Below are 57,671 nucleotides of genomic sequence, written 5' to 3'. Positions count from 1 at the left end.
GTTTCAGGCGTTCGGGAAACTGGATAGACCAGCGAAGCACCTGCATGCCACCGAGAGAGCCGCCGACAACGGCAGCCCAGACATCAATACCAAGAACATCGGCAAGGCGAGCCTGGCTGTTAACCCAGTCACGGACCGCCATGATAGGGAAGTCGGGCCCGTACGCTTTGCCGGTTTCTGGGTTGATACTGACCGGGCCAGTGGAGCCAGAGCAACCACCGAGGTTGTTCAGCGAAACGACAAAGAATTTATTCGTATCAATAGGCTTACCGGGGCCGATGCAGGTATCCCACCAGCCGGGCTTTTTGTCGTCCATGCTGTGATAGCCTGCGGCGTGATGATCGCCGCTCAGAGCATGGCAGATCAGGACAGCATTGGAGCGGTCGGCGTTGAGTTCGCCATAAGTCTCGTAGATCAGGTCATATTGTTCTAACACTCGTCCGCTGCGTAATGTCAGGGGCGTGTCGAAGTGCTGAACCTTGGGTGTGACCAGTCCGACCGAGTTTTCTGGAATAACGTCCGGCATCGGAGTCAGGTATCCATTTGCAAGCTAGTAATACAGCAAGTTTATCAGGCTTAGAGCTGGCTTGGCACTGGCTGTGCCTGTCGGGAAAGGTAATGGTGCGTTGGCGGGGGAGGGCCATTCGCACTGAGGTTCACGGTTGGTTATTTATACATCAGTTACGCGACAACAGAAGGCCTGTTGCCGCGTAGAAAATCTTAGCTTACAGACCCATGATCAAGCCCGAAGGCACCTGCAGAACCTGTTTCAGTGGATACAGAATCAGGATCTCAGCGAGCTGAATGCCAAGGATGACTACCAGTGGTGACAGATCAAGGCCACCCATGTCCGGCATGATCTTGCGTACTGGCCGGATGACCGGTTCAAGCAATTGGTTGATCAGGATCAGCGCCGGATTATACGACCCCGGAGCAACCCAGGAGGCGATCACCATAATCAGCATGCCCCAGAAATAGATACTGATCAGCAGCTTGATAATACCGACAGCGGCCCAGCCGATCATGGCGACAAAGGGCATGCCTGTTCCGTAACCCGCGAGCATCAGAATCAACGCCATGATGACGTACTGGATGGCCAGCGCGAGTACCAGTGACGCCATATCGAGTCCGCCGAAGCCGGGAATCACTCTGCGCAGTGGAATAAGCAGTGGATTGGTGAACTTCACAATCATCTGTGACAGGGGGTTATAGAAATCAGCGCGGACAAGTTGAAGCAGGAAGCGCAGCATAACGATCAGCAAGACAAGGCTTCCGATGGCGTTGACGAGCAGCAGACCCGCCTGTGTGAGTGGTGAACCCATGAATACTCCAGTTAAAATTGAGCGGCCTTTGGGCCGCACGGTACGATCTTGTTAACCCACTTGTTATCTCAAGTGCTTATATTCTCAAATACTTATTACCTCAGATGGGGACGCCTGAGAAAATTTCACCCCCTGCTGAGTCAGGATTCAGCCATTGCCCAGTTCGTCGCTGAGCTCAGCGGCTCTTCTTGCGGCGGCGTCCATGGCGGCTTTAACGATATCGCGCAGGTGCGCGCCTTCGAACGTCGCGATTGCCTGTTCAGTGGTACCGCCCGGAGACGTTACCCGGCGACGTAATTCATCCGGGGCAACATCCGAACTGCTCGCCATTTTTCCTGCGCCCAGCGCCGTCTGTAAGGTCAGACGACGTGCGGTTTCTTCGCTCAGCCCGAGTTTGATACCGGCATCGATCATGGATTCCATCAGCAGGAAGTAGTAAGCCGGGCCACTGCCAGACAACGCCGTGACCGCGTCAATTTCAGCTTCGGTCTGTACCCACATAGCCAGGCCTGTGGCGCCGAGCAAGGTATCCGTCAGATTACGCTGGTCCAGCGACACTTCTTCACTGGCAAACAACCCGGTAGCGCCGAAACCTGTCAGCGCAGGCGTGTTCGGCATTGCGCGTACGACGGCTGTACATCCACTCCATTCTTTAAGCGTTGGCAGACTGATACCCGCTGCAACAGAAATAAGTAGCGGCTGGCGGGTGTTCAGCGTGGCCTGCAGCGGTTCCAGTACGGCTTTCATCATCTGTGGCTTTACTGCAAGGATAACCACGGTCGCGCTGCTGATAGCGTCGAGATTGGACTCATGGGTCACAATGCCAAAATCGCGGGTGAGGCGTTCCCGTTGCTCTGCGCCTGGGTCACTGACGTGAATCAGATCCGGGCTGACTGCACCCTCTCTGATCAGGCCGCCGATGATGCTGGTGGCCATATTGCCACCGCCGATGAATGCTATCTGTGTCATTGTTGGTTCCTGCTTCTGAATACCTTCACTGAGCGCCCGGGATGTCCCGCGCTCCGAATATGTCTGTGCCGATACGAACTTCCGTTGATCCACATGCAATCGCGAGTTCAAGATCGGACGACATGCCCATCGACAGCGTGTCTGCGTCCGGGCATAGTTCCTTTAATTCCTGCCACAGCCTATGCATTTTGAGGAACTGATCTCGCAGTCGCTCCTCATCGCTGGTTGCTTCCGGGATACACATCAATCCCCGAACTTTCAGTCTAGGCAAGGATAGGAGATTCTGCGCAAAACTCGCGACGCTGTCTGTCGCGATGCCACTCTTCTGCTCTTCGTTACTGATGTTGACCTGGATAAGTACGTTCAGCGGCGGCAGATCGTCAGGGCGCTGTTCATTCAGGCGGCGGGCGATCTTTTCACGATCCAGCGTTTCCAGCCAATGAAAGTACTCGGCGACCGGGCGTGTTTTGTTTGATTGCAGCGGGCCGATAAAATGCCACTCGATGTCGGTCAGCTCCGACAAGGCTTCAATCTTGTCGAGCCCATCCTGCAGGTAATTCTCACCGAAGGCTCGCTGACCCAGTTCATAACAGGTGCGCACCATGCTCGCGGGTTTAGTTTTACTCACCGCCAGCAGGCGAATGCTTTCAGGCTCGCGTGAAGCGTTTGCACAGGCCGCGTTAAGACGCTCACGGACCCGTTGATAGTTCTGTTCGACAGTAGACATTACGCTTGCTTGGTTTAGGATTAACTTGATTGTTGCTGTAGTGACGCTGTTCATAGAAATTTGTTCAACAGCGATTACATTACATCATACACCAGTCGAGGGATTGACCGCTTCATCCGACTGGTCGCATCACTAATATATTGGCATTTATAGGGCTGTCTGGCTGAGCTGGCGCATCTGGCCCGAGATCATAGAGAGGATCACATGGATATTACCGAGTTATTGGCCTTTAGCGCGAAGCAGGGGGCCTCTGACCTCCACCTGTCGGCAGATATGCCTCCTATGATCCGTGTCGATGGTGATGTCCGCCGTATTAATTTACCAGCGCTGAGTCACAAAGAAGTGCACGCCCTTGTGTACGACATTATGAACGACAAGCAGCGAAAAGATTTCGAAGAATTTCTGGAAACTGACTTCTCGTTCGAAGTGCCTGGCGTTGCCCGTTTCCGTGTGAATGCCTTTAACCACAACCGCGGTGCGGGCGCCGTGTTCCGTACCATTCCGTCAAAAGTTGTGACTATGGATCAGCTGGGCATGGGGCAGGTGTTTAAAGATCTCGCCATGATCAGCCGTGGCATTGTACTTGTGACTGGCCCAACCGGTTCAGGTAAATCAACCACGCTGGCGGCTATGGTCGATTACATTAATGAGACCAAGTTCGACCATATCCTCACAGTTGAAGACCCGATCGAATTTGTTCACGAATCGAAGAAGAGTCTGATTAACCAGCGTGAAGTGCATCGCGATACGCTGGGCTTTAATGAAGCGCTACGCTCAGCGCTGCGTGAAGACCCTGACGTGATTCTCGTGGGCGAGCTGCGTGACCTTGAAACCATTCGTCTGGCGTTGACCGCCGCAGAAACAGGCCACGTTGTGTTTGGTACTCTGCACACCAGCTCCGCGGCGAAAACCATTGACCGTATTGTCGATGTATTCCCGGCGGAAGAAAAATCCATGGTGCGTTCGATGTTATCTGAGTCGCTGCAAGGCGTTGTGTCTCAGGCGCTGCTGAAAAAGAACGGTGGCGGCCGGATTGCAGCCCATGAGATTATGGTTGGTACGGCGGCGATTCGTAACCTGATTCGTGAAGACAAGGTTGCGCAGATGTACTCTGCCATTCAGACTGGGGCTGCGCATGGGATGCAGACCATGGATCAATGTCTGCAAAGCCTGGTCAGCAAAGGCCTGATCAGTCGTGAAATCGCCCGTGAAAAGGCAAAAATGCCAGAAAACTTCTGAGGTAACTGATTGTGTCAATGGATAAGTTTCTGCGGTTAATGGTTGAAAAGACCGCGTCAGATCTCTTCATTACGGCCGGTGTTCCGCCGTCCATGAAGGTCCATGGCAAGCTGGTTCCTCTCAACAAAACTGTTCTCAGTGCTGAGCAGGCGAAAGAAATCGTCTACGGGCTCATGAATGACAGACAGCAGGCTGAGTTTGAAGAACGGAAAGAACTGAACTTCGCGATCAATGCGACGGGGATTGGTCGTTTCCGTGCCAGTGCCTTCTTCCAGCGCAATGTCGCTGGGATGGTGCTGCGACGGATTGAAACCCGGATTCCGAACATTGATCAGCTCGGCTTACCTGAAGTTATTAAAGAGTTATCGCTCGCTAAACGTGGCCTGGTTCTGTTTGTAGGTGCAACGGGGGCGGGTAAATCGACCTCGCTGGCGTCGATGATTGGCTACCGTAACCGCAACAGTAAGGGGCATATTCTCAGCATCGAAGACCCGATCGAATTTATCCATCAGCATGAAACCTGCATTGTTACTCAGCGTGAAGTCGGCCTGGATACTGACAGCTATGAAGTTGCGCTGAAGAACTGCCTGCGTCAGGCACCGGATGTGATCATGATCGGTGAGGTACGTTCTGCTGAAACGATGGAACACGCGATTACCTTTGCTGAAACAGGTCATCTGTGTCTTGCCACTCTGCACAGTAATAACGCGAACCAGGCGCTTGATCGCATCATTCACTTTTTCCCACCGGAGCGACATTCGCAGATCTGGATGGACCTCTCTCTGAACCTGAAAGCGATCGTGGCGCAGCAGTTAATTCCGACGCCTGATGGTCGTGGTCGTCGTGCTGTTGTCGAGGTCTTACTGAATACACCTCTGGTGTCGGACCTGATCCGTAAAGGCGATGTACACGAGCTGAAGAGCCTGATGGCGCGCTCGACAGAACTGGGTATGCAGACCTTTGACCAGGCGCTGTACGCTCTCTACGAGCAGAGTGAGATTACCTATGAAGACGCGATCGCCCATGCTGACTCGCCGAACGATCTGCGCCTGATGATTAAACTGGGCAATGAAACCAACGCCGACAGATTAGAAGGTGCGACGCGCAATCTGCGTCTGCAGGACTGATCCGATGTTTGGTTTCAGTCCGGGTTGCTCCAGCGCGCCCGGGCTGTCTGATCTTTTTCTCTTGCCTCAACCCAATGCTCACCAGATCGGGTGATTTCTTTTTTCCAGAAAGGCGCTTCAGTCTTCAGGTAATCCATGATGTAACGGGCAGCTTCGAAAGCAGCTTCTCTGTGCGCACTGCTGACACCAACGAACACAATCTGATCTTCAACGGCCAGTGAGCCGATTCGGTGAATGACTCTGATACGTTGAATGTCCCAGCGCTGTTGGGCTTGTTCTATGATGCGTTTTAATGATTTCTCTGTCATACCGGGGTAGTGCTCTAAAAAGAGCCCGGTGACATCAGGTTGCTCGCTGAACTCGCGAACCCGTCCGGTAAAGGTGACGACAGCCCCGGTTTTAGGTGCTTGGTTGCTCAAAAAATGATTTTCTTTTTCTATCGAAAAGTCATTTTCCTGAACAGATATTTTAATGTTTTCAGTAGTTGCCTTGTAGTTCATTCTAACCTCCTGTGACCGGAGGAAAAAAAGCAACTTCATCATTACTTTCTACGCATTTTTTTTCATCGGATAATTCTTGATTTACTGCGCATATTGAATATTCGGTGCTGAACAAATATTTGTGACTATTAAATTCAGAAACCAATGAATTTCTTATGTCAGAAACAGTGCATGGAGTTTTTATATCTAGATCAAAAAAATCAAGAGAAAGTTCTTCTTTAATTTTTGCAAAAAAATATATACGTATCATCAGGATCTCTCCCAGTGACCGGTCTTTCCGCCTGATTTTTCAAGTACTTTTATGCCTTCGATGATCATTTCTGGGTCGACGGCTTTGCACATATCAAACAGGGTCAATGTTGCAACTGAAACCGCAGTGAGTGCTTCCATCTCTACGCCGGTTTGCCCGGTTAGCCGGCAAAGACTATGGACCCGTATCCGCGAGTTATCTGGCTCTACGTCAAAATCCACTGCCACTTTGCTAAGCATCAATGGGTGGCATAACGGGATAAGCTGACTGGTCTGCTTTGCTGCTTGAATGCCTGCAATACGCGCTACGCTAAATACGTCGCCTTTGTGATGATTACCCTCGACGATAGCCTGCAATGTGGCTGGCTGCATGGTGACATAGCCCTCTGCTCTGGCTTCGCGAACGGTGGGCTTTTTGCCCGATACATCGACCATAGAGGCCTCTCCGCGGGCATTAACGTGGGAGAACTCAGTCATCATTGGTTACCTTTTTCAGGCGCATGGCGAAGTTGCACGGCTTGTGGCGGCTATCGAGTTGCTGGCAGATGATCTGCTCCCAGGCCTGACGGCAGGCATTCGTTGAGCCTGGTACGCAGAAGATCAGAGTGTCATTGGCCAATCCTGCTGTTGCCCGGCTCTGAATGGTCGAGGTGCCGATGGTTTCGTAGGAAAGCTGGCGGAACAGTTCTCCAAATCCATCGATCTTTTTATCGAAGAGAGGTTCTGCGGCTTCGGGTGTCGAGTCCCGCTCGGTGAAGCCTGTACCTCCAGTGACGATGATGACTTGTGTCCGGTCATCGGCGATCCATGTGGAAAGCGATTCGCGAATTTTATAAATGTTGTCGACAACGATTTTCTTCTCAACAGAGTTGTGTCCTGAACCATTGATTGAATCGACTAAAAAATCACCGCTTGTATCATTTTCTTCTGTTCGTGAATCAGACACTGTGAGTACAGAAATATTAAGACGTATAAAATCATCGTTGAACATTTTTACCATCATTTAATTCCTATAATTATTTAGTATATCGCATGCATCATCCCAGGATTCTGGTGTGTTGCAGCTCTTGAGTTCGATTGTATTTTCTGAAGATATAAAATCGCATTTTATATTTTTCAGAAAAAACCTAATTGAGGGGTTTTGGTCACTCGATAATATATTTTCGGCGACTTTTTTTGCTTGTTCCAGATTGCGAATGATCATTGGGAAAAAGCTCTGGTCAAATGCAGTTGATTGACTACTTTTAAGCAGGCGGGAGAATACACCGCACTTCAGCAGAGGCATGTCGCACGGAACAACGATCAGGGAGTCTGTGTCTGGCTTGCAATGAGCAAAGGCTGAGTGAATGCCTGCAAGAGGCCCTTTTTCAGGGTAGACATCCTCGACACTTTTCAGTCCGCTCAAACCGGCACCACTGACCAAAATATCTTCGATGCCAGCTTCTCTCAGGCAATCGGCGGTAAATGACAGCTGCGAGCGGCCGTCAGGCCGAATCAGCTGCGCTTTGTCGCGTCCCATCCGCTCTGACTTTCCACCTGCAAGGATAACGGCGGTAATCTGCTCGCTGGCTGCAGTTGCTATTTGTTTCATTTGTGGGCCCTCAGCTTAACTGGCAATTCAGCCACCAATTTAACCGCCAACTTAGCCATCAACTTAGCCGCCAATGCCCGCGAAATGCGTTCGCACTCCGGTATCACCATCGTGCAAGGCATGTGTCGCTTTTTTCTCGTTCAGGCTCTCCTGAAGGAATGCGATGACGTCGGTGATTTGCTCGTCCCTGCCGAGCAGGTGACGGAAGTCGTAGCCCTTGTCACCAAAGAGACATAGATGAAGCTGTCCGTTCGCTGACACCCTGAGTCGGTTGCAGCTTGAGCAGAAGTCTTTACTGTAGGGCATGATCAGGCCGATGCGCCCGGCGTAGTCCGGGTGCCAGAACTCCTGCGCGGGGCCATCGGTGAGTTTTCTCAGTACGGACTGCCAGCCAGAATCGAGCAATTGAGCTTTGATGCTGTCACCGCTGATATGGTTCTCTTCGAAGAACTCCTGATTGTCGCTGGTCTGCATCAATTCGATAAAGCGCAGTGACACCGGCGTTGTCCTGATCCAGTTCAGAAAGTGCGGTAGCTGGTCGGCATTGTGGCCACGCATCAGTACAGCGTTTACTTTGATGTCGTTGAATCCCATCTCATGAGCCATCGCCAGCCCATCGAGCAGATCCTGAAGGCGATCATGACCCGTGATGGCCTTGAACTGCCGTGGGTCGAGGCTATCGATACTGACATTAAGGCGTGTCAGGCCGGCATCAATCCAATCAGGCAGGAAGGTTGGTAACTTCCAGCCATTGGTGGTCAGTGCGATGTCGTCGATGCCGGAAACGGCTGCAACAGTGCGGATAATCTCAGGGAGATCGCGGCGCACGGAGGGTTCTCCGCCGGTAATGCGGATCTTTCGGGTGCCCTGGCGGGCGAATGCGGTCACGACGCGACGTATCTCATCCACCGACAACGGGGGCGTGCTATCGCTGCACTGGTAGCCGTCTGGCAAACAGTAATTGCAGCTGAAATTGCACACGTCCGTCACCGACAGGCGCAGATAGTTAAAGCGCCGACCGTGATGGTCCTGCAATGTCATGGGTACACCTTTCCAAGCGCGGGAGGCCCGTCAGTTTCCCAACGAACCCGGCGAACCTGCAGAGCTGAGGCGGATTCCTCAGTCCGGGTCGCGGCCCGTCAACCATATCCATGTGGGATGAAGGTTGCCGGGCTTCGGCGTAAATCTGGGATCAGTGTACGCCTTCCATGCACTACGGACAATTGTTGGCCGTTGCACATGTTCGTTTCACCGAGTGATCCGGCCAGGGTGATATACAAGTGGATATGCTTAGTTCGTATGAGACAGATGTATGCTTGTGGCATGATAAAGCTTTGCATCGTGGTGGATATCGCATCGCAGTGGACAATCGTCATCTGTCGTCCATTGACACTCTCAGTCGTAGTGCGTCTGATACCTGTGTTGTGTTTTACAGGACGTATTTATGGAAGCAATCACATACGACTCAATGGAATCTCTGCTCGGCCAGCAAGTGACTTTATCGGACCAGGCTGACAATGCCGTGCGACTGACCATCTCAGAGGTTGAGCGTACTGCGCTGGATGGTGATGACTGGGAAGCGTTTGCGGTCTCGCTTGAGGGGCAGGATGATTTTCGGGTGCCGCAGGGTATGTATCGGCTCACGCATGAAGCGATTGGCAGTGGCGAGCTCTTTATTACTGCGCACGGCCCGACTGAGTATCAGGCCGTGATCAGCAGGAAGCGCTAGGAGCTATCTATGCATGGATGCAGATCAGACAGACATCAATTCGGGCGTCGTCTCCATCAGAACATAGACCTCATTAAAGCGGCTGACCTCCTTGAAGCCAAGGCGCTCATAGAGTTTTTTGGCCGGATTATTCTGCTCAACGTGAATTCTTACCGGCAGGCCTTTGTCGTTACCTTCTTCGATTATGTTCTGCAGCAGGTAGCTGCCCGCGCCAGAGTCCTGGTATTCAGGAAGAATGGCGATATCAACAATGCGTATTTCATCGCTCCAGTAATCAATAAAGAAACGACCGGAAGGTCGACCATCAATTTCAATAATGCAGAAATGATCGCTGCAGTAATGACTGTGATAGTGCTGTGTCTGCGCCGAAAACTGCTGCTGAATAAAAAGCGTTTTTTGTTGTTCGTTAAAGGGCGTCATCGCCAGCTCCGCTTCGCGGGTAGTGCGGTATAACGACTCCATAAACGAATAATCACTGTCGCTGGCAGGGCGAAGTGCAATACGGCTTTCCCAAGCTTGGTTGGTCATTGGTAGTTCCTTGATTACCGGGATCATTCTTAGAAAGAAAGTGTGGGTAAAACCACGAATAAAGTAAACAGAGGGAGATCAGAATGGCAGAACCTTTTTTGAGTGAAATCCGCATGTTCGGATTCGGCTGGCCACCGCGTGGCTGGGCGGAATGCGATGGCCAGATTTTACCTATTAATCAAAATCAATCTTTGTATTCATTGCTGGGTACGACTTATGGAGGCGATGGGCGTACGTCATTTGCACTGCCTGACCTTCGCAGCCGGACGCCAATGGGAATGGATGCAAGTTTGCACCAGGGCCAGCGTGAGGGGGTAGAAAACGTGACCCTGACGGATGCGAATATACCAGTGCACCGTCATGCAGTGAATGCGACCACAGAAGCGGGAACGACCAAGTCCTTTGACGGTAATATATTAGCGTCGGCTGTCGATAGTGGGTCGCCAACGGATTACTATGCAGAGCCTCAGAATCTGGTCTCGTTCGCATCGCAATCGGTGTCTTATATTGGCGGTTCTATGTCGCATAGCAACGAACAGCCATCCCTCGTCGTTAATTTCTGCATCGCGATGCAGGGCCTTTTCCCATCGCGTAATTAAGGAGCCAGTTATGTCAGAACCATTTGTTGGCGAAATTCGAATGTTCGCCGGAAATTTCGCTCCGCGTGGCTGGGCATTCTGTGATGGTCAGCTACTGGCTGTCAGCCAGAATGATGCCCTCTTTTCATTGATCGGGACCATTTACGGTGGTGATGGTCGCACTACATTCGCTCTGCCGGATATGCGTGGTCGGTTGCCTGTTCATCAGGGGCAAGGACCGGGGTTAAGCCCTCGCCGCTTGGGTGCGCGTTATGGCAGTGAGAGAGTGAACCTGACCATCAATCAGATCCCCAGCCACAATCACGAATATCTGGGATCAGCCAATATCGCTGATAGCAACAACCCGGCAAGTGATGTTGTAGCGTCTCATAATGATGGCGACCTTCCTTATGTTGATGTGCCGTCAGTCGACAAAATCACAAGCCTGAGTAGTGATGCAGTCAGTGCTACGGGTGGCTCACAAGCGCACCAGAATATGATGCCGTCACTGTGCATTAATTACATTATGGCCCTGGTCGGTATTTACCCCTCGCGGCACTGAAAAGGAGTTTTATTATGTCTGAACCATTTATCGGAGAAATCCGTATTTTTGGCTGCAACTTTGCCCCACGTGGCTGGGCCTTCTGTCAGGGGCAATTACTGCCCATCGCTCAGAATACAGCACTATTCTCAATTCTGGGCACAACGTATGGTGGTGACGGTCGTACGACACTTGCCTTGCCCGACCTGCAGGGCCGTGCACCGATGCACCCGGGACGAGGTCCTGGTTTGACGGCGCGTCGCCTGGGGGAAAAAACCGGCGTCGATGAAGTCACGCTCACAGAGGCTGAACTTCCCAACCATAAACACGTCCTTTACGGTGCTCAGACGGCGGGGACAGAGGCGTCTCCATCGAATACCAGAATGATGGCGAGAGACAGGCCGGCTTCTGGCGACAATATCGTGTATCTGAACACCGCATCGACGAAGAATACGGTCATGGCAACGGAGGCCATCGGTACGATGGGGGGAAGCCAGGCGCACGAAAACCGTCAGCCTTTAATGGGCATGAATTTTTGTATTGCGCTGATGGGGCTCTACCCAAGTCGCAGCTAATGGCCAGGATTAACGGCGAGGATTAATCACGATAAGTGATGTGTATACGAGAGAGGGGTAGAGAGGCCCCTCTCTCGGTTTGGTTGGTTATGGAATTAATGCGGAACCTACTGCTGTTGCTCGTTATATTTTCGGCCCCTGTTATGGGGTGCGAATTGCCATTTCCGAATTTCGGCAAGGTATGGTGCTTAGTGCCTGCTGCCAATGACTCCCAGTCGGGCGTGTACCGGGTCAGCGGCAAAGATCTGCAGGTACGTGTGTCTGATCGCCTGATTGTCCGGGCAAATGGCTTTACTCGCGAATCCCTGCAGGCACTTGATTCCCGCATTGAGGCGGTCAGCGAGCTTTACCTCATGGACGATGCCGTCTATTACTCCGTTAATGTCGGGGTAACAGACCGTTTACCCGTAGTGATGCGTTCGCTATCGGAGGTTCAGGGCGTTAGTCTGGTGCAGCCAGATATCCTGCAACTGCGGGAGAAGCATGCAGCTGAGGCCCTCGCGGAGACAACTCCCATCTATCTTACCCAGCTTGGTATCCCTGAGCTTTGGCCGGCTACTCAGGGGCGCGGCGTTCGCGTTGCCGTTATTGATGATGGTTTTGATCTGAACCATGAGGAGCTCCGGCACACTCAGGTGATTTTCAGTTACGACACGGCCAGTCGTTCACAGGATGTAAGCCCAGGTGGAGCTGATGACTCGCACGGAACCAGAGTCGCGGGTGCGATATTCGCTGCTCACAATGGCGTCGGCATTGACGGAATCGCGCCGCAGGCGAGCCTGATCGCCATCCGTCAGCCAGACACCTGGACGAGTCATACGATCCTCAGTTTCTACCTCTCTAAACTGTCTCAAGCTGACATTGTTAACGCTAGTTGGCGCTCTCAATGGTTATTGGAGCCTATGGCTGATATTGTTGCGGACTTGGCGCAAAATGGCCGCAGGGGAAAAGGCTCTGCTGTGGTATTTTCCGCCGGAAACAGCGGCATGAATCTGGCTGAAGATGATTCTGAATCTCAGCTGCAGGCCGCTGTGGTTATCGGAGCAGACAATGGGAAGGGACAAAGGACGAGGTTCAGCAACTATGGACAGACAGTGGATGCATACCTTTATGGTAACGCCGCGCCCGCAGTGGTGCCGGGCGGCTACGGACGCTTCAGCGGCACTTCCTTGTCTGCGGCTGTGGCCAGTGGCTATTTTGCCCTGCTTCTCTCGCAAGACCCTTCGCTTACTCTTCATCAGTTGGTTGCGCGGCTGCAACAGCGCTTGTCTCAACATCAGTCCAGCCCGCTGGAGCCTGAGTCATGACTGATACGCCTCAAGCACAGAAGCCGCAGGAAGATTCTGCACAGAACGACGCTTCACAGAGCGGCGCTTCACAGAGCGACTTAGCGGAAAACGCGACGGATTTTTCGTTTACCTACTCGGGCAATATCCCGGCGATTCTCAAGCACCTGAATATCTCTCTGGCGTTTACTTCCTATCAGGCGGGTCGTCTGATGCTGGTTCGTACCGACGGCGAAGACCTGGAAATTAACTTTAAAGAATTCCCCCGACCAATGGGCCTGACGGCAACAGATCAGGGGCTGATACTCGGTACCTTTACTCAGATTATTCAGTTCCAGCGGGAAGACGGTCTGCTCGAGCAGATTAAGAAGCCCCTGCCGGATATTGCTCAGGACATTACTGCGCCCCGTGCTCACAAAAACGATGAAGAGAAACAGGCCGATGCTGAACAGCGGTTGGCGAATAAAGCCTATGTTGAAAAATTAAAACCGGTCGACGCACGCGTCGATGCTTGTTTTATTACCCGTTCAGCTCACTACACCGGCATGATTAACATCCATGACATCGAATGGGGAAACAGCGGGTTATGGGCGGTTAACTCCAGTTTTTCGTGTCTCTGCACTATCGATCCTTCTTACAGTTTCATTCCTCAGTGGAAGCCCCCCTTTATTGAAGCACTTACGCCAGAAGACCGTTGCCACTTAAATGGTATGACGCTCCGCGATGGTGAACCTGCGTATGTCACCACCTTCTCTCAGTACGAAGACCGTACACAGTGGCGTGACAGCAACAAGCATACGGGTACGCTGATTGACGTTAAACGCAATGAAGTGGTGGTCAGTGGACTGGCAATGCCTCACTCACCGCGTTGGCACAATGGCCGGGTGTATTTCTGTCATTCGGGGCTGGGCCATCTCAATTGCTATCACCCTGACACAGGTAAAATGGAAGTGATTGCAGAGTTGCCGGGCTTTACCCGGGGAATCGATATTTACGGCAGCATTATGTTTGTCGGCCTGTCCCGCAAGCGTCAAAGTGATGTGACCAGCCCCGGTCTGGTGACCGAAGACCCCGAGAAAACCTGCTCAGGTATCTGGCTGTTCAACCTCGATACGCACGAAGTGATCGGCACCATTAAATTTCAGGGCAATGTTGATCAGATTTACGACATCGCCATTTTATATAACACCAGCTTTCCGGAAGTGATCGAACCGACTCACCCGAGAATGCGGAACCACTTTTCTCATCCAGGACTTCCGACCTGAAGGATTCATTATGGATAACAATACCAATAAGAAACGACCAGGAGCGTTGACACCCTTGAAAGCCATAGCGCCGATGATCGCCATGGCCGTGCCTTTCTCTGCGCCTTTTTCTGCATCTATGGCCAATGCCTCTTCGCGTTTAGCCAGTGTAAGCCGAAATGGCCTGAATAAGCGTGCAGTCGTTTCTCAGGTTGAGCAACACAGTCGCCCTGAAGCGGCAAGAGCATTCTCAGCGTTTGGCGGTAGCGCGGATGCACGAGCAGTTTCACGAACAGTGGATCAGGACGCGCTCGCTTTTCTTGCCAGCAATGACTTGTTATCTGCTGGCGAAGAAAGGGCCGGATATGAAAGTGGCGACCTGGATGATTTGACGGGCCGGAAGCATTTTCTTAGTTGCACGAAAAGTGGTGCACCGTATTACTACCCAGGCGGAACGTTTCCAATTGTGTTTAGTTCTGTCTGTACCTCCTCTTATAGCGTGAACTGGATTCCTGGTCAGGACGAGCAACCCCCGCATTTCAAAGACGGTATTGGCCAGGAAACTCTGGTCGATATGACGATTCTTCCCGGCAACTCAGATTCTCAGTTGTTTGAAATGGCCGACAAGAACCTCAGCTCGATTTCATTGACCGCCGCGTCCAGTAACCAGGCCGCGGTACGCGATGCCGATATTACGATTACTCGTGACGCGGTCGCGATCGATACTTACACCATAGCGATCAACAATGTAGTGGGCGGTGGTGGCGCGACCATTACCGTAACGGCTACCGATGGAAATGGTAATTCCCGTAGTGACACCTTCTTTATCGATACGGGTGTAGCGCCAGATCCACTGGAGATGACCGGCGGTGACAGCGCAGTGTCTCTGATGATTCTTGAGGATGCCGGGCTTACCGCACTCAGCGCTGCGGATTTTGCTGCGGCAACCGGCGCGACGGGCACACTGAGCTGGTCAGCGAGCGGGGCCACGAAAGGCACCGCCAGCGCAACGGGGTCAGTGTCAGCGCCGACGACCGGCGCCTCACCTGCGTCGGTCACATACACACCGAACGCCAACGCCACAGGCAGTGATACCTTTACCGTTACCGTCAATGATGGCTCGGCGACCGACAGTCGTGCTGTGAATGTCACTATTACTCCAGTGAACGATGCACCAACGCTGATTGTTCCGTCGACGCAGCGCGTCAGTGGCACAGGGGGCTCGCAGCGGTCCATTCCGGGGTATGCGACAGCGCAGCCGGGAGGTGGTTCTGATGAAGCTGGCCAGACATTTACCTATTCGGTGGTAGAAACCCTTGATGAAAATAATGTTGTTTCCGGCGTGTCCATTACGTCAACAGGAGAACTGCGCTTCACCCCGGCGGTGGATGCGGAAGGCTACGCTTACTACTCCGTCACGGTGACCGACAGCGGTGGTACCGCCAACGGTGGGGTAGATACCTCGGCACCTATTGTGGTGACGTTGAGCATCGACACTCTGGCTCCGGAACTCACTCTGAACACGCCGGTTGCCTCACCGACCACGGATCACCGTCCGGAAGTCACCTACTCCTCGAACGAAGCCGGTTACCTGTCAGGCGGCGGTTCGTGTGGTGTGGCAGATGCAGGACTGAAAACTCCCGGAACGTACACCGTTCGCCTGACGCAGACCGACAATACTACGCCGCTGGCTGATGGCACCTACAGTGACTGTACACTGATCGTGGAAGACACGAACGGCAATGCCACTACATTGCCGCTGGGTACCTTCGTTGTAACGTCTGACCTGACGCCGCCAACCGTCACTTCAGTCGACGTTCCCACCAACGGGACCTACGGTGTTGGCGATGTACTGAGTTTCACGGTGAACACTGACGAAGCCGTTAACGTCAGCGGCAGTCCGGCAATCAATATGATGATTGGCGGCACTCCGCGCAAAGTTACTTACAGCAGTGGTTCCGGCAGCCAGTCACTGGTGTTCAGTACGACGGTCGCTGTTGGCGATCTGGACACCGATGGTATCGAAGTACTGTCTCTGACCCTGGACGGTGGAACACTGACCGACGCCGCGGGCAATGCGATGGACCTGACACTGAATGGCCGTGGCCCGACCGCGGGCATTCTGGTTGACGGTGTGGCCCCCGTTGTCAGCAGTGTCACTGTACCTGCTGCCGGTACCTATGCCGTGGGGGATGTGCTTGCCTTTACGGTTACTGCATCCGAAGCACTGACCATTTCTGGAGGCACGCCTTCGCTTGAACTGGTCGTTGGCTCTACAGTCCGTCAGGCATCCATGGTAAGTGCTTCCGGCACAGATATGACCTTTACCTATACCGTGACTGCTGGTGACCTGGATAGTGACGGCATTTCCGTAAACAACCTAGTGGCTAACGGTGCGACCCTGCAGGACGCTGCTGGAAATGATCTGGCTCTGGGAGTGGGTGCGGTTGATAGTAGTGGCGTGCTTGTTGATGCTGTTGTGCCCGTAGTGACCTCTGTTGCGGTGCCGGCTGATGGCTTATACAGCGAAGGTGGCACGTTCGACTTTACCGTAAACCTGTCAGAGCCGGTTACGACCACTGGCGCTCGCCCTGTATTGAATCTGAATATTGGTGGGCAGTTACGCGAAGCCGCATTGTTGGATGGTAATGGAACTGCAGCACATGTATTCCGCTACGCCGTACAACCGGGCGATGAAGATTCTGACGGCATCGAAGTGCTGACCATGGATCTGAAAGGCTCAACGGCAGTCGATGCTGCCGGTAACGGTCTGAATACGGCGTTGAATAACGTCGCGACAACAACAGGTATCACGGTCGACGCGGTAGTGCCTGTAATCAGTGTGATCAACACCAGCGCCACAGCAACAATCCCAGCCGGCGGGACGCACGACTTTATTCTGCGCTTCTCCGAAGATGTCACTCTGAATACCACGGGTGGCAGCCCTCGAATTGCTCTCGATGTGGGTGGCGAAATCCGTTATGCAACGGCGCCCACTTCTTTCTCTGGTGTGTTCGCGACCTTTACCTATACCGCTCTGGCTGGCGATGTTGATACCGACGGCATCAGCATGACGGCGATTGAACCGAACGGTGGATATTTTGCAGACGCTGCGGGCAACCGTGTTGACCTGACAAGCTATGTGACCCCGGATACCAGCAATCTGAAAGTGGATGCGATTCCACCGTCAATTTCTGGTCTTGAGGTCACTGCTCCGAACCATGCGAAAGCAGGTGATGAAATTACTGTCACACTGGTAGCAGATAAAGTGATCACGCTGGGGAATGGTGGTATTCCAGCGATCAAATTACAGGTAGGTAGTCGTGAAGTGGATGCTCTGTATCGTACGGGGTCGGGCACTCAGCGATTTGATTTCACCTATACGGTGGTCGACGGGGACAACGACGGTGATGGCTTTGCTATTAACAGTCTGGCCATGAATGCTGCAGTGATTGAAGACAGTGCGGGTAATGCGCTGGATACCACATTGCCTTCTCTGCCTGATACATCGGCCTATAAGGTTGATACCACAGCGCCAGCGTTGCAGTCATTCCGTCGCCACAACCCGGTTGATGAAGTCACCTCCAGTGACTCACTGACCTGGCGCGTGGAATTTAATGAGGCCGTTAGCGGTGTCATGCCGACAAGTTTCTCCGTGTCCGGAACAACCGCGACTGTTGTCACGGCAAAAATTACTGACACGACATATGACGTCACGGTTACCGGGGGCGATTTATCTGCTCTGGATGGCACGGTTGGGCTTAACCTCGCCGCAACGTCGGGGATCACTGACCTGGCGGGCAATGCACTGCCAGCGACTGAGCCCGCGACGGATGAAACCTACACCGTCGATAACACGGCACCTGCGGTGAACATTCAGGCGCCATCAGCAACGTTAACGTCCAGTACCGCGATTACTTATGTGGTCCAGTACACAGACGCTGATAGCATCAGCCTGAGTGCTGACGACATCGCCGTGACATCGACGGGAGATGCCGCTGCGGGCACGATTACCGTGACGGGAAGCGGGCCAATGTCGAGAACCGTGACTCTGAGTGACTTCAGTGGCGACGGTACTCTGGCCATCGATATTGCTGCGGGTACGGCAGAGGACGGAGCAGGTAACGCCAGTGCCGCACCGGCCACGTCAGATGCCTTTACCGTTGATACTACGCGACCTACGGTCAGCATTACCGCACCGACCGCATCGCCTGATCCGTTCGATATTACAGTGACCTTCAGCGAGTCAGTGTCTGATTTTGTTGTGGGGGACATCACGATAGCGGGCGGCAGCCTGAGTGAGTTTGCCGGCTCTGGCACGACTTATACCGCGAAGGTTACCCCGAACGTCGTCGGCTCTCCGGTAAACCTGAGTATCGCTGCGGATGTCGCTGAAGATGCTGCGACCAACGGCAACGAAGCTTCCGCATCCGTGTCGGTAGATACCAATAACGTACCGACGATTGCGATTAGCGGTGATGAGATTGAAGGCCAGACTCTGGCCGCTCAGTTGTCTGACAGCGATGGCGTCAGTGGAGCCGTTACCTACGATTGGGTGTCTGACGGAAACAGCGTTGGCAATGCCGAAACCTACACGCTGCAAGCCAGTGATGTGGGGAACCAGTTGAGCGTTAACGCTGTATATACCGATGACGCAGGTTATGCCGAAAATGTCACCTCTGCACTGACCGGTGTGATTATCAGCATCGAGCAGAACGCCTGGAACAACATCGGCGACAGTGTGGGCTCACCATCGACGCCAGCGTCGTTTGATGACTACGGTAATGTCGGTCTGAGTGGCCCGAGTGATGATGAACTGAACCGCATTATGTCGATTCTGAATCGTGCCGTCAGTCAGCAGGCAGCGGTGACCGACATCGATGAACTCAGCGAACTTGAAGCACTGGTCGATACCATTATGGAAGGTCAGGACGACGACAAAGACGGTCTGCCGAATCTGGTTGAAGACGATGGTCTTAAAGACACCGACCGCGACGGCATTGATGATCGTGACGATGTCGACGCCGATAATGACGGGATCCGCGACAATCTCGAAGTCGATGCCCTTGGCGCCATGGACGACGATGATGCCGACGGCATTGTAAATCTCTTCGACTTTGATCAGGACGGCGATGGCTACCCAGATTCAAGAGACTTCAGCGATGCCAACCTGGATGGTGTGATTGATGAATTCGATACGCTGGAAGAGCTGGTGGATTACTTTGCGGCTGATGCGACAGGTACACCAGTAGCTCCGGGTGCGGTTTCCGGAGCGGCCTCGGTTCTCGCAGCCAGAAATGCCGAAGTGGATACCGACGGCGATGGCCTGATCAATTCTCTTGATATCGATTCCGACAACGACAGTGTGCCGGATGTTATTGAGGCTGGTCTTTCCGATAGCAATGATGATGCCCTGGTCGATGATGGCACTGCCCTTATTGAGGATGCCAATGACCTGCCTGACACAGACAGCGATAGCCGTGCAGACTTCCTGCAACTACTGAGTAACGGTACAGACCCTGATATCAGCCAGTCTGCCGTCTTCACTGCAACCATGGTTGCGGCGCTGGATCAGGACGGTGATGGTCAGCTCGATAGCACTACGGATGTTGATCTCGATGGATTAATGGATGTTGTTGATAACGCGATCGGCGCCTTTGGCTCTGCCAAAGACTTCGATGGCGATGGTATCCCGAATCACCTTGATCCGGATGATGACAACGACAACATCTCAGACATCGAAGAAAACGCTGAGCTGGCGCAATTCTTCACTGGCGAAGATGCCGACGGTGACGGCATTGATGACGGCTTCGATGCCGAAATCAATGGCGTGACCTATGGTACCGACACCAACAACAATGGCGTGCGCGATGATCGTGAACTACCTGACCTCGATGGCGATGGGCTGGTCGACTATCTGGATGACGATGCAGATAACGATGGCATTCACGACAGTGTTGATGACGATATCTCTCTGCCGGTAGATCCGGGACCGGGTAATGGTCAGGCGCCGGGTAACAACGATGCCGATGGTGATGGCGTGGACGATGATGTTGATGCATCGGTGAATTCTGATAACGACGTTGAAGTATCGACAGGCGTTGGTAGTGCTGGTCTGGCCACCCTGTTTGCCCTGGGGTTAGTGCTGGTGGCGGTGCGTCGCAAGCCAATACTGGCGGCAACGCTGCCTTTACTGTTAGCGGCTCAGGCGGTGAAAGCAGAGAATGATAACAACCACTGGAGTATCGGCACTGCGGTTGGTCTGAGTAAATACGATACGAATATCGTTGGCCCTGGCCTTGAGTTAACTGACCGCGAAGGCCTCGGGTTTCAGCTCAACGCCGGTTATCACCTGAACAGCGAGTTGAGCGCGGAAGTTGCTCTTACCGAGCTGGGTGATGCGGGTGTTGGTACTGGCTGGGTCAGTTATCAGAGTCAGGCAATATTCCTCGGTTACCGTCCAGAGGCGATTCAATATTCTGGCTTCCGGCCGCAGGTTAAGGTGGGAGTGAATCGTATGGAATATGAAGGTCACAAAGGCCTGAATATTGATAAAGAATCAGCCACGATGCCGGCATGGAGTCTTGGGGTTGATTACCCTCTGGGGCGCGAAGGATACGTGGAGTTAATGTTTACAGCATTCTCGGAAGAGGTGAACTTTTACAGTGTGGGCTTCCGTCAGCGCTTTTGATATCAACGCGGAGAAAGCGCTTGTCCAAGGGCAGAGAAATAGCGAGCGAAGGCTTGGTTAATTCTCTGCCGCAGGGAGCCAGAAGGGTATAACCCCAGCTCGGCCTCACGTGACTTTTTTGTGCCTTTGACCAGAAAGTTATTCTTGATAGGCGCGTCCTGAACGAAGGCTTCAAACGCTCTGGCAGTCATCTCCTCCGGGCGAGAATAGTAAAGAATACCTGATGCACGGTCAGCCTTGGCTGAGGCGCTGAAAAGATCGCTAGGGGCGTCGCCGGTAGGGTCGAGGATGACTGCCCGGAAGCAAGCAAAAAGGAGATCGTTGAGAGGGTGAGCTACTGGTGTGGCTTTTTGATTGAGCCACTCTGGTGAGGCAAAGCGGCTTGCAGGCAGGTCGGCAAAAGCCTGTTGTGCAATGTAATGGTCGAAGGCATGAAACCATTCATGGGCGATACTCCCCGGCCCGGCATTCTTGGCCAGAGCAAACGCACGTTCCTGAGGGCTGTAGTGCGCTGCTACACCTCGGCGGCCTCCGGTGCCGAAGTGCAGGGCGATAGACCCCCTCAATGAAATCACAGTCTCGGGAACCCCGAGGATGTGCATAAGATCACAGAGTGCATCGTAGAAATGCACTGCAGCTTGCTGTTGTTCACTGGCGGTTACCCAGCGCCCGGTTTTGACGGCGTAGAAGCCGAAGCGTTCACGTACCTCACGGAACGAGATGTATTCGTCCGCAGAACGATGCTGCGGCCCGTTACGTGTAATGGGGTAGATCATGGCTGTGTCAGAGTAGCGTTGACCGAAATGTAATGTAAGTTATACGGTAATTGTACGTTATTTTATTGGCCTTTCTGGACATGTCGTATTCGCGGGCTATAGTTCAGTGGCCAGGGATGTGACGCCTCAGAGGAAGTTGACCCCACCGATTGAAGGGTGGCCAGCAGGGATAGTGCTATAAGGGATGACTAATGTGAACCGTAGAACCGATCATCAGTTGAGACAATCCATCTCGAATCTTGAGAGGCTTTTGTTAAGCACTCAGGGGGCGGATACGATTTTGTCCCGGTGCTTACAGGAGCTGGGACACTTACTCAAGGCTGAGTTTGGTTACGTCTATGAAGTTCAGCCCATGGAAGGCGGAAACGTTCACTGGGACCTCGCCGGCTACGGCAGTCTCGCCCGCGATTTTGAGCTTGAACCGGCCATTGCAACAAGTCGTACCATTCCCCATGCCCTGTTATTTCAGTTTCGCAGTGGACGCTTTATCGCATCTGCAGACGGTCTGCCCGATGGCCACCCGGTATTAAATGGTGATCATCCCATTGAAAACGTTCTATGTATCCCACTGGCGGACGTACGTAACTTATACGGGGTGATTTACCTCTGCAATCTGCCCGAAAACCCAGAAAATCTGGTCGCTGAGCGACTAAGACCGTTCGTCACGGCTGCCTGCTGTTTGTTGAGAATGACTTGGTCGAAGGCATTGAAGCATGGCAGGCCGGAGCCCGTGGCTAAGGCGTCAGAAGTGTCGATGGAGAAGTTGTTCAACTCGCTGTTTGACGGCGTGATTCTTGTCGACGAAAGTGGCGGCATTATTCGCTGTAACCGCGCAGCGTCAGAGATGCTTCAGGTTCCCCGAAATAAGATTATCGGACAACAGATAGAGCAGTTTTTTGATTACTCCATTGTCAGTTTGGTTAACGGCACAGGTCTTTTAAAAGCTAATGCCGATAGCAAGGCAGCTCTGTCAGTTATTCGTGGCGTCACAGTGCGCTCGACTAACGGAGCGAAGAAACTGGCTGACCTGCGGGTGTTTCCATGCGGACTTTTCGGAAATGACTGCCGGGGTGTAGTGATCGATGATATTTCAGAGCAAATGCGATCCGCGTCTGAATTTCGAGAGACTCAGCAGCGTTTACGCGCATTGACCACACTTGCGCCGGTCGGAATCCTGCAGCTGAATCGGGCCTGGGAGTGTACCTATGTTAACGATACCTGGTGTGATTTTGTCGGTATGACAGCGGATGAAATGATGGGCGTTGGCTGGGTGAATGCGGTACACCAGCTCGACTGTGACCGGTTTCTGGACAGCGTAAGAAAAGAAGCTGCCGGTCACGGGCGGTACACCGGGGATGTAAGGTTTCAGACGCCCTTGGGCGATGTTCGCTGGGCGTCGGTCAGTGCATGCATGTTGTATGACGAAACAGGTGGCATCGATGGTCTGTTGATGACGCAGAGTGATATTACCGACTACCTGAGAAAAGAGCAGCGACTGCGCGAAATTGCAGAGCATGATCAGTTAACGGGTCTTACAAACCGCACCAGTTTTCACGCTCGCCTGACTTCGGCGCTTAAAGAGTCGGAGCGCTATGGCCCTGTCGCCCTGATGTTTATCGACCTCGACAATTTTAAGCATATCAATGACACCCTTGGGCATGATGCGGGTGATGACCTTCTTATACAGGTTGCCCAGCGCCTGCGGGATCAAATTCGTAAAGTGGACACCATTTCACGTGTGGGTGGCGACGAATTTACTGTGATTCTTACTCACCTGAGTAATCAGGCTGCGGTAAAAATGGTCGCAGAGAAATTGCTTAAAGCCTTGGCTGAGCCCTTTAGTCTGGGTGAGAAAAATGTATACGTGACCTGCAGTATTGGCATTGCGGTTGTTGAGGAAATGACTGACCGGAAGCAATTTCTGAAACAGGCCGACATCGCGTTGTACAAGGCCAAAGAGTCGGGTCGCAATCAGTATCGCTTCTATACGTCAGAACTTAATCGCGATGCTCATATGATGATGAGTTTAAGGCAAAGTGTTAAGGCGAGTGTCGAAGAAGACTTTAATATCGTTTTTCAGCCCTGGTTCAGCGCCCGTAGCGGTACGATAATTGGCATTGAAGCTTTGACCCGCTGGAATACTGATGCCGGTAATAACGTCAGCCCTTCGGTATTTATCAAACAGATTGAAGAATCCGGTTTGATTATTGATTTTTCACGTTGGCTGTTTGGCGAGGTGTTCAGGCAGAGTCAACAGTGGCGAGAGCAGCTTGAGAACGGCCTGAAAGTATCAATAAACCTGTCAGAAAGACAGTTCCTGAATGATGAATTGACCGATGAAATCATACGCCTCGTACGTAAATACAATCTGAATGCCTCCTGGTTTGTCCTTGAAGTGAAAGAGAAAGCCCTATTGGCTGATCCTGACAAAGCAGCTGTCGCATTAGATAGCCTGGCTCGTCAGGGCTTCAGTATTCATCTTGACGACTTTGGTACAGGGTATTCGGCACTGATGCACCTGCAGAAGATGCCGATATGTTGTATCAAAATTGATCAGTCGTGCGTCGCTGACCTGATGTCTCTCGAAAGTAAGCAACGAATTATGCGCGCTGTCCTGAGTCTGGCAGAGTCGCTTGAACTTGGGATTATTGCTGAAGGTGTTGAAGATAAAGACACCAGTGACTGGTTGCTGGATCAAGGCTGTGTACTACAGCAGGGCTTTTTGTTCTCACCACCTGTTGAGCCAGTCGAAATCTCAGGTATTCTAGATGAGCTGCCAGTGAAATAACCCTGATAACTGAACCTCCCGGATGGACCCAGATGAGCAATGCCCCCGACGCTGTATCCCCTACTCACTACATTGGCATCGGCGCATCGGCTGGGGGGCTTGAGGCACTTCAGGATTTGTTTGCCAATACACCCTCAGACACAGGGGTGGCCTTTATTGTTGTGCAACATCTGTCGCCTGACTACAAGAGCATGGTCCCGGAATTACTGAGTCGCTACTCCGATATGCCGATTCAGCAGATATCTGATTCTACCGAGATATACCCCGATCACATCTATCTGATGCCTCCGCGAAAAAACATGATGATCGCCGATGGCAAGCTTCTGTTGACGGATGCGATGCCAGAATCACCACCTCAAATGCCCATTAATTTCTTTTTTAAATCACTCGCTCAGAATTATGGCCATCGAGCGGTCGGTATCGTTTTGTCTGGTACGGGAAGCGATGGCACGCGTGGTATTAAGTCGCTGAAAGAGGAGGGCGGACTGGTTATTGTTCAGGAGCCAGATTCTGCTAAATTCGATGGCATGCCGCGCAGTGCATTGAATACAGGGCTGGCTGATCTGATCTTACCGGCTACTGACATAGGCGAAAATTTAGTTCGCTTCTTCCAACACCCCTATATCTCAGGTGCACAGCCTGTACGAAGTGAAAATGAGGAAGATAATCAGGCTTACGATGATATTTTCAAACTTCTGAAGCGACAGTCATCAATTAACTTCTCTCAGTATAAAGCTTCTACTGTTGCCAGGCGTATTGAGCGCCGCCTTGGGATTAATCAGCTTAATGGCCTGAATTCTTATCATCGTCTATTGCTCGAGTCACCCAAAGAACTGCAGATTCTCAGTAAAGAACTGCTGATTGGTGTCACCCGATTTTTCCGTGATGAAGAGGTGTTTGATTACATCTATGGGCGGGTGATCCCTGATTTGGTCGCCAGTGTTATGGAGCGCGACAAATCTCTACGTATCTGGGTTGCGGGTTGCTCTACCGGTGAAGAAGCTTACAGTCTGGCAATCCTGTTCAGAGAATATATTGAAAAAGAAGAGCTTGATTGCAAAGTCAGTATTTTCGCAACAGATGTAGATTCAAACGCCATTGCAGAAGCGAGTACGGGGTTGTACTCCGAGGACATTCAGTTTGATGTCTCTGAAGAGCGCCTCGAAAAATATTTTGAAGGTCGTCCCGGCGGCTTTCAGATTGTCCGTAGCATCAGGGAGTCGGTAATCTTCGCAACGCATAACATGCTTGAAGATCCTCCGTTCTCTAATATTGATTTAGTGACTTGCCGGAATGTATTGATCTATTTCCAGCAAGGTGCTCAGAAGCGCGTGCTGTCGTCGCTGTTCTTTGCACTTCGGTACAAGGGTTATCTATGGCTTGGCCCCTCTGAAAGTATGGGGGACCTGAAGTCGCACTTCGATCAGGTTAGTGACCGTAATAAGCTATTCCAGAAGATATCGAATCAGCGTGTACCTGTTGGTAGCACACCGCCAGGTATTACGTTCACCGGAAAGTTGGCCAGTCCGGTATCAATGCAACCTTTCAATAGTGTTACTCGCGCATCTAAAGCTGTTTCTGGCCCGCTCTCGCTGGTGCAGGACCGCCTGTTAAAAGAGTTTGTGCCTGCATGTATTGTATTAAACGATACCTTTGAAGCTGTTCATGTCTATGGTGATGTCAGCCGCTTTGTGCGCCCTATGGGAGCAGGAAAAGTCAGTAATAATATCAACGATATTATTCACGAGGACTTATCTGTCGCGGTTTCGACTGCTCTGTATCGCTGTGAAAAGTGCCGGGAAGACATCTTTTACACTGACGTTATTTTGCATGACGACGATGGCGAGGATCTTAATCTTAATCTGTCTGTGTTGATTGTACGTTCGGGTGACCGTGAATCACCCATGACTTCAACAAACTATGTGATTCAGTTTCAGATTAATGAAAATGCAGAACGGGTCATTGCTAAGCCAGGTGTTTCTTTCGATGCACAGGAAAGTTCGCGTCATCGCATCATGGATCTTGAGGCTGAACTGGTGAAAAAGCAGGAGCACTTGCAGGTGACCATCGAAGAGCTGGAAACCACGAATGAGGAGCTGCAGTCTGCGAACGAAGAATTGATGTCCGCTAATGAAGAGCTGCAGAGCACTAATGAGGAACTGCAGTCAGTCAATGAAGAATTGTATACCGTTAACAGTGAATATCAGGAGAAAATCACTCAGCTTACCGAGTTGAATGATGATCTTGATAGTGTCATCAATGCGACGAATATCGGTATTGTTTTCCTTGATGAGTCATTATCTATCCGTAAGTTTACATCGGTTGCGAAACAGTATATCCACCTGATGGAGAATGATGTCGGTCGTCCTTTTCACCATATTTCGCATGATTTGAAGTATCATGACTTGATAAGCGATGTTGTCTCTGTAAGTACTAACGGTGAAACTATCGAACGGGCGGTTTATACCCGTACTGAGAGTGCTGTTCTCGTTCGTATTCTTCCTTATCGCAATTCGGGTGGTCGCATCAGTCGCGGTATTGTTATTACATTGACGAATATATCGCGTCAGCGTTTTGTTGAGGCTGCACTCGAGCGAGCCCAGAGCCAGCTTCGTGATGTGGTGCTGGAAGGCAGTGCACAGTTACTGATTGATCATGACCGATCAGAGCTGTCAGTACTATTGCTGGAAGACGACGAAGTCGATCAGTTGCGTATTCAGCGGATGCTCACCGATATAGGTGATCGTACCTATAACATTCAGACGTTTGGTCAGATAGATGAGGCCGTAAAAGCTGTGAGTAGTTCAGCGTTCGATGTTTGTCTGTTGGACTATCGATTACCGGGCGGAACAGCGAAAGACTTCCTTGATCAAGCCAGTGAATATGTACAGGACACACCGTGTGTATTGATGTCGGGGTATTCAGAAGACGATGTTGATCCATCTTTTCTGGAATCTGGAGTGTTCGATTTCCTGAATAAAGACGAATTGACTACCCAGCTTATTGTGAGAAGTATCGACTACGCTATCGAGCGCAGAAAAGTGCAAGCCTCTATCGAAGAGTTAAGCGTTTCCAGTGATACCTGATCCTGCGATCAGGTATTTTCGTGAGGCCAGGTAAACGAAAATACATTACTGTATCTTATATTCGCAGTTTTCTGATCTACAGGGGCGGGGTGGTATGACAGCGAGCCCCCCATGCTATTGACGATCCTTTCGGCAATGGCCAGGCCCATGCCGCTGCCCTCGACCTGATCCCGAGGGCGTAATGTCTGAAACATCTCAAAAATGCGCTGGCGATACTCCTCGGGTATCTGCGGGTTCTGATCCATTACCTCAATAACGACACGACCTTTATCTACGGCTGTCGTGACAAGCAGATGTTCTGAGCTGTCGCCTTTATGCTTTATTGCGTTACTCAGCAGGTTCTGTAGCACCTGAGACAGCTTGGTGGGCGACGGTACCCTTTGAGGGGGGATGCTTGTTATGTTCAGTGTAAGAGTACGATCAGGGCAAAGAGATTCGAATATTTCGCGAATGAGTGAATCAAAATTCACTTCTTCAGTTGGGTTGTTAGTCTCAGATCCAGACCTGGAGTAGGTGAGTATATCTTCGAGTAGGTGCTCAAGGCGGGCGACCCGTTTATTCATCATGCTTATATGACTTTTGACGGATTCAGGTGGATCCGGGAGGTCTTCTTCTATCCAGGATGCTAGCTGGCGAATGCCACGCAGAGGTGCTTTAAGGTCGTGAGAGGCGACATAAGCGAATCGTTCGAGGTCACGATTGGAACGCTCAAGCTCCTGTTCCCTCAGTTTTTCTTCTGTGATGTCCCAGTTTGCACCTCGCATTCGTAGTGGCTCGCCAGCTTCGTTATAAAAAATCTCAGCAGCAGACTTGATGTAGCGAATGCTGCCATCACGGAGTGGCACACGAATTTCTGTTCTGAAGAAGCGCTCACCCTTGATCGCGGCTTGCATACGCTGTTCGATGTCTTCGATATCATCGGGGTGAACCGCGCCGCGCCAATGTTCGTACTGCAAGGCCTGTCCGTCAGTATCGAGCTGATAGAGCTCAAGCATGGTATCGTCCCAGATAATCTGATCGGTTGTCAGATCCCAGAGCCAGATACCGATGCCGGCAGTTTCCAGTACAACCTTGTTGGTTTCGCTGACGTCTTCAAGGCTGGCCTCGAGTTCTTTACCGATAGCAACCAGTTGCTCCCGGGCACGCATCAGCTCAGTCAGATCTGTGTGGGCGCCAAGCATGCGCGTTGGTTGGTTATTCTCATCCCGGATGATCAGCCCGCGACAGCGTATCCAGACAGTGTGGCCATCCTTGTGCCGGTATCTGACGACCTGGTCGTAGGGGTGGTTTGGGTCAGCTTTATGCTTTTCAAAATTGTCCAGTACGCCGGGTAGATCTTCGGGGAAGATATTTTCCTGCCACCAGGCTGAGGTATGTGGAATTTCGTCGTTTTTATAACCGAAGACTCTTTTGAACTGGGGGCTCAGCCACTCTTGCTCGGGGTCTGTGAGGTCCCAATACCAGAGACCATCGGTGGCGCCCAGCTCGAACCAGTCGAACAGATCGGCATCTTCTCTCAGTTTATTGGAGAGCTCAGTGTAGAGGTAATGGGTTTCCTTTGACATGATGACTCCCTGTGACTTCTTCCGGTGAACTCTTTTATCAGGTGACTCTTATCTCATGTGAGTCGAACACTGACTTCTTGTAGTTTTACGCAGTGGTAAGCTATTGTGGTGCAGTACTTTGAAGGTGACAACCGGATGTCTGAGATAGATGAAATATTTCTGGTCGATGATGACGACGTTGATGTGATGGCGATACGCCGTGCGCTGCAACGCGTCAGTAATCCGCCGAAGCTCATCGTTGCGAACGATGGTGAAGAAGCACTCAACCTTCTTATCGAAGGCCGGTTGAGTAAGTCATCTGTCATTGTGCTGGACATAAATATGCCACGTATATCCGGTTTTGAGCTTTTGAAGAAGCTTCGTTGTAATGTTGAGCTGCAAGCCTATCGCGACCTCCCCGTCTGGGTTATGACGACATCTGAGGCTGATCGCGATCTGGAACGCGCCGATGAGTATGATGTAGCAGGGTATATCCGCAAGACGTTTCAGAGTGCGGATGTGAATATGATTCTGCGTCGAATATTGGGTGATGGATCAGCGGACGCAGGTTGAGAGGTAACAAGTGTGACAGGCTCCGATCGCCATTTTTCCGCAGAAGATATATCACGAATCATTGAGATGGCCTGGGAGGACCGAACGCCCTTTGAGGCGATCGAAACTCTTTTCGGGCTGCCAGAAAAAGAGGTCATCGTTCTTATGCGCAGAGAGATGAAGCCTTCATCTTTCCGCATGTGGCGCAAACGAGTCAGTGGCCGGGCCACTAAGCATCTTGCTTTGCGGCCTGCAGGTATCGACCGTGCCTACTGCCCGACTCAATACAAGCATCGCTGATCTATACAAGCGCCGCAGAGTAGCACTTTGAACAGTCTTTCGATCTTTGGTGTCAGTTTCCCTCTGGTTCCTTTTCTAGGCCTCAGCGCGCTATTGCTGATGGCCGTTGCGAATCGTGTTTTACCCGACGGAGTCCCCGGCCTGGTTGATCGCATTATCTCGAGAGTGTTTGTCGCATTGGTGATCTCGCGCATGGTATTCGTCGTCCAATACCGCGATCAGTACTTTGCCGCGGAAACACCCGCATTCGCTATTGTAGATATCCGTGACCGAGGATTCGAGCCCATCGCATTCCTGGTGGTTATCGCACTGGGTATCGGGCACATGCTGCTAAGGGAAGTAGCATGGCGTAGGCCACTAATCGTCATGGTAACGATTGCTCTGCTATGGATTGGCGCAGGATTCAGCTTGTTTAAATTCACTCATAGCACGCCAGATCTGTGGCCGGAATACAGCTTTAACGACCTGACGGGTAAGTCTTTTCCGCTCAGGTCTGATGTTGCGAATGTCACGGTTGTGAATCTGTGGGCGACCTGGTGTCCGACGTGCAGGGCTGAAATGGAAGTGTTTGAACAAGCCCAGCAAGCCTACCCACATGTACGTTTTGTTATGCTCAACCAGGGGGAGAGCAAGGCTGAGGTCGCAGCCTTTATCGAAGCGGAGGGGTATCAGTTTGATAACCTATGGCTCGATATGGAAGGACGTATGGGGCACTGGTTTGGCCAGAGCGCTTTGCCTGTGACTCTCGTATTTAACAAGGAGGGTAAGCTGCTGAATGGCCGTATGGGAGCGATGTCGGCTGCTACTCTTGAACAGCTCCTTACCCAGGGTTCTGGCCTTTCACTTCCCACCCATTTCTGACTTCTTGCCGAGTTATTAAGCCCTGGTACTCAAAGGCTTCTCTTTTTGGTGCATCTGGCCTGCATTTTGCTCTGTTAGTGCACAATAAAGTGAATACAATCGTGGATACCTGATTCAGACCATGTTGCAGGCTGTAAAAAACGTTCGACCCGGCTGGCAAGCCAAGATGAATATGCGCCTTGAAAAGCGAGGCGAGCGAACCGTGATGGCTGGTCTGACGCACCATGGCCCCCTCCGCGTGCAGCGCCCCTTCTACCCTGAGGGCGAAACCAGTCACATTTATCTTCTGCATCCACCGGGCGGCGTTGTGGGCGGAGATGGCTTATCGATTGATATTGAATGCTGTCAGAACGCTCATGGTTTGTTTACTACGCCGGGAGCTACCAAGTTCTATCTGAGTGCAGGCGCGACCGCGGATGTAACACAGGTGCTTCATATTGGTGCAGGCTGTGCACTGGAATGGTTCCCTCAGGAGAGCATTTTCTTTACCGGCGCCAAAGTGAAAGCAAAAACTCAGATCGATCTTGAGGATGATGCTCATTTCATGGGCTGGGAAATCAGCTGCTTCGGGCGGCCGGTTAATGAAGAACGCTTTCTGCATGGCAAGGTGCACTCGAAGTTTTTTGTCCGACGCAACGGACGGCCCTTGTTGAGCGATCACCTGTTGGTCTCTGATCCTAAGCATCTCAGTGCGGCTGCAGGATTGCGGGACTATCCGATGCAGGGGCTGTTTGTGGCGACTGGCGGTACTGAAGCACTACTGGAGGCCTGCCGCGATGTTCTCGCTGAGGCGCAGACGAAGCTGGAAAGCCCACTTCCTGCTGGGCTGACCCTGCTGGATGATCTGATTGTTCTGAGAGTGCTGGGCATCAGCACTGAAAAAATGCAGTCGTTAATGATTCCGGTGTGGCAACTGCTGCGCCAGAAAGTATTAAATAAAGGGGCGGAAATTCCGCGAATCTGGAATACCTGACAGGCAGACTTATGGAACTGACACCAAGAGAGAAAGACAAGTTACTTATTTTTACCGCTGCTCTGTTAGCCGAGCGTCGTATGGCTCGGGGAGTAAAACTGAATTATCCGGAAGCCGTCGCCTTTATTACCGCGGCGATTATGGAAGGCGCTCGTGATGGTCGGACTGTCTCTGAATTAATGGGGCATGGCCGGACTCTCCTTACCCGCGATGACGTGATGGAAGGTGTACCCGAAATGATTCACGAAGTGCAGGTCGAAGCGACTTTCCCCGATGGTACTAAGTTAGTCACTGTTCATAACCCTATTGTCTGATCACGGCAGTTTAACGGATTGAGGAGCACGCAATGATACCTGGTGAAGTTAAGGCTGCGGAAGGCAGTATCACACTCAATGAAGGTCGTCAGACGTTAGAAATAGAAGTGGCGAATACGGGCGATCGTCCTATTCAGGTTGGATCTCACTATCACTTTTACGAAGTGAATAATTCACTGACATTTGATCGTGAAAAGACCCGCGGCTACCGACTCAATATTCCTGCGGGAACCGCAGTCCGCATTGAACCGGGGCAAACGCGAACGGTGGAATTAGTTGAGTATACCGGTGCACGGAAAGTGTATGGATTCCAGGGCAAAGTGATGGGAGACCTGTAATGACGGACAGCAATAAAACGATTTCGCGTCAGGCCTATGCCGATATGTTCGGGCCCACAAAGGGCGATAAAGTGCGCCTTGCGGATACTGAACTCTGGATTGAAGTTGAGAACGACTATACGACGTACGGCGATGAAGTAAAATTCGGCGGTGGTAAAGTAATTCGTGACGGCATGGGGCAATCACAAAGCACCTCAGAAAAAGTCATGGATTGTGTCATGACGAATGCTCTGGTCATCGATTACACCGGAATTTATAAGGCAGACATCGGTATTAAAGGTGGGCGTATTGCCGCCATTGGTAAAGCCGGTAATCCAGATGTTCAGCCGGACGTCACCATTGAAGTTGGTCCGGGTACCGACGTGATTGCTGCAGAAGGTAAGATCGTCACGGCGGGTGGTATCGACTCTCATATTCACTTTATTTGCCCACAGCAGATCGAAGAAGCACTGGCATCCGGTGTCACGACCATGCTGGGAGGTGGCACAGGCCCGACAACAGGCACCAACGCAACAACGGTAACGCCGGGCCCCTGGAATATGGCGCGCATGCTTGAAGCTGCTGACGAATTTCCGATGAACCTTGGTTTTCTGGGTAAGGGCAATGCCAGTCAACCTGAAGGTCTGCGTGAGCAGATTGCAGCGGGAGCGATTGGTCTTAAATTGCACGAAGATTGGGGAACAACGCCAGCGTCGATTGACTGCGCACTCACGGTGGCAGAAGAAACCGACACCCAGATCGCGATTCACACCGATACTCTGAACGAGTCGGGTTTTGTTGAAGACACCATTGCTGCATTTAAAGGTCGTACCATTCACACGTACCACACTGAGGGTGCGGGTGGTGGTCACGCGCCGGACATTATTAAAGCCGCCGGGCTGTCTAATGTGTTGCCGTCGTCAACCAACCCAACGCGCCCGTATACTGTAAATACAGCAGACGAACACCTCGATATGCTGATGGTGTGTCACCACCTTGATCCAAGCATTCCAGAAGACGTTGCCTTTGCTGAGTCACGTATTCGTGTTGAAACCATTGCTGCGGAAGATATTCTTCACGACCTGGGCGCATTCTCGATGATTTCGTCAGACTCTCAGGCGATGGGGCGTGTTGGCGAAGTGGTGACCCGTACCTGGCAGACTGCGCACAAAATGAAAGTACAGCGTGGCAATCTCCCTGAAGACCCGGAAACTCATGATAACTTCCGGGTAAAACGTTATATCGCGAAATACACCATTAACCCTGCCATTGCCCACGGTATGTCGCACGAAATCGGTTCCGTCGAAGTCGGAAAACTTGCTGACCTGGTGGTCTGGAGCCCGGCATTCTTTGGTGTTAAACCCGACCTGATTTTGAAAGGCGGGTTTATTGCGATGGCAAAAATGGGTGACCCGAATGCGTCTATTCCGACGCCACAGCCTGTCCACTATCGTCCGATGTTTGGTTCTTACGGTAAAACCCGTAACGCAACCAGCATGACCTTTATTTCACAGGCCGCGCTGGATGCGGGTGTGCCGGAGAAGCTGGGTCTGAAAAATCTGATTGGTGTGGTGAAAGGCTGCCGTACTGCAACCAAAGCGAGCATGGTGCTTAACGATTGGCAGCCGGATATTTCGGTCGACCCTCAGACGTACGAAGTGCGTGCGAACGGTGAGTTGCTGACCTGTGAACCTGCGGAAGTATTGCCTATGGCGCAGAGATACTTTTTATTCTAATTAAAGGCAAAGCCGCTTTTTTAAATTGAAGAAAAACATGATTGAACTGATTAAAAAATTAACCGCTCACGAAGTGTCGCACGCAGATTTATCTGCAGCGAAAACACTGAGCCTCCCGATTGATCTGCGCATTAAGAGTCGTCAGCGAGTAACGCTGGAAGACGGCGCTGAAGCCGGCTTATTTTTAGAACGCGGTACTCTGCTGCGTGGTGGTGACATCATTACTGATGGGCAGGGAATATTGGTACGAGTAGTGGCTGCTGATGAAACGGTATCTACTGTTCGCTGTGCAGATCCTCTGTTACTGGCAAAAATCGCCTATCACCTGGGTAATCGTCACGTTCCGTTGCAGATCGAGTCTGGCTGGTTGCGCTTCCAGCATGATCATGTCCTTGAAGATATGGTGCGTCAGCTGCCGGTTGCCTCCGAAGCTGCAGAGGTGATCTGTGAGCAGGCTCCTTTTGAGCCTGAGTCGGGCGCCTATCAGCAGGGCGGTGGGCATCACCACCATGGGCACGACCATGATGACCATTCACATACACATAGCCACTCGCACTGAATGCGAGTGGTTGAAATATCGATTGGAGATTTGAAATGAAAAAATTACTGGCTGGCCTCGCGGCTTCTGCAATGTCTACTGTTGCATTCGCGCACGAAGGTGATCACTCCGGCGAATCTTTGGGTGGTCTGGTGCATCACTCTCTATTTGATGCCGACCACTTGTTGATGTTGCTTGGCGCTGTACTGGTCATCGGTAGTGGTGTGGCGATGTTTGTGCGTAGCCAGAAAGCGCGTGCGAATTCTGAGAACGCAGACAAGTAATACGCTATGTCCGCAGCCTACTTTCGCTTGCAGCAACTGATCAGCCCGTCATTGCCTATTGGCGCATTCACTTATTCACAGGGGATGGAATGGGCCGTAGAAAGTGGCTGGATTAAAGATGCAGAAAGCCTGTATGCATGGCTGGATTCTGTACTCAGCGGCACCATGGTGACGATGGAGCTACCCCTGCTTCTACGTATCGCAGACTGCATTGAAAATAAAGATGCGCAGGGTTGCCATGACTGGTCGGCCTATCTTCTTTCCTGCCGGGAAACCAGTGAATTGCGCGCAGAAGAACAGCAGCGGGGTCAGGCGTTTTCTGCTCTGCTGGATAAGCTGCCTGAAGCCGCTGCCTGGCCAGAGTTAAGTGACCCGGTCTGGCGCGGTGCTATGGATATCAGCCAGCTCACAGGCTTCGCACTCGCTTGCTACAAGTGGAATATATCCCGCGAAGATATGCTGAGAGGGTACCTATGGAGTTGGCTTGAGAATATGGTTATTGGTGCCGTTAAGCTTATTCCCCTAGGGCAGAGTGATGGGCAGCGGGTACTGTTCCGCTTTACGGATTATCTGAGTACGGCCTGTGAGGAGGCGTTCGATGTTGAAGATGATGACATCGGGGCTTCTTCACCAGCGCAAGCGATTGCCAGCAGTCTGCATGAAACACAATATTGTCGTTTGTTCCGCTCATAAAAATAGCGGGAAAAACCAGAATTAAAGAATTGATAAAACAGGAAATAAAAATGGCTGATTACAAATCTCCACTCCGTGTTGGTATTGGCGGCCCGGTGGGCTCAGGAAAAACTGCACTGTTAGAGCAGCTGTGTAAAGCCATGCGCGACGACTATCATATTGCTGTGGTAACCAACGATATTTACACCAAAGAAGACCAGCGTATCCTGACTCAGGCGGAAGCTTTGGAGCCAGAGCGTATCGTCGGCGTTGAAACAGGTGGCTGCCCGCATACGGCGATTCGTGAAGACGCATCGATGAACCTTGCGGCGGTAGAAACGCTGGCAAAGAAATTCGGTAATCTGGATGTGGTGTTCGTTGAAAGTGGCGGTGACAACCTTTCGGCAACCTTCAGCCCTGAACTGGCGGATCTCACTATCTACGTGATCGACGTAGCTTCGGGCGAGAAGATTCCACGCAAGGGTGGCCCGGGTATTACCAAGTCAGACCTGCTGGTGATTAATAAAATCGACCTGGCTGAGCTGGTGGGTGCGAACCTGAGCATTATGGACTCCGATACCAAGCGTATGCGTGGCGAGAAGCCTTATGTGTTCTCGAATCTGCGCACAGACATCGAAGGCCTGAACGACATCATCAGCTTTATCACCCGTGAAGGAATGCTGAAGAGTCATGCGGAGAAAATGGCGGGCTGATTGTCTTCAGTCTCCAAATACACGAACAAACAGATGGTTCTCTGAGCCATCTGCGGGTTCGTAAAGTGCAGCGGGGCGACCTTTGCCCCCGTCTGGTATACCTTCTCCGACTTCTTTTAATACGTCGGCGTTCAACAGTCTTCGCCGGAACGATTTCTTTTCTAATTCCGTATCCATAAGTAGCTCGAACGCTTTCTGTAACTGCGACAATGAGAACGGGCGTTTCAGAACGTGTATCGGTAATACGGTGTAAGCCGTCTTATTTTTCAGGCGCTCCCTAGCGAGTTGAAGTAGTTCAGAGTGATCGAAGGCGAGTTGTAACTGTTCGATTTCTTCTATTGGAAACCAGCGCGCTTCATTCACTGCCTCAATAAACTCAGCGGTCGGTGCGTATGGGATTAACGCCATGTAGAGTGTGGTAATACTCCAGTGTCTGGGATCGCGGTGGGCATTGCCGATCGTCGACACCTGTTCCAGTAATGGGGCATCGACGCCGGTTTTGGATACCAGCTTCCGGCGGGCTGTTGCGTTAATGTTGCTATCTTTCTTCAAGTCAACGAAACCACCCGGCAGTGCCCAGTAGTCTTTATAAGGGTATTCGTTGCGCTCCACAATAAGCACTTTTAGTTGGCCCTCATGGAGGGTGAAAATAGCTATATCTACTGAGTAAATTGGGGTATCGAACTCTTTCGGGTTATAGCTATCGAGGGACGACTGCTCAGGTGATTCGGGCATGAGAGTTACTTGACAATAGTGGCGATTGGCCAATAATACAGCGCTATCCACGATAAGATCAATTTAGATGGTGGACTCACATGCCGGATAGACCGGCAGTAAGATTATCAACGGCAAGGAGCTTGCTGTATGCCGATAGACAAGAAATTCGATTTTGCGGTCTTTATTGGCCGTTTTCAGCCCTTTCATCAGGGGCATTTACAGGTCATCCAGTCCGGATTAAAGCAGGCTGACAAACTGATCGTGCTGATTGGTTCGTCCTGGCAGGCTCGGAATCCGCGTAACCCCTGGTTGCACAGTGAGCGTGAACATATGATTCGTACCTGCTTGTCAGAAGATGAAAACCAGCGTCTGATCTGCGTTCCCTTGATGGATGTGCCGTACAACGATGAAGTCTGGGTGCGTAACGTGCAGACCACAGTTTCAGGGTTGGTAACCGCTCACTATTCGACGCCTCATAAACCTGCAAAGATCGCGCTGATCGGCCATAAGAAAGATCAGACGGGCTTTTATCTCAGTTTATTTCCGCAGTGGCAGAGCATTGGTGTGGATAACTATCGAAGCATCAGCGCAACGCCTATCCGTGAAGCATTCTTCTCTCAGGGGAAAGAGCAGGAGTTGGGCGCAATGATCAATGACGGACTGCTGCCAGCCCCTGTGGTTAGCTGGCTGGATGAGTTCAGCCGGTCCTCCCCAGGCTACGCACAGATCTGTGAGGAAATCGCCTTCGTTCACAAGTATAAAACGGCCTGGGAGGCAGCTCCTTATGCTCCGACCTTTGTAACCGTGGACGCAGTATTGGTGCAGTCTGGGCATATTCTTCTGGTTGAGCGGCGCGCGAATCCGGGCAAAGGTTTGTGGGCTCTGCCAGGCGGGTTTGTTGATCCGCATGAGCGTTTGTTGGATGCCTGCCTGCGGGAGTTACGTGAAGAGACGCGCCTTAAAGTCCCTGCGCCAGTGTTAAAAGGCTCTATCCGTAAGCAGGCGGTGTTTGATGATCCTTATCGTTCTGCCCGTGGGCGTACTATCACTCACGCTTTCTATATTGAGTTGGAACCCAATGCATCGCTACCGAAAGTGAAGGGCAGTGATGATGCTCGCCAGGCGTGCTGGATGCCGCTGGGAGACCTGAAACCTCAGGATATGTTCGAAGATCACTATTTTGTGATTCAGGACATGCTGGGTACCGGCTGAGCACTGCTTCGGCACTGCCAGAGCGGGGTTGTGAAAAGATCCGGAAGCTTCTCCGGATTTTTTTGTTGACAATATAGTGGCTGTACGCCACTATATGTTCATCGGCAGCGGGAACCGCTACCTGACAACGAACAACAACACTGGATAGACCGGCGTTGTTTCATAAAACGACTGGAGGAGCTCCGTCATGAAAAACCTGATTCTGAATACCGATTCTTACAAAGCCTCTCACTTTGCTCAGTTCCCACAGGGTGCCGAGTTTGTATCCAGCTACATCGAGTCCCGTGGTGGCGTATACAGCGAGACTCTCTTCTTCGGCCTGCAGGCGTTTATTAAAGAATATCTGACCACGCCAATAACCGCGGCTGATATTGATGAAGCTGATGCAGTTTTCACCGCACACGGTGTTCCGTTTAACCGCGCTGGTTGGGAATACATTCTCGAGACTTATAACGGTTACTTACCGCTCGAAATTCAGGCGGTGAAAGAAGGCACTATATTGCCGACCGGTAACGTCATGGTTCAGGTCATTAACACCGACCCTAAATGTGCCTGGTTGACCAGCTACATTGAAACGGCACTGCTCCGCGCTGTCTGGTACCCAACAACGGTTGCTACGGTATCGAAAGAATGCCGAAACATTATTGCCCGTTACATGGAAGACACTGCCGGCAGCACTGACGGTATTGAATTCAAACTGCACGACTTTGGCGCCCGCGGTGCGAGTTCTGAAGAGACAGCCGCTTTGGGTGGCGCTGCACACTTAGTTAACTTTTCGGGTACCGATACACTTTCCGGCATTATCGCAGCACGTCGTGCGTACGGAGTGGACATGGCGGGTTTTTCGATACCAGCGGCGGAACACAGCACTATCACGAGCTGGGGCAAAGACGGCGAATCCGACGCTTACGCCAACATGATCGCGCAGTTCGGCGGCGAAGGGCGCTTAGTTGCCGTCGTTAGTGATTCCTATGATATCTGGAATGCCATCGACAATATCTGGGGCGGCGAGTTGAAAGAACAGGTTGAGACTATGGGCGGTACCCTGGTCGTGCGCCCTGATTCTGGCGAGCCGGTGGAGATTGTCCCTGAAGCCATTGAGCGTTTAATGGCGAAGTTCGGTTATCGGGTTAACGCGATGGGATTCCGGGTATTGCCAGATTGCGTTCGCTTGATTCAGGGTGATGGTGTCAATGCAGCATCTATCGCGGCGATTCTGGATGCGCTCAAAGCCCGGAAAATCAGCGCTGAAAATATCGCTTTTGGTATGGGAGGCGAGTTGCTTCAGAAAGTGAATCGTGACACCCAGAAGTTTGCCATGAAGGCATCAGCGATCAGCATCAATGGCCAATGGCGAGATGTATATAAAGATCCGATTACTGATCCGGGCAAGCGCTCGAAACGTGGTCGCCTTGCATTGGTTCGTGACGATGAAGGTTATCAAACGGTTCGTGAATCTGAACTTGGCAATCGACAGAACGAATTGATCACAGTGTATCGCAATGGCGACATGCTCAATCAGATCACGTTTGATGAAATCCGAGCGCGTGCAGCGCAACAATAAACAGTAAAGGAGTACTGACCATGTTGAATATCCGATATTACAAAGCAGAACCAACGACGTATGTTTTTCGCTATCGAAAAGGCGCAATAAAACAAGAAGGGCGGGGGTTATCCTTCGTATATTTTGAACCCGGTACAACGCTGGTTGCCGTCCCAATGGCAACGCAGGAAACCCCGTTTATTATGAAAGAAACCACCGCAGACTATCAGGAAGTATCGGTACAGGGGCAATTGGTTTTCCGTATCAGTGATCCGGAAAAGATATCGGGGATGATGAACTATTCGTTGAATAAAAGCGCGAATGGCTATGTCAGCGAAGACCCGGAGAAGCTCAGTAATCGTGTGCTGAATATTGCTCAGGTTATTGCACGGTCTGAAATACAGACTCTGAAATTGCAGGATGCACTTGGGGCCTCACGCCAGTTGGTTGATCTGATTCGTACCGAGATGGCAGCCTCCAATACCCTTGAAACACTCGGCATTGAGCTGGTGGACTTATCGATCCAGGCGATTCGCCCAGCGCCGGAGACGGCCAGAGCGCTAGAAACTGCGGCAAGGGAAGAGCTGCTGCGTGAAGCGGATGAAGCGATCTATGCGCGACGCAAATCCGCAATCGAGCAGGAACGGACGATCAAAGAAAGCGAGTTACGTACCGAGTTAGCGGTGGAAGAAAAGCGTCGCGAGATCAGTGAAAGTAAGATTGAAGCAGAGCGCGCATTGCAGGAAAAAAGACGCCAGATTCAGCAAGAACAGATGAGTGCGGATGTGGCCCTTGAAGTGAAACGAAAAGAACTGGTCGATATGGCGACTGAAAACGAGAAGAAACAGGGAGTGGCTAAAGCCTACGGTATCGAGCAGATGATGCTGGCATTGTCGAAGCTCGACCCTGCGCTTGTTGAAGCGATCTCGAATTCCGGCATGGAGCCAGACCGTATTATCGCTCAGGCATTCAAAGGACTCGCGGGTAACGCCAGCAAAATTGGTCAGCTGAATATCACGCCAGATTTACTGGAAGGTCTGATGCAACGGAGCCGGTCGTAAGGCCGGCCATTGACCGCTGGTAAAGGAGGAAGCCATGAACCGTATCAGTGAGCGTAAGATCATTCTTATCTATCGCGATACGCGATTAGATGAGTTGATCAGACGTTATAACACGCGGGAACAGGTGCGCTTTTATCTCGAAAGTCGTAGTCAATCATTTGCTGACTACGACGAAGAAGATCGCGAAATGAAATCGGTAATACGGGATATATCCAGAGAGCTTGCCTCGCTTGGGCGGGTTCAGCCGTTAGAGCGTAGCTTCTTACCGAATTTTCTTTTCGGCCCAGATGATATTCCTTTGGTTGTTGGTCAGGACGGGCTGGTGGCGAATGTACTGAAATATCTTCAGGGGCAGCCATTAGTTGCTGTAAATCCATTGCCAGAAGTGTTTGATGGAATACTTCTGCCGTTCTCACCCAGCGACGTCAGTGCTGTAGTACGAAGCCTGATTGCTTCTGATGAAATGACGATTAAAAGCGTCAGCCTGGCCCGTGCAGACTTTAACGACGGCCAGTCGATGTTGGCGGTCAACGACTTTTATATCGGCCCTAAACTGCCAGTATCGGTGCGTTATTGTATTGAACTGGACGGCCAGAAAGAAAACCAGTCATCATCAGGAGTGATTGTATCAACCGGCCTGGGAGCGACCGGTTGGATGTCGAGCCTGATCGCTGGCGCTGAAGGTATCAGTGGCAAAGAGATTGCTCCTTTTGCTGGTGATTGGGCTGCACAGGATCTGATGTTTGGTGTACGAGAGCCTTTCCGGTCGAACACAACATCAACAGACATCGTATATGGGCGTATTCAGCCGGGTAAAAAGCTCGTGCTGTCTTCATACGTCCCGGAGGGTGGGGTGGTGTTTTCCGATGGCATAGTGTCCGATGCCATAGACTTTAATGCAGGAACCCACGTAAGTATTCGACTTTCAGAACAGCAGGGTTATTTAGTTTCGCGTTGAGAAATTGAAATAGGTTGGTTCAGGCAGTGGGGAGCAATGGCCCGGAGGATGACCGTCGTCGCAGGCTCCTGGTTTTGAAAAGAGGGTTCTCTCCAGTCGCAGCTCCTTCCGAGTCGAACCTATCAGAGGTTGTTCGTATCGTCCTGATACTCACCCTGCAGGCTACGCGCAAATCTGTTCCATACAGATTTGTCTCGTCCGACTCGGGCATCGGCGTCTTCGATTACGCTAGCGGAAAATTGAAATAGGTCGCTTCGGGCAGAGGGGGGGGTAATGGCCCGGAGGATGACCGTCGTCGCAGGCTCCTGGTTTTGAAAAGAGGGTTCTCTCCAGTCGCAGCTCCTTCCGAGTCGAACCTATCAGAGGTTCTCATCCAACTCGGGCATCGGTGTCTATGAATACGGTGTGGTGAAGTTGAAGTGCGTCGCTTCGAACAAAAGGGAATAATGGCCCGGAGGATGACCGTCGTCGCAGGCTCCTCCGTTCTCTCCAGTCGCAAGCTCCTTCCGAGTCGAACCTATCAGAGGTTCTCGTCCTTCTCAGACTTGCGGTTAAATAAAAAAGGCTCCTGAATCAGCACGCGTTGCATGCGAATTCAGGAGCCTTTTTTATTTAATGGCCCGCCCGAGAGGATTCGAACCTCTGACCTCTGCCTCCGGAGGGCAGCGCTCTATCCAGCTGAGCTACGGGCGGTTTACGGTGAGCTTCTCGCCGTAAGTGGCTGCATTGTATATGGTTTTCTTCTGAGCCTCTACTCCCTGCAAAGGAGAGAGGATGCTACTCAGATCAGAGCCGCCGTTTTGATGTGTGCGTAGATGTGCATCTGAGGTTCAAGCCCTAGCTGACTGGCAGACTGACGCGTTATCCGGGTGATGAGTTCTATTTTCTCAGCACGCAGCTTGACGATCATCAATGCCGGATTAGGGTCGTGACGGATGTCTTCAATCTGGCAGGGCAGGCTGTTGCTGATGCTGTTTTCTTTTAACGGCTCGTGGCTGAGGCTGATGTCACTGGCGCGTATCCACAGGCGCACGGCATCACCGGGGTTCAGGTTGTTTGCAGGAACGGTGATAAGCGCCGAGCTGCCGGTTCTGATCTGAGCGAGGTGCCATTTCGCGTCGATGCAGTGGACGGTTCCTGTGACGACGGTACCGGCTTCGCGGCTGATATCCCCCGGAAATTTCGGGTCGCTGATGACGTCGTACAGTTCCCCCTGGCTGACGACCTCGCCTTTATCAAGTGCAACTATGTAATCGCCCAGGCGTGCGGCTTCGTAGGCGGAGTGGGTCACGTAGATGATGGGCAGCTCAAATTCGTTTTTGAGGCGTTCCAGATAAGGAAGGATTTCGTGTTTGCGAGCGTCATCGAGTGACGCCAGAGGTTCATCCATCAAAAGAATGTCGGGCTGACGTAGAAGCGCTCTGGCGATGGCGGCACGTTGGCGTTCACCCCCCGATAACTGTTCCGGTCTGCGAGGCATCAGGTCAGTTATATCCAACAGCGTAACAAGGTCATCACGCTTTGAGGCATTACCCGGGCGTAAGGTATAGCGTTCAGCAAAGTCGAGGTTTTCAGATACTGTCATATGCGGGAACAGGCTGGCTTCCTGAAAAACATAAGCAAGCGGGCGTTCTGCTGTTTTCCGGTAACGCCCGTTACCCTGCCAGTAATCACCGTTAAACCAGATGTCACCGTCGCAGGGCTGAAGCCCTGCGATGGCTCTCAATAGGGTGGTTTTGCCGGAGCCCGATGGCCCGAATATCACGCTCACACCTTTGGCAGGCAGTGTGATGTCTGTACTCAGCTCAAATGGTTCAAGGCGCACCCGCAGGCGCGTGGTGAGTCCGCTTACAGCCATGCTTTGGCCTCTTTATTACCAGGCTGCCGCGCATAGACCCAGAGCAATACTGCGAACGAGAACAACAGCAGAATCGCAGACAGCGTATGCGCTTGAGGGTAAGCGAGCGCTTCCACATGGTCGTATATCTGTACCGAGGCAACGCGGGTTTCGCCAGCGATATTGCCCCCGATCATGAGTACCACTCCGAACTCGCCAACCGTATGGGCAAAGCCGAGCACGCCAGCAGTTATAAAGCCGGGTCGTGCCAGTGGCAGGGTGATATAGCGGAAGGTATCCCAGCGCCCGGCGCCGAGCGTTGCTGCGGCTTCCGCATGACGTGGCCCGATGGCATTGAACGCATTAACGAGTGGTTGAACAACAAAAGGCAGGGAGTAAATCATGGAGGCGATCACCAGCCCGCTGAAACTGAATGCGAGAGATCCGAGCCCGATGGCGTGACTGAATTGTCCAAGCAGGGAGTTTGGGCTGAAAGCGATCAAGAGATAGAAGCCCAGCACAGTCGGCGGCAGTACTAATGGGAGTGCAATAACAGCCTGAACGATGCCTTTAACCTTTGAGCGGTTTCTGGTCTGCGATGTGTCGTCGTCGCTCAACCAAAGTGCCAGAGGCGTGCTGATGATCAGGAGCAGAACGGTGACCACGCTGGCTAGTTTTAAGGTAAGCCAGAGTGCTTCTATATCAGCCGGTGCCAGTAAGGAATCAGTCATACAGGGGATCATACCCGTGTTCGGCTATCCGTGCCTGCACCGCGGTACTGAGAAGGTAGGTTACGAATGCCTGTGCTGCCGGTTTGTTTAGTCCTTGAGCCGTGAGTATGCCTGCTTGTTCCAGAGGCTGGTGATGCTCATCCGGGATAAGCCAGTACTGATCCGAGGATGTCTTTGCTGTTATGACCTGTGACTGCGCGACAAAGCCCGCTGCTGCGTTGCCACTTTCGATAAAGCGATAGGCCTGGCCTATGTTCTCGCCTGTGACGACTTTTGCGGCGGTAAACCCGAAGGCATCCATCGTCTGTTGCGCCGCGAGACCGTAAGGCGCAAGCCGTGGGTTAGCGATGGCTATGGTCTGGTTATTCGCTGTTATCCCGGAGAGTGGGTACTCACATTTTACAGGGCACCAGAAAACGAGCCTGCCAATAGCGTAGGTAAACAGCGCAGGTTCAGTCTCTGGTAGTTGCTTTGAAAGCTGCTTTGAGAGCTTCTGTGCGAGTCGCTGCGGCTTATTGGTATCGGCCGAAAGAAAGACATCAAATGGAGCACCATGGAGTATCTGAGCGTACAGCTTGCCGGAAGAGGCGCTGCTGACTTCAACGCTGTGTCCAGTTGCTTTTTCAAACGCAGGAAGCAGTGTTTGTAAGGTGTACGCGAAGTTCGATGCCACGGCGATACGCAAGGAGTCTGCATGGCCCAGAACAGGCAGGAGCAGGCAAAGAAACGTCAGTGCAAAGCGGATCACAGAAGCCAGGCCTCGAATCATAGAGTCAGTCAGGCATAATAGCGGCTTCTGTATCCAATGTTACAGCCCGTTTTATAACCTATAGCGAGAGAGATTATGCACTGGAATATTTACCTGTCCGGCGAGATTCATACTGATTGGCGCGAGCAGATCATTAAGGGCTGTGAGGCTCTGGAACTGCCTGTGAGTTTTTCGTCGGCCAATACGGATCACGATTCCAGCGATGCTGCCGGTGATGTACTTGGCCCTCAGTGCGAAGGCTTCTGGCGTGACCATAAGTCAGCAAAAATTAATGCTATCCGCATTAAGACCTTGATCGAAAACTGCGATATGGCGGTCATCCGTTTCGGTGATAAGTACAAACAGTGGAATGCCGCGTTTGACGCTGGCTTCTGCGCGGCACTGGGTAAGCCCTATGTGACGCTGCACAGCGAAGACATTATTCACCCTTTAAAGGAAGTGGATGGATCAGCCATGGGCTGGGCCACGACGCCTGAGCAGGTGGTGGAAGTGATTCGTTATACCATCCAAGGTTGATCATTAAGCAGGGTTGATCAATAAGCACTGCTTACTTTTTCCTCCTGACACTGCCGTTCCGCATTGTGAACACATGTCCGGTTTTGCTACTTGCTGGCTAAATTTCTGGCCTGAAGGCGCACTCCGAAGCGCCTTCAAACCGGACATTCCTGCGCTTTCTTCTGATTCTTCGTACAGCTTCTTCTGCACCTGATAAGGTTACAGAAACGTTAACCTAAATTGATTTATGCCCGGTAAATATATTCCTTCATTAGATGTTGCCTTTGGGCTTTCCTCGTACGGCGTTATTGCTGCGGCCGTGTGTGATGGAGAGCTCTTCGCTGTGCTTCCCGGAGAGTGTCGTACCGAACTCCTGGATGAGCTGCTGCATCTGTTTCCCAATATAACTCTGACATCTGAAAAACGCGCCGCGCATGTACTCAGTGATGTACTTCAGTCGGTGGAGTCTCCACGCAGAACTCTGAAAACACCACTGCATATGCTGGGAACGGAATTTCAGTGTCGGGTGTGGCGATATCTGCAAACGATTCCTGTCGGCGAGACCCGGACATATGCCGAGGTGGCTGAGGGTATCGGTCAGCCGGGTGCGGTTCGGGCTGTGGCGAACGCCTGTGGCACCAACAAGCTGGGAATATTGATTCCGTGCCATCGGGTCGTTCGCTCAGACGGTTCTCTAGGGGGGTATCGCTGGGGAACAGAACTGAAGGAACGCTTGCTAGCGCGTGAGCAGGAACTCACTTCTGGTGATTCTTTGCACGATGTGGATAAGTCAAGCCCAAGATTTCAGAATATTTTGTGTTGACGTGTTGTAATTCTCTCGTTCTCTCCGAAAACTGAGATAAGATTATGAAATATATAGGTTTTTCGTAAAAATCTGTTTAAGAATTGATCTCTTTTGGCCTGTGGGTATTCCACAGTATCTGTGGATAACTTTGTGGGAAGTTTGCGGGAAAGATGCTCTGACCCGCATGGTCACAGGGGCGCTTTCAATCTGGCTGCATTCTGAGCAGCCAGGTTAATAGCCTTTGTTCACGGCTTGCGAGCAGACACATAGTATAAGGACCAACGCATACCTTTGAGGCCGTTTTCCAGAGTGTCGAATCCGAGCAATTCCCGAATTGCAGCTTCGGTTTCTTCGGTACTGGCCAGGTCAATGCCGAACAAGCGTTTGCAGTAGGCAGCGGCCTCGTGTTCCGAGCTAAATACCCAGTGGTACTCTTCATTGACGGCGGTGACGTCGGTGAAACCTATCTCCCGCAGGGTGCCCAGCGTGCCCTCGTTCAGATACCAGCCGTGATGTCCCATACTATTGTGGTTGCCCATCCAGCCATCCAGAAACGCTGCCGTCGCAGACTCTAAGTGCGCATCCGCGATTCTGGCCCAGCCTCCGGGTTTCAGTACCCTGAACAGCTCTCTGAATAGTGGGGTTTTATCTTCAATGTGATGCAAGCCGGCGAGGCTGCAGGCGAGGTCGGTAGAGTTATCCTGCTCGGGCAGGTTTTCAAGCTCACAAAGGGTAAGTGGGTGCTTGCTGCCGGAATGTGCTTCTTCTTCAAACAGGCGAGCAAACAGCTCGCTGGTTTCGAGGTGGTGCAGGCTGACATCATCTGGCAGGTATCGAGCGAGATATCCGCCACCGGAGGGAACATCGATTATGTGCATCCCTGTTTTCAGCGACATACCTTTAAATAAGGTGGTGAACTCAGCGTCTCTCGCTTCAGGCCAGTGGCGCATGGCTTCGTGATACGCGTCGGCGCGAGCATTAAAAATGGAGGCGTAATCTTCCGGTGAAAACATAATTACAGTACCGATTTGAACTCTTCGTATTTACCACCGGCTGAGCGTGGGAGGTCGTCTACTTTTTCAACCGTGATATTAAATGAGTGCTGCATAGCATCCTGAATGATTTTGATAGCTTGCTGCTTATTTTCTGGCGAAATTTCCGTTTCAGTCATCACCCGGAAAGTAATGTCATTGACCGCAGTTTGTTCGAGCTGAAATCGCGCTAATGGGAAAATCTCCATCAATGCCATCGGGTTGTATGAAGGCCAGGTTTTGCGGCCGTCGGGATAGGTCAACAGATTTCGGGTTCGACCAGCGATATGCTTAATAACAGGCAAAGTAATACCGCAGTCGCAGCCTTCCCCCGGAACGGCGTAGTCACCGATTTCATAGCGGATAAGCGGCATGATGTAGTTTTGCAGGCTGGTCACTACCACACGGCCCATTTCGCCGGGTGAGCATGGCTGGTTATTCTCATCCAGAATCTCGACCATGCAGTTCTCCTGCTGGATGTGGTAGTGATTGTGCTTCGGGCACTGAAGTGCGATGTAACCGATCTCTTGAGAGCTGTACATATCATGAATGCGGCAACCGAACGCTTTTTCAACAATTCTTCGGGTGTCATCTGACAGGTTTTCGCCAAGAGTGGAGATACTCTTGAGGCGATTGAGCTTCTTCTCGCGCAGTTGGATCTGGGCGAGCTCAAGTAATGCGCTAGGGTAGGTCAGCAGGTAGTCCGGCTGCTGCTCTGTTAACCAGCGATATTGTGTTGCTGTTGATTCAGAACTGTTGAGCATGACAGACGGGCCCTGATAACCCAGTGCTGCTGCTGAAGGCCCCCATGTTTTCGAGGCGACGCCCGGATACATGGACTGGCCGGTGGGTAAGAATTTAATGATCGCTATTTTCTTCGAGAAATCGCGCCTCGCCCATAAATGATCCCTGACCGTCATCGCACGCCAATACACCTGAGCATATTCGGAACTGCATGTATGCACGGGCCTGCCTGTCGAGCCAGAGCTACGGAATTCGATGATTTTTCCATGATTCTTCGGTGGCGCAGTACTACGGAGCAGGCTCTCATTGGCCTGAAGTGCTGATCGGGTGAGGACTGGGAAAGCTCCCCAGTCTATCTGATTGCCCATTGCTTTAATCGCAGGGTGCTCCCGGTAGTACGGGACTGTGCTTAAGGCGTGTTTCAGTAGGGCCTGAAGTGACTGGTCCCGTAATTGGTTGGCCGCTGCCACATTAATCGACTGTGTTTGTTGCAACCGGTATTGCATGGCCAGTGCGAGGGTCGTGTTGCCCTCCGGAATAGGAATCATGAGTTACTCCGTGAATACAAAAAAGGGAGGCTAAGCCTCCCCTGTTTTGTGGTATCAGTCATTGAGCTGGTATTGATTATTTAATCAAAAATTAGATCAGGGCAGGAACCCGCTAGGCAATCAAACTCTTCAATTTCAATGTTGTAGCCCACTATTTGACCCTCTGATCCGACTTCGGCACCATCTCCCCCACTTAATAGGTAAGTGGTTGGGATTGTGTAAAGCGTACCGGAGGTGTCTAGCAACGACTTGAGTATAATATCGCCGCCATCTCCACCAATAGAATCGAGCTCTGATACATCTGCATTACCACCAGTAGAAGTGAAAGAACTGGTTAGAGATATTGTGCCTTCGTCAGTCTGGACGTTGAGGGTTCCGCCAAATCCACCTTGTGATATGCCATTTCCGCCACTCAGGTCGAGGCTCGAGGAAATATTAATGTCGCCGAGCTCGGATGCCACCGTTACGTTGCCACCGTCACTACCATCCAGTGTTGTCGGTGTAGAAATAGCAGGGAGGGTACTGCCTTCAGAAGGCTCGACGATGGTGCTTTCTAACTCGGCTCCTCTTGTCTGAATGCTGCCACTGATTGAGATGCTGTTTGTCGCTACGATGTTTAAATCTGTTTGATTACCGTAGGAAACACTCGTCATTGGGCCTGAAACCAAGCCTCGATTGGCGTTGATGTCTGAGTTGATGGTGATATTTGCGCCGTTCTCGTCACCAGACGTCGCTGAGACTGAAAGGCTACCTCCCTCGGCAACATCGATACTGCCGGTGATTGGGGTCGAACTGTCTCCGCTAGAGAGATTCAGATCAGTGTCGATCACAACGTCCGGGCCGCTTACTGAAGTAGTCTCAAGCTCGAGCTCTTCAGTGAGCGCAATCAGTGGTCCCATGTCCTCAAGCGGGGTGGCCTGGAAGAGAACTTCACCTCCTGACCCTCCCATACCGGCAGAGCCGCCTGCTCCCTCTGCACCATCACCTCCTTCCGCGTTTACGGCAGTGATGCCAGAAAGGTGAAGCTCATTATTTGAAGCTTCTGAGGCGAATTGAATGAAAAATCCCTCGCCTCCGTCACCGCCTTGGTATCCAGTGTCACCAGCGTTACCACCGTCTAGCGAAATTTGTCCGGTAACATTGAAGAGTACTGGTGGTGCGACAGTAACAATAGGTTCAATATCAGCAGATGCAATGATCCCGCCTGCATAGCCGTTACTCGAGAAAAACCCGATAGTACCAGCGTCGCCTCCATTGCCATATTCAACGCCCACACCACCATTGGCGTTTACGCTACCCGAATTCAATATAAATGGAGATGCCGTCTCATCGTAGGCGTCGATCAGCTCCAGGGCGAGATTGCTCAGTTCTTCATTATTTAACTTAAAGGCGTTAATGCTCTGTGCGTCCAGAGTCAGTCTAGCGTATCCACCATCGCCACCATCTACGAAGCTCTCTGGGATGCCGTCATCGCCTGATACATCAATGAAACCTCTATTTACAAGGGCGAAGTGACCGGCAAGCACCACTGCACCACTGCCTGTAAAGTCATCATCATCTTCATCATCGTTGTAGTAACCGGCGGCATTCGACGAGTCAATGGTGCCATTATTCAGGACAGCAAAGCCTGAGACCCCGACGCCATGCCCTCTGGCAGCTTGCCTTACTCGATTCCCCGCCTCGCCCTCGGCAAGCAAAGTGCCATTGTTCACAACAACAACGCCATTGAGCTGCAATGCAGGATCAGAATCGGAGCCTGCATAGCCACCACGTTCGCCCGAGACATCTATTGAGCCATTGTTGATTATGATGTCGGCAGTGATATCGAGTGTAGTGGTTCGTAGATTGATTGCACCGCTGCCGGAATAAACACGGGCTTCGAGGGAAAGTGGGTAGGGTATGTCTGCAAGCGATTGTACGGCAGTAATGATGCCGTTATTTACAATATCTCCCTCAACGACAATGTGGAGCGTCGAGCGAGTTGCTGTTGTGGAAATAGCTAAGGTTGCACCAGCTTCCACTTTAATACCGGTGATTCGCGTTGCCTCATTACCGAGAACCGGCTCTGGCACTACGTCCTCGGTCGTTGCACCATCATACACGTAGAGGTTGTCGTTGTAGCCGTAAATCGTGCCAGCGGATAGGTCGGTGGTGTTTACCTCAATTGTCATGTCTTCTGACACGATAAGAGGGTTATCACCTAAGCTCTCTGATAATTCGGGAATGATGATGCCTGAATCCACTGTTGGGTCAATCGTAGCTTCGCCAGATACTCTGATTGCACCAGCGGCACCTGAGCGAACAACATAGAGGCCGCCTCCATCGCCACCTTCGGCACCATCTCCACCATTTATGTTCATGCTATAAGTAGGGAGTGGCGTTGGCTCTTCTGGTACGTCTGGTGCCGCTGGGGTGTCGGGAACAGCAGGCGTGTTCGGTAAATCTACGACCGGATCATCAGAAGAACTGTTACTCCCTCCCCCACAGGCGGCTAATGAGATGGTTACCGCTAGTAGGCTGGCTTTGAAAGGCAACTGATGAGAGGCCATAGTTACAACTCCATTTTGATATAAAAAACTACCCGATGACGGCATGTGCGCATACAGGACGAGTTGAAAATGTATTTAAAAGGATTACATAAGTAAACATTTCTGTCCTGGTGCGACACCGAATTTCGCAGGCGAGGGACAAAAGTCACGTTGAAGGGCAGAAAAGCGAGTACTTTCTGAGCGTCACGCCCACCATACTGGGCGCGAGCACAGGTTTACCCTTTGGCGGGTTATAAAACGTCTTTCAAAGGGGCATGCTGCTCAGCTTCCAGGCGTGGCCCGAATTGACTGACAACCTGAGCAGAGGCCGCACTGGCGAGTCGGCCAGCAGCTGCGAAATCGTGACCATGGGTGATGGCGTACAGGAAGGCACCTGCAAACATGTCACCGGCGCCGTTGCTGTCGACTGCAGTCACTGAGTTGGGAGCAATCTCGTGTAGAGTAGTCCCATCCCATGCCAGTGCGCCTTTCGGCCCCAGTGTGATAGCGAACGTATTTGCTACTTTTTTAATGGCTTCGATCGCTGTTTCCAGATCGTCGGTGTCTGCGAACAGTTTTGCTTCCTGCTCGTTGCAGAACAACAGATCGACACCGTCGCCAACCATTTCCTGAACACCCTCTTTGAAGAACTGAACCATCGCGGGGTCAGAGAAGGTCATTGCGACTTTCACGCCGTGCTTACGGGCCAGTTCGCGCACCTGAATGGCAGCGGCACGACTTGGTTCGGAGGTTACCAGGTAACCTTCAATATAAGCGTATTCAGACTTGGCCAGAGCCTCTTCATCTATATGGTTTGAATGCAGTTCACTGGTAATGCCCAGGTAGGTGTTCATGGTGCGTTCTGCATCAGGCGTTACCATCACCAGGCATTTACCTGTGACACCTTCGTCACGGTCGTCACCGAGGTTAGTATCGACCCCGGCTGCTTTCATATCGGCAATGTAAAAGTCGCCGGCTTCGTCGTTGGCGACGTTGCAGGTGTAGAAGGTTTTCGCACCGAAGTAGCTCGCGCCAATAATGGTGTTGGCTGCGCTACCACCACAGGCACGCTTTTTGAGCCCATAGCGGGTGGTCAGAGTGTTCAGCATAGACGCCAGCTGATCGGCTTCGATCAGGGTCATCATGCCTTTTTCTATGCCTGCATCTTTAAAGAAGGCGTCGTCAACTTCGAATTCTTTATCAACCAGGGCGTTGCCGATACCGTATATGTGGTAGCTCATAGTGGTTCCATTGTTCGTTTAGTTGCGTTGAGTGTAACCGAAAGCGGGCGTCGTATCAGGTGAGGGATCGCAGAGAGTCGGCGGAAGGGCTATGATGCAGCGATGAATAAACTCACTCGCTTCGTCCGGCACCAGAATCGGGTTCGTCATGCTATTTACATGACTGATCGGCATATCATGCGTGGTGTACGGAAAATCGCCTTGATTCTCCTCGGTTTTATCGCGCTACACATGCTCGCCATGGTGGTGTTTGAAGGACTGTCTGCGTGGCAGGCGTTCTGGTTAACGTTGACGACGCTGACCACCGTGGGATATGGCGACCTTTCGGCACAGACGGTGCCCGGCCAGTTATCGACCATATTACTTATATTTGGTGTCGGTATTACGCTGATGACGTTACTTATCAGTGATTACGTGGACTATCGAATCGCGCGCCGTGAGCGCATCAGAAGCGGACATTGGAACTGGAATATGGCTGAGCACATTCTCATTATTAATACGCCGAAATATAACCGTGAGGAATATTTCGTTCGACTTGTCACTCAGGTCCGCGAAAGTCGCGACTATGCAGAAACGCCAATTATGTTGCTGAGCGAAGACTTCCGCGACGGTTTACCTGACAGTCTTCGTGAGCTTGGTGTGGTGCATGTCACGGGCCTTGCGAGTCGTCCGGAAGATCTGCAGCGGGCAAATGCAGAGCGCGCCAGGCATATCGTGGTGCTGGCCCGGGATGAGTACTCTTCGGACAGTGACAGTTACACCTTTGATGTTGCCCATCGGTTGTGGGAAATGTCACTGGCCAGTAAAGCGATTGTTGAGGTGGTGGACGATAACAACCGCGCACGTATCCACGACTTAGATATCCGTTCGCTTTTACGACCAATTCGCTCGTACCCAGAGCTGGTGGTACGCTCGATGACGGCGCCAGGCTCCGAAGTCGTGATCGAAGATATGTTCACACACGCAAATGATCATACGGTGCGTTACCCGGTATGGCTGGAGGGTGAGCGTTGGGCGGATGTGGTTAATTCGATTGTGCAGGCGAATGTCGGTACGCCACTGGCGTACATTACGCGTGATGGCGAAGTTATCACACACCCCGATGGTGACCATCATGTGCATGCGCAATCATTGTTGATTCTGGTTCATACGGAACACGTGCCTGAAATCAAGGAAGTTCATCGGGCCATTGAAAATCACTTTAACTTTCGACTGAAAGATATCGAGCGCTGACCTTTATTCGAACAAGTGGATGGCTTGTAAGTCTGCATCAGAATTCTGCCCGGGCATCAGCCAGAGTGCGGTATCACTAAGGGGAGTTTCTGTTGGCAGATCGGGGTTATGCAGATAGAAAATCGTCGACTCGCGGAACCGTGATAAAGGAAATGCGTGGCGGGTTGCCGGGTGTGTTTTCATAAACTCAAGTAATTGTCCGGAAGTTGCGAAATCATAAAGACTGGATTCCAGTGACTTCGCCAGCGCTTCTCTCTCGTACGACATGAAGTAATACATCGGGAATGTATACGAAAGCAGCAGGCGCTCGTAAACGATAAGGTCACTGCGGTCGGGAGCCTCAAGTTCTCCGTATACTTCAATGATTGACCTTGGAAAATAATCACAGCGCCCCCCTTTGAGCATGCGATACATGCTTTCAAATTTAGCAACACGCTCGACGGTGTAATGATTGCGCTCAAGGATGTCCGAATCCGGCCATTGGTCTCCCTGACACGCCACCAGTGTCTGCAATTGTTTTTCTTCGGTGATCTTATCAAAGAGATCGATGTCAGACCGGCGGATTACAGGCACTCTTACTCCAAGCAGTCCGAGAAACAGAGGAACCCTTACTGGTCGATATAGGTTTTCCCGTCGATAACTGGTGCCGCTCCAGGTCACTGTGAGATCCCCGCTGTTCAGTAATAGCATACTGCGTTCCTGCGTGACCGGGCGCTCAATAGTCGAAAGCTGATCGCTGGAGGTGAGCTGGGCGCTTAATAAGTCACGGTAATAACTATGAGAAGCATCCTCCAGGGCTCGAGGTGGCTGAATATAGAGGGTCTCTGCATAGGACCAATACGACTGTATGCTTGCGTAAATAACGATGAGCAGTGATGAAATACGGTGCCAGCCGGCCATGGGAACCTCGGTTGTGCTCTCTTATAGTTCAGCCCAGTTGGATAAATATCACTTAGTGACGGGTGGGATGTCATCTGGATTTACACTCTGACAGCGAATAGCCCTCTGATATAGTGATGCGGTTAACAAAGGTACTCCTCTATGCTCAAGAAATTACTTCGCCATCTCTCTGATGGACACTTCCATTCAGGCGAGGCCCTCGGTGAGGCTATGGGCGTCAGCAGGGCGGCCGTCTGGAAGCAGCTGAAAAAGCTAGAAGAGCTGGAGGTGCCTTTCTCATCTGTTAAGGGTAAGGGGTATCGTTTGCACGATCCGATAGAGCTGCTGGATGAAGACGCGATACGCAGCGTAGTTAGCCAGCGATTGGATTGCCTGGAGTTGCTGCTCGAGGTGAACTCCACTAATACCTACCTGTTTGAGCGCGCATCGGATCATATGGGTAAGCGATACGCAGTTCTCGCTGAAAAGCAGAGTAATGGCCGTGGTCGCCGTGGAAGGCAATGGATCAGCCCGTTCGGTCGTAACATATATCTGTCGTTGCTGGTGTCTTTTTCCGGAGGGATGTCGGCGCTGGAAGGCCTTAGCCTGACGGTTGGGATTGCTGTAGAAAAGGCGCTTTCACGGCTGGGGATTGATGGTGTTGGTCTCAAATGGCCCAACGATGTGTATGCCGATGGACGCAAACTTGCCGGGATACTTCTGGAGGTCACAGGCGAGTACAACAGTCACTGTCAGGTGGTAATTGGTATTGGCCTTAACTTATCGATGTCGGAAGCCGAAGCACGGGACATAGACCAGCCCTGGGTCGATCTGAAAAGCCTGAAACCCGACTTGTCGAGAAATCAGGTCGCGGGAGTATTACTGGACGAATTGCTGTCCAGTATTGATACGTTTCAACGAGAAGGATTTGCACCCTTGCAGGAATACTGGTCCCAGAAAGATATTTACCATGATAAAGACGTTGTTATCAGTTCACCAACACAGCAGATCAGTGGCACCGTAAAAGGCGTAAACCGCAAAGGCGAATTGATGCTGAGAACTGAACGGGGTATGGAAATTATCAGCGCAGGAGAACTCAGTGTCCGTCCTGCTGATTGATATCGGGAATACCCGAATTAAGTGGCAGACCCGCCAACAGGGAGAAATTCTTGCGGAAGGACATGTCGATAAAGATAAGGCACCACATTACGCCTGGCCAGATGGCATCGGAGAAGTAGCCGTCTCCAGTGTCAGCACCAATGAAGAACTGCACGAACTCTTCGGTGCCCGCTACGGCGACCGTTTGCGCTGGATTGCACATCCGGTCGAAGGGCATGCCGGATTTCATCATTGCTATGCTGATCCAAAGCGTCTCGGTGTTGACCGCTGGCTGGCGATGCTGGGAGCCAGAGCCATATTCAATGATGATCTGCTGGTGGTCGATGCAGGGACAGCACTTACGCTCGACTTACTCGACGAAAATAATCAGCATGTGGGCGGTTATATCGTCCCCGGAATACAAATGGCCCAGCGTGCTTTATTTGGCGGAACTGACCGGGTCCGGCCATTCAGTGACGAACAGCACGATACGAATCTGGCCCCTGGTAAAAGTACAGTTGCCTGCGTTAAAGCTGGTGTCCTGCACCAGCAGGCTGCTCTGGTGAAGTCAGTCGCTGAGAATTATAAAGACTTCAGGCTGGTGGTTACGGGGGGAGATGGCGCTCAGCTGGCTGATTGGCTGGATAGTGGATATTATCCAAACCTTATATTTGATGGCATGGAATTGTTATGCGCTGGATAGTTTACAGCCTGATCGTAATTAATTTGGGAATCGCCGGGTATTTTATTGTGCGTCCTGCAGAAGATAGCATTGCCCGCCCTCAGGACGGCAATCACGGAGAAGGTAAAACACTTGTCTTACTTTCTGAAAAACAATCCGGCAATCTGCCAGTGAGTCAGCAACCTGTCCGCCCGGACCCCGGCAAAAAGCTGTGCTATGCACTCGGCCCATATCTTGATGATCTCAGTGCTCGTGTTGCTCAGGCACGCTCACTTGAGCTGGGTCTTACAGGCTTAATCAGTCAGCATAAAGTGCCGAACCTCAAAGACGCCGAGTTCTGGGTGCATGTTCGGCCGCTGCCGAGTCGCGGTGAGGCCATGACGCTACTACGTAAGCTTCAGGCGCGGTCGGTCGATAGCTACATCATTACCCAGGGAGACCTGGCTGACGGGATCTCGCTCGGGTTGTTCCGGCAGAAAAGCTCGGCCGATGCTCTGCAAAAGAAAGTGACAGGCTTGGGTTTTGAGGACGTCGCGATCAGAGAAGTCGGAAGTACCACGACAGAGTTCTGGGTTGAGATCCGGGAAATTTCTAAACTGGATGAAACGATGCGCCGTCGTGTTAAAGCGGAAGACCAAGATGTTCAATGGCAAATGGTGAGCTGTCGTCATCAGCCCGCTGACGGATAATCCATAAGTTAATAATAAATAAGCAAAAAAGTTGTTGACAGACCCCGGCCACGTACTGATAATACGCGCCACTTTGGTGGGGTTCCCGAGCGGCCAAAGGGATCAGACTGTAAATCTGACGCGAAAGCTTCGCTGGTTCGAATCCAGCCCCCACCACCATTTTCAGACAGTGAATCACTGTCGAAACAGCCTGGAACGCTGAACTGCCTGGGCTGATTGCGACGCGGGTATAGTTCAATGGTAGAACCTCAGCCTTCCAAGCTGATGATGCGGGTTCGATTCCCGCTACCCGCTCCAATAATTCGCTGATATAGCTCAGTCGGTAGAGCGCATCCTTGGTAAGGATGAGGTCGGCAGTTCGAATCTGCCTATCAGCACCATAATCAAAAAGGTAGACCCTAGGTCTGCCTTTTTGTGTATACGACGAAAAAAACCTGTACCCACAGAAACGAGAGAGACAAGGTTATGGCTAAGGAAACGTTTGAACGTTCCAAACCCCACGTAAACGTGGGTACTATCG

The 57,671-nt window shown here is 51.7% G+C and carries 54 protein-coding genes, 4 tRNA genes and 1 riboswitch (1 of these 59 running past the window's edge); of the genes, 35 read left to right on the top strand and 23 right to left on the bottom strand.

Annotation, left to right across the window (positions count from 1 at the left end):
* The 4 genes from metX to AC5E51_RS06055 form a co-directional block, all read right to left on the bottom strand.
* Window positions 1-526, bottom strand: the beginning of a protein-coding gene (gene metX / locus AC5E51_RS06070; protein WP_273086889.1) for a homoserine O-succinyltransferase MetX. It extends 632 nt beyond the left edge of the window; 526 of the gene's 1,158 nt are visible here — the first part of the coding sequence; the start codon lies at window positions 524-526; the stop codon falls past the left edge of the window.
* A 199-nt stretch (window positions 527-725) separates the two neighbouring features.
* Entirely contained in the window at window positions 726-1,322 is a 597-nt protein-coding gene (locus tag AC5E51_RS06065) for a YggT family protein (RefSeq protein ID WP_068436322.1), read from the bottom strand.
* Window positions 1,323-1,469: 147 nt separating this feature from the next.
* A complete protein-coding gene (gene proC / locus AC5E51_RS06060; protein ID WP_068436323.1) occupies window positions 1,470-2,291 on the bottom strand; it encodes a pyrroline-5-carboxylate reductase in 822 nt (273 codons plus the stop codon).
* 25 nt (window positions 2,292-2,316) lie between these two features.
* On the bottom strand, window positions 2,317-3,018 hold the full coding sequence (locus tag AC5E51_RS06055; RefSeq protein WP_068436325.1) for a YggS family pyridoxal phosphate-dependent enzyme: 702 nt from the start codon (window positions 3,016-3,018) through the stop codon (window positions 2,317-2,319).
* Window positions 3,019-3,222: 204 nt separating this feature from the next.
* On the opposite strand from AC5E51_RS06055, the gene AC5E51_RS06050 reads away from it, so the two are divergent.
* On the top strand, window positions 3,223-4,257 hold the full coding sequence (locus AC5E51_RS06050; RefSeq protein WP_068436327.1) for a type IV pilus twitching motility protein PilT: 1,035 nt from the start codon (window positions 3,223-3,225) through the stop codon (window positions 4,255-4,257).
* A 17-nt stretch (window positions 4,258-4,274) separates the two neighbouring features.
* Window positions 4,275-5,384 (top strand): PilT/PilU family type 4a pilus ATPase, encoded by a 1,110-nt coding sequence (locus AC5E51_RS06045; protein ID WP_068436329.1) that lies wholly within the window; start codon window positions 4,275-4,277, stop codon window positions 5,382-5,384.
* Between the two features lie 14 nt (window positions 5,385-5,398).
* Here AC5E51_RS06045 and moaE read toward each other — a convergent pair whose 3' ends face one another.
* From moaE to moaA, 6 genes are all read right to left on the bottom strand, one after another.
* Window positions 5,399-5,884: a molybdopterin synthase catalytic subunit MoaE gene (gene moaE, locus AC5E51_RS06040; protein ID WP_491778276.1), complete on the bottom strand. Its 486-nt coding sequence runs from the start codon at window positions 5,882-5,884 to the stop codon at window positions 5,399-5,401.
* Between the two features lies 1 nt (window position 5,885).
* Complete coding sequence (locus AC5E51_RS06035; RefSeq protein ID WP_488073305.1) at window positions 5,886-6,134, bottom strand: MoaD/ThiS family protein; 249 nt, start codon at window positions 6,132-6,134, stop codon at window positions 5,886-5,888.
* Complete coding sequence (gene moaC / locus AC5E51_RS06030) at window positions 6,134-6,610, bottom strand: cyclic pyranopterin monophosphate synthase MoaC (protein WP_068436335.1); 477 nt, start codon at window positions 6,608-6,610, stop codon at window positions 6,134-6,136. Before moaC ends, AC5E51_RS06035 begins: the two co-directional genes overlap by 1 nt.
* A complete protein-coding gene (moaB, locus tag AC5E51_RS06025) occupies window positions 6,603-7,133 on the bottom strand; it encodes a molybdenum cofactor biosynthesis protein B (RefSeq protein ID WP_068436356.1) in 531 nt (176 codons plus the stop codon). Before moaB ends, moaC begins: the two co-directional genes overlap by 8 nt.
* A gap of 3 nt (window positions 7,134-7,136) precedes the next feature.
* Window positions 7,137-7,724, bottom strand: coding sequence for a molybdenum cofactor guanylyltransferase (gene mobA, locus AC5E51_RS06020; protein ID WP_068436336.1), 588 nt, complete (start codon window positions 7,722-7,724; stop codon window positions 7,137-7,139).
* Window positions 7,725-7,787: 63 nt separating this feature from the next.
* The gene (moaA, locus tag AC5E51_RS06015) at window positions 7,788-8,765 is read right to left on the bottom strand and encodes a GTP 3',8-cyclase MoaA (protein WP_301377896.1); all 978 of its coding nucleotides are present in this window, start codon (window positions 8,763-8,765) and stop codon (window positions 7,788-7,790) included.
* Window positions 8,755-8,917: riboswitch (molybdenum cofactor riboswitch) on the bottom strand. It overlaps the preceding gene by 11 nt.
* A 251-nt stretch (window positions 8,918-9,168) precedes the next feature.
* Here moaA and AC5E51_RS06010 point away from each other — a divergent pair.
* Window positions 9,169-9,453 carry a DUF6916 family protein gene (locus AC5E51_RS06010; RefSeq protein ID WP_297533360.1) on the top strand — a complete coding sequence of 95 codons (285 nt, stop codon included), beginning with the start codon at window positions 9,169-9,171 and terminating at the stop codon, window positions 9,451-9,453.
* A 24-nt stretch (window positions 9,454-9,477) separates the two neighbouring features.
* Here the strand turns inward: AC5E51_RS06010 and AC5E51_RS06005 are convergent, their stop codons facing one another.
* Window positions 9,478-9,981 (bottom strand): GNAT family N-acetyltransferase, encoded by a 504-nt coding sequence (locus AC5E51_RS06005; protein WP_297533361.1) that lies wholly within the window; start codon window positions 9,979-9,981, stop codon window positions 9,478-9,480.
* 83 nt (window positions 9,982-10,064) lie between these two features.
* Between AC5E51_RS06005 and AC5E51_RS06000 the strand changes: the two genes are divergently transcribed.
* From AC5E51_RS06000 to AC5E51_RS05975, 6 genes are all read left to right on the top strand, one after another.
* Window positions 10,065-10,580, top strand: coding sequence for a phage tail protein (locus tag AC5E51_RS06000; protein ID WP_297533362.1), 516 nt, complete (start codon window positions 10,065-10,067; stop codon window positions 10,578-10,580).
* Between the two features lie 10 nt (window positions 10,581-10,590).
* Window positions 10,591-11,121 carry a phage tail protein gene (locus AC5E51_RS05995; RefSeq protein WP_297533363.1) on the top strand — a complete coding sequence of 177 codons (531 nt, stop codon included), beginning with the start codon at window positions 10,591-10,593 and terminating at the stop codon, window positions 11,119-11,121.
* Between the two features lie 14 nt (window positions 11,122-11,135).
* Complete coding sequence (locus tag AC5E51_RS05990; protein WP_068436348.1) at window positions 11,136-11,675, top strand: phage tail protein; 540 nt, start codon at window positions 11,136-11,138, stop codon at window positions 11,673-11,675.
* A 155-nt stretch (window positions 11,676-11,830) separates the two neighbouring features.
* Window positions 11,831-12,982, top strand: coding sequence for a S8 family peptidase (locus tag AC5E51_RS05985; RefSeq protein ID WP_297533364.1), 1,152 nt, complete (start codon window positions 11,831-11,833; stop codon window positions 12,980-12,982).
* On the top strand, window positions 12,979-14,226 hold the full coding sequence (locus AC5E51_RS05980; RefSeq protein WP_297533365.1) for a TIGR03032 family protein: 1,248 nt from the start codon (window positions 12,979-12,981) through the stop codon (window positions 14,224-14,226). The genes AC5E51_RS05985 and AC5E51_RS05980 overlap by 4 nt, the downstream gene beginning before the upstream one ends.
* 10 nt (window positions 14,227-14,236) lie before the next feature.
* On the top strand, window positions 14,237-20,896 hold the full coding sequence (locus AC5E51_RS05975) for a beta strand repeat-containing protein (protein ID WP_491778275.1): 6,660 nt from the start codon (window positions 14,237-14,239) through the stop codon (window positions 20,894-20,896).
* 2 nt (window positions 20,897-20,898) lie between these two features.
* On the opposite strand, the gene AC5E51_RS05970 is transcribed toward AC5E51_RS05975, so the two are convergent.
* The gene (locus AC5E51_RS05970) at window positions 20,899-21,672 is read right to left on the bottom strand and encodes a CLCA_X family protein (RefSeq protein WP_301377904.1); all 774 of its coding nucleotides are present in this window, start codon (window positions 21,670-21,672) and stop codon (window positions 20,899-20,901) included.
* Window positions 21,673-21,865: 193 nt separating this feature from the next.
* On the opposite strand from AC5E51_RS05970, the gene AC5E51_RS05965 reads away from it, so the two are divergent.
* The gene (locus tag AC5E51_RS05965; protein ID WP_491778274.1) at window positions 21,866-24,460 is read left to right on the top strand and encodes a bifunctional diguanylate cyclase/phosphodiesterase; all 2,595 of its coding nucleotides are present in this window, start codon (window positions 21,866-21,868) and stop codon (window positions 24,458-24,460) included.
* A 32-nt stretch (window positions 24,461-24,492) separates the two neighbouring features.
* A complete protein-coding gene (locus AC5E51_RS05960; RefSeq protein WP_491778273.1) occupies window positions 24,493-27,546 on the top strand; it encodes a chemotaxis protein CheB in 3,054 nt (1,017 codons plus the stop codon).
* 8 nt (window positions 27,547-27,554) lie between these two features.
* Here the strand turns inward: AC5E51_RS05960 and AC5E51_RS05955 are convergent, their stop codons facing one another.
* Complete coding sequence (locus AC5E51_RS05955; RefSeq protein ID WP_491778272.1) at window positions 27,555-29,111, bottom strand: PAS domain-containing sensor histidine kinase; 1,557 nt, start codon at window positions 29,109-29,111, stop codon at window positions 27,555-27,557.
* 135 nt (window positions 29,112-29,246) lie between these two features.
* Between AC5E51_RS05955 and AC5E51_RS05950 the strand changes: the two genes are divergently transcribed.
* The 11 genes from AC5E51_RS05950 (at window position 29,247) to ureG (ending at window position 36,350) form a co-directional block, all read left to right on the top strand.
* Window positions 29,247-29,663: a response regulator gene (locus AC5E51_RS05950; RefSeq protein ID WP_491778271.1), complete on the top strand. Its 417-nt coding sequence runs from the start codon at window positions 29,247-29,249 to the stop codon at window positions 29,661-29,663.
* A gap of 12 nt (window positions 29,664-29,675) precedes the next feature.
* Complete coding sequence (locus tag AC5E51_RS05945; protein ID WP_301377909.1) at window positions 29,676-29,942, top strand: TIGR03643 family protein; 267 nt, start codon at window positions 29,676-29,678, stop codon at window positions 29,940-29,942.
* A 27-nt stretch (window positions 29,943-29,969) separates the two neighbouring features.
* Window positions 29,970-30,803: a TlpA family protein disulfide reductase gene (locus AC5E51_RS05940; RefSeq protein WP_491778270.1), complete on the top strand. Its 834-nt coding sequence runs from the start codon at window positions 29,970-29,972 to the stop codon at window positions 30,801-30,803.
* Window positions 30,804-30,924: 121 nt separating this feature from the next.
* Window positions 30,925-31,776, top strand: a complete 852-nt coding sequence (locus AC5E51_RS05935; protein ID WP_301377911.1) for an urease accessory protein UreD — start codon at window positions 30,925-30,927, stop codon at window positions 31,774-31,776.
* Between the two features lie 11 nt (window positions 31,777-31,787).
* On the top strand, window positions 31,788-32,090 hold the full coding sequence (gene ureA / locus AC5E51_RS05930; RefSeq protein ID WP_068437063.1) for an urease subunit gamma: 303 nt from the start codon (window positions 31,788-31,790) through the stop codon (window positions 32,088-32,090).
* Window positions 32,091-32,122: 32 nt separating this feature from the next.
* Window positions 32,123-32,428 (top strand): urease subunit beta, encoded by a 306-nt coding sequence (locus AC5E51_RS05925; RefSeq protein WP_068437061.1) that lies wholly within the window; start codon window positions 32,123-32,125, stop codon window positions 32,426-32,428.
* Window positions 32,428-34,143: an urease subunit alpha gene (ureC, locus tag AC5E51_RS05920; protein ID WP_297533371.1), complete on the top strand. Its 1,716-nt coding sequence runs from the start codon at window positions 32,428-32,430 to the stop codon at window positions 34,141-34,143. Before AC5E51_RS05925 ends, ureC begins: the two co-directional genes overlap by 1 nt.
* 37 nt (window positions 34,144-34,180) lie before the next feature.
* Entirely contained in the window at window positions 34,181-34,702 is a 522-nt protein-coding gene (gene ureE, locus AC5E51_RS05915; RefSeq protein ID WP_491778269.1) for an urease accessory protein UreE, read from the top strand.
* A 35-nt stretch (window positions 34,703-34,737) separates the two neighbouring features.
* Window positions 34,738-34,965, top strand: coding sequence for a hypothetical protein (locus AC5E51_RS05910; RefSeq protein WP_068437053.1), 228 nt, complete (start codon window positions 34,738-34,740; stop codon window positions 34,963-34,965).
* A 6-nt stretch (window positions 34,966-34,971) separates the two neighbouring features.
* On the top strand, window positions 34,972-35,658 hold the full coding sequence (locus tag AC5E51_RS05905) for an urease accessory protein UreF (RefSeq protein ID WP_068437051.1): 687 nt from the start codon (window positions 34,972-34,974) through the stop codon (window positions 35,656-35,658).
* A gap of 50 nt (window positions 35,659-35,708) precedes the next feature.
* Window positions 35,709-36,350 (top strand): urease accessory protein UreG, encoded by a 642-nt coding sequence (gene ureG, locus AC5E51_RS05900; RefSeq protein WP_068437049.1) that lies wholly within the window; start codon window positions 35,709-35,711, stop codon window positions 36,348-36,350.
* 6 nt (window positions 36,351-36,356) lie between these two features.
* On the opposite strand, the gene AC5E51_RS05895 is transcribed toward ureG, so the two are convergent.
* Window positions 36,357-37,085, bottom strand: coding sequence for an NUDIX hydrolase (locus AC5E51_RS05895; RefSeq protein WP_297533372.1), 729 nt, complete (start codon window positions 37,083-37,085; stop codon window positions 36,357-36,359).
* Window positions 37,086-37,214: 129 nt separating this feature from the next.
* Between AC5E51_RS05895 and AC5E51_RS05890 the strand changes: the two genes are divergently transcribed.
* From AC5E51_RS05890 to AC5E51_RS05875, 4 genes are all read left to right on the top strand, one after another.
* A complete protein-coding gene (locus tag AC5E51_RS05890) occupies window positions 37,215-38,279 on the top strand; it encodes a bifunctional nicotinamide-nucleotide adenylyltransferase/Nudix hydroxylase (protein ID WP_297533373.1) in 1,065 nt (354 codons plus the stop codon).
* A 187-nt stretch (window positions 38,280-38,466) separates the two neighbouring features.
* Window positions 38,467-39,843 carry a nicotinate phosphoribosyltransferase gene (locus AC5E51_RS05885; protein WP_491778268.1) on the top strand — a complete coding sequence of 459 codons (1,377 nt, stop codon included), beginning with the start codon at window positions 38,467-38,469 and terminating at the stop codon, window positions 39,841-39,843.
* Between the two features lie 20 nt (window positions 39,844-39,863).
* Entirely contained in the window at window positions 39,864-40,883 is a 1,020-nt protein-coding gene (locus AC5E51_RS05880; protein ID WP_297533375.1) for an SPFH domain-containing protein, read from the top strand.
* Window positions 40,884-40,917: 34 nt separating this feature from the next.
* Window positions 40,918-41,841, top strand: coding sequence for a sugar kinase (locus AC5E51_RS05875; protein WP_297533376.1), 924 nt, complete (start codon window positions 40,918-40,920; stop codon window positions 41,839-41,841).
* A 616-nt stretch (window positions 41,842-42,457) separates the two neighbouring features.
* On the opposite strand, the gene AC5E51_RS05870 is transcribed toward AC5E51_RS05875, so the two are convergent.
* The 4 genes from AC5E51_RS05870 to modA all read right to left on the bottom strand — a co-directional run bounded on the left by AC5E51_RS05870 (window position 42,458) and on the right by modA (window position 45,178).
* Window positions 42,458-42,534: transfer RNA gene (locus tag AC5E51_RS05870), tRNA-Arg, on the bottom strand.
* An 88-nt stretch (window positions 42,535-42,622) separates the two neighbouring features.
* Window positions 42,623-43,699, bottom strand: coding sequence for a molybdenum ABC transporter ATP-binding protein (gene modC / locus AC5E51_RS05865; RefSeq protein WP_297533377.1), 1,077 nt, complete (start codon window positions 43,697-43,699; stop codon window positions 42,623-42,625).
* Window positions 43,690-44,409 (bottom strand): molybdate ABC transporter permease subunit, encoded by a 720-nt coding sequence (gene modB / locus AC5E51_RS05860; RefSeq protein ID WP_068444534.1) that lies wholly within the window; start codon window positions 44,407-44,409, stop codon window positions 43,690-43,692. Before modB ends, modC begins: the two co-directional genes overlap by 10 nt.
* Window positions 44,402-45,178: a molybdate ABC transporter substrate-binding protein gene (modA, locus tag AC5E51_RS05855; RefSeq protein WP_297533379.1), complete on the bottom strand. Its 777-nt coding sequence runs from the start codon at window positions 45,176-45,178 to the stop codon at window positions 44,402-44,404. Before modA ends, modB begins: the two co-directional genes overlap by 8 nt.
* Window positions 45,179-45,253: 75 nt before the next feature.
* Here modA and AC5E51_RS05850 point away from each other — a divergent pair, with 75 nt between their 5' ends.
* Both AC5E51_RS05850 and AC5E51_RS05845 read left to right on the top strand, forming a co-directional pair.
* A complete protein-coding gene (locus AC5E51_RS05850; protein WP_076518159.1) occupies window positions 45,254-45,694 on the top strand; it encodes a YtoQ family protein in 441 nt (146 codons plus the stop codon).
* Between the two features lie 226 nt (window positions 45,695-45,920).
* A complete protein-coding gene (locus AC5E51_RS05845) occupies window positions 45,921-46,496 on the top strand; it encodes a methylated-DNA--[protein]-cysteine S-methyltransferase (RefSeq protein WP_297533380.1) in 576 nt (191 codons plus the stop codon).
* A 227-nt stretch (window positions 46,497-46,723) separates the two neighbouring features.
* On the opposite strand, the gene AC5E51_RS05840 is transcribed toward AC5E51_RS05845, so the two are convergent.
* The 4 genes from AC5E51_RS05840 to AC5E51_RS05825 form a co-directional block, all read right to left on the bottom strand.
* Window positions 46,724-47,491 (bottom strand): class I SAM-dependent methyltransferase, encoded by a 768-nt coding sequence (locus AC5E51_RS05840; protein ID WP_297533381.1) that lies wholly within the window; start codon window positions 47,489-47,491, stop codon window positions 46,724-46,726.
* A 2-nt stretch (window positions 47,492-47,493) separates the two neighbouring features.
* Window positions 47,494-48,801: a phenylacetate--CoA ligase family protein gene (locus AC5E51_RS05835; protein WP_491778267.1), complete on the bottom strand. Its 1,308-nt coding sequence runs from the start codon at window positions 48,799-48,801 to the stop codon at window positions 47,494-47,496.
* Window positions 48,802-48,881: 80 nt separating this feature from the next.
* On the bottom strand, window positions 48,882-51,350 hold the full coding sequence (locus tag AC5E51_RS05830) for a beta strand repeat-containing protein (protein WP_491778266.1): 2,469 nt from the start codon (window positions 51,348-51,350) through the stop codon (window positions 48,882-48,884).
* Window positions 51,351-51,580: 230 nt separating this feature from the next.
* Window positions 51,581-52,570: an adenosine kinase gene (locus tag AC5E51_RS05825; protein WP_491778265.1), complete on the bottom strand. Its 990-nt coding sequence runs from the start codon at window positions 52,568-52,570 to the stop codon at window positions 51,581-51,583.
* Between the two features lie 102 nt (window positions 52,571-52,672).
* Between AC5E51_RS05825 and AC5E51_RS05820 the strand changes: the two genes are divergently transcribed.
* Window positions 52,673-53,803 (top strand): potassium channel family protein, encoded by a 1,131-nt coding sequence (locus AC5E51_RS05820; protein WP_491778264.1) that lies wholly within the window; start codon window positions 52,673-52,675, stop codon window positions 53,801-53,803.
* 3 nt (window positions 53,804-53,806) lie between these two features.
* Here AC5E51_RS05820 and AC5E51_RS05815 read toward each other — a convergent pair whose 3' ends face one another.
* Window positions 53,807-54,703 (bottom strand): hypothetical protein, encoded by an 897-nt coding sequence (locus tag AC5E51_RS05815; protein WP_491778263.1) that lies wholly within the window; start codon window positions 54,701-54,703, stop codon window positions 53,807-53,809.
* Window positions 54,704-54,844: 141 nt separating this feature from the next.
* Between AC5E51_RS05815 and birA the strand changes: the two genes are divergently transcribed.
* The 6 genes from birA (at window position 54,845) to AC5E51_RS05785 (ending at window position 57,531) form a co-directional block, all read left to right on the top strand.
* Window positions 54,845-55,801, top strand: coding sequence for a bifunctional biotin--[acetyl-CoA-carboxylase] ligase/biotin operon repressor BirA (gene birA, locus AC5E51_RS05810; protein ID WP_491778262.1), 957 nt, complete (start codon window positions 54,845-54,847; stop codon window positions 55,799-55,801).
* On the top strand, window positions 55,782-56,483 hold the full coding sequence (locus tag AC5E51_RS05805) for a type III pantothenate kinase (protein WP_491778261.1): 702 nt from the start codon (window positions 55,782-55,784) through the stop codon (window positions 56,481-56,483). Before birA ends, AC5E51_RS05805 begins: the two co-directional genes overlap by 20 nt.
* Window positions 56,471-57,151 carry a hypothetical protein gene (locus tag AC5E51_RS05800; RefSeq protein ID WP_068444565.1) on the top strand — a complete coding sequence of 227 codons (681 nt, stop codon included), beginning with the start codon at window positions 56,471-56,473 and terminating at the stop codon, window positions 57,149-57,151. Before AC5E51_RS05805 ends, AC5E51_RS05800 begins: the two co-directional genes overlap by 13 nt.
* Window positions 57,152-57,226: 75 nt before the next feature.
* Window positions 57,227-57,310 (top strand) — tRNA-Tyr (locus tag AC5E51_RS05795).
* A gap of 64 nt (window positions 57,311-57,374) precedes the next feature.
* Window positions 57,375-57,448: transfer RNA gene (locus AC5E51_RS05790), tRNA-Gly, on the top strand.
* A gap of 7 nt (window positions 57,449-57,455) precedes the next feature.
* A tRNA-Thr gene (locus AC5E51_RS05785) sits at window positions 57,456-57,531 on the top strand.
* Window positions 57,532-57,671: the final 140 nt, after the last annotated feature.

This window comes from Thalassolituus sp. (assembly GCF_984348125.1).
This window is presented reverse-complemented; position numbering and strand designations above follow the sequence as displayed.

Bases quoted from the DNA above. Each gene is read 5' to 3' on its own strand.
- AC5E51_RS05910 (WP_068437053.1), top strand. From the start codon at position 34,738: ATGAAAAAATTACTGGCTGGCCTCGCGGCTTCTGCAATGTCTACTGTT.
- modA (WP_297533379.1), bottom strand. From the start codon at position 45,178: ATGATTCGAGGCCTGGCTTCTGTGATCCGCTTTGCACTGACGTTTCTT.
- AC5E51_RS05800 (WP_068444565.1), top strand. From the start codon at position 56,471: ATGCGCTGGATAGTTTACAGCCTGATCGTAATTAATTTGGGAATCGCC.
- AC5E51_RS05990 (WP_068436348.1), top strand. From the start codon at position 11,136: ATGTCTGAACCATTTATCGGAGAAATCCGTATTTTTGGCTGCAACTTT.
- AC5E51_RS05825 (WP_491778265.1), bottom strand. From the start codon at position 52,570: ATGAGCTACCACATATACGGTATCGGCAACGCCCTGGTTGATAAAGAA.
- AC5E51_RS05995 (WP_297533363.1), top strand. From the start codon at position 10,591: ATGTCAGAACCATTTGTTGGCGAAATTCGAATGTTCGCCGGAAATTTC.
- birA (WP_491778262.1), top strand. From the start codon at position 54,845: ATGCTCAAGAAATTACTTCGCCATCTCTCTGATGGACACTTCCATTCA.
- proC (WP_068436323.1), bottom strand. From the start codon at position 2,291: ATGACACAGATAGCATTCATCGGCGGTGGCAATATGGCCACCAGCATC.
- moaB (WP_068436356.1), bottom strand. From the start codon at position 7,133: ATGGTAAAAATGTTCAACGATGATTTTATACGTCTTAATATTTCTGTA.
- AC5E51_RS05880 (WP_297533375.1), top strand. From the start codon at position 39,864: ATGTTGAATATCCGATATTACAAAGCAGAACCAACGACGTATGTTTTT.
- AC5E51_RS06045 (WP_068436329.1), top strand. From the start codon at position 4,275: ATGGATAAGTTTCTGCGGTTAATGGTTGAAAAGACCGCGTCAGATCTC.
- AC5E51_RS05835 (WP_491778267.1), bottom strand. From the start codon at position 48,801: ATGATTCCTATTCCGGAGGGCAACACGACCCTCGCACTGGCCATGCAA.
- AC5E51_RS06035 (WP_488073305.1), bottom strand. From the start codon at position 6,134: ATGATACGTATATATTTTTTTGCAAAAATTAAAGAAGAACTTTCTCTT.
- AC5E51_RS05815 (WP_491778263.1), bottom strand. From the start codon at position 54,703: ATGGCCGGCTGGCACCGTATTTCATCACTGCTCATCGTTATTTACGCA.
- AC5E51_RS05830 (WP_491778266.1), bottom strand. From the start codon at position 51,350: ATGGCCTCTCATCAGTTGCCTTTCAAAGCCAGCCTACTAGCGGTAACC.
- AC5E51_RS05955 (WP_491778272.1), bottom strand. From the start codon at position 29,111: ATGTCAAAGGAAACCCATTACCTCTACACTGAGCTCTCCAATAAACTG.
- AC5E51_RS05875 (WP_297533376.1), top strand. From the start codon at position 40,918: ATGAACCGTATCAGTGAGCGTAAGATCATTCTTATCTATCGCGATACG.
- AC5E51_RS05890 (WP_297533373.1), top strand. From the start codon at position 37,215: ATGCCGATAGACAAGAAATTCGATTTTGCGGTCTTTATTGGCCGTTTT.
- AC5E51_RS05895 (WP_297533372.1), bottom strand. From the start codon at position 37,085: ATGCCCGAATCACCTGAGCAGTCGTCCCTCGATAGCTATAACCCGAAA.
- ureA (WP_068437063.1), top strand. From the start codon at position 31,788: ATGGAACTGACACCAAGAGAGAAAGACAAGTTACTTATTTTTACCGCT.
- AC5E51_RS06010 (WP_297533360.1), top strand. From the start codon at position 9,169: ATGGAAGCAATCACATACGACTCAATGGAATCTCTGCTCGGCCAGCAA.
- modB (WP_068444534.1), bottom strand. From the start codon at position 44,409: ATGACTGATTCCTTACTGGCACCGGCTGATATAGAAGCACTCTGGCTT.
- AC5E51_RS05975 (WP_491778275.1), top strand. From the start codon at position 14,237: ATGGATAACAATACCAATAAGAAACGACCAGGAGCGTTGACACCCTTG.
- AC5E51_RS06000 (WP_297533362.1), top strand. From the start codon at position 10,065: ATGGCAGAACCTTTTTTGAGTGAAATCCGCATGTTCGGATTCGGCTGG.
- mobA (WP_068436336.1), bottom strand. From the start codon at position 7,724: ATGAAACAAATAGCAACTGCAGCCAGCGAGCAGATTACCGCCGTTATC.
- modC (WP_297533377.1), bottom strand. From the start codon at position 43,699: ATGGCTGTAAGCGGACTCACCACGCGCCTGCGGGTGCGCCTTGAACCA.
- moaC (WP_068436335.1), bottom strand. From the start codon at position 6,610: ATGACTGAGTTCTCCCACGTTAATGCCCGCGGAGAGGCCTCTATGGTC.
- AC5E51_RS05845 (WP_297533380.1), top strand. From the start codon at position 45,921: ATGCCCGGTAAATATATTCCTTCATTAGATGTTGCCTTTGGGCTTTCC.
- AC5E51_RS05840 (WP_297533381.1), bottom strand. From the start codon at position 47,491: ATGTTTTCACCGGAAGATTACGCCTCCATTTTTAATGCTCGCGCCGAC.
- AC5E51_RS06005 (WP_297533361.1), bottom strand. From the start codon at position 9,981: ATGACCAACCAAGCTTGGGAAAGCCGTATTGCACTTCGCCCTGCCAGC.
- AC5E51_RS06050 (WP_068436327.1), top strand. From the start codon at position 3,223: ATGGATATTACCGAGTTATTGGCCTTTAGCGCGAAGCAGGGGGCCTCT.
- AC5E51_RS05850 (WP_076518159.1), top strand. From the start codon at position 45,254: ATGCACTGGAATATTTACCTGTCCGGCGAGATTCATACTGATTGGCGC.
- AC5E51_RS05820 (WP_491778264.1), top strand. From the start codon at position 52,673: ATGAATAAACTCACTCGCTTCGTCCGGCACCAGAATCGGGTTCGTCAT.
- AC5E51_RS05885 (WP_491778268.1), top strand. From the start codon at position 38,467: ATGAAAAACCTGATTCTGAATACCGATTCTTACAAAGCCTCTCACTTT.
- moaE (WP_491778276.1), bottom strand. From the start codon at position 5,884: ATGAACTACAAGGCAACTACTGAAAACATTAAAATATCTGTTCAGGAA.
- AC5E51_RS05960 (WP_491778273.1), top strand. From the start codon at position 24,493: ATGAGCAATGCCCCCGACGCTGTATCCCCTACTCACTACATTGGCATC.
- AC5E51_RS05970 (WP_301377904.1), bottom strand. From the start codon at position 21,672: ATGATCTACCCCATTACACGTAACGGGCCGCAGCATCGTTCTGCGGAC.
- AC5E51_RS06055 (WP_068436325.1), bottom strand. From the start codon at position 3,018: ATGTCTACTGTCGAACAGAACTATCAACGGGTCCGTGAGCGTCTTAAC.
- ureE (WP_491778269.1), top strand. From the start codon at position 34,181: ATGATTGAACTGATTAAAAAATTAACCGCTCACGAAGTGTCGCACGCA.
- AC5E51_RS05925 (WP_068437061.1), top strand. From the start codon at position 32,123: ATGATACCTGGTGAAGTTAAGGCTGCGGAAGGCAGTATCACACTCAAT.
- AC5E51_RS06065 (WP_068436322.1), bottom strand. From the start codon at position 1,322: ATGGGTTCACCACTCACACAGGCGGGTCTGCTGCTCGTCAACGCCATC.
- AC5E51_RS05935 (WP_301377911.1), top strand. From the start codon at position 30,925: ATGTTGCAGGCTGTAAAAAACGTTCGACCCGGCTGGCAAGCCAAGATG.
- AC5E51_RS05950 (WP_491778271.1), top strand. From the start codon at position 29,247: ATGTCTGAGATAGATGAAATATTTCTGGTCGATGATGACGACGTTGAT.
- AC5E51_RS05905 (WP_068437051.1), top strand. From the start codon at position 34,972: ATGTCCGCAGCCTACTTTCGCTTGCAGCAACTGATCAGCCCGTCATTG.
- ureC (WP_297533371.1), top strand. From the start codon at position 32,428: ATGACGGACAGCAATAAAACGATTTCGCGTCAGGCCTATGCCGATATG.
- moaA (WP_301377896.1), bottom strand. From the start codon at position 8,765: ATGACATTGCAGGACCATCACGGTCGGCGCTTTAACTATCTGCGCCTG.
- ureG (WP_068437049.1), top strand. From the start codon at position 35,709: ATGGCTGATTACAAATCTCCACTCCGTGTTGGTATTGGCGGCCCGGTG.
- AC5E51_RS05980 (WP_297533365.1), top strand. From the start codon at position 12,979: ATGACTGATACGCCTCAAGCACAGAAGCCGCAGGAAGATTCTGCACAG.